Here is a 57,671-nt window from a genome sequence, read left to right as displayed (position 1 = left end):
AAGACTTTATGGGAGACATCGCGGTTTGGGATAGAGCAGAAGCTGCTTTAAAGAAGATTCTGACCGACAAGTACGGAGAGGGCGGTTTTGAAATCAACGAGGGAGACGGTGCCTTCTATGGTCCGAAGATTGACCTGCAGATTAAGGATGCTCTCGGAAGAGAATGGCAGTGTGGAACCATCCAGCTTGACTTCCAGCTTCCGCATAACTTCGGCTTAACTTACCAGACTGCTGAGGGCGGACAGGAGATGCCTGTGGTTATCCACCGTGCAATTTACGGCTCTTTAGAGCGCTTTATCGGAATCATCATCGAGAATTTCAAGGGCAGCTTCCCCTTCTGGCTCTCTCCCGAGCAGGTAGGAATTGTGCCGATTCGGGAAGAGCATAACGAATATGGAAAGAAGATTTATGACGCTCTTTCCGACATGGGAATCCGTGCGGAAATCGACTACTCCGATAAGAATATGAAGGAGAAGATTAAGACCTATAAGAACTACAAGGATCCGTACATTCTGGTGCTTGGAGACAAGGAAATGGAGGAAAATACCGTTTCCATTAACATGAGAGGCTCCAACAAGCAGATCAACAATGTGCCATTGGATGTATTCTTAAAGGTTTGCGCGAAGATGCAGAAGGAGCACAGCCTAGAGCTTACAGATCAGTTCGAATAAAAGTTACAGTTCGAAAGGATAGGGAATGGAGAATATAGCTCCCATTCCGAAAGTGCATAGCAAAGAAAGCCCTTTTCCTTGCGCGATAAGGGAAAAGGCTTTAAAATAGCTGTCTATAGAAAGGGTTTTTCTTTATTTTCATGAGGTAAATAAAGGAAAATCCTTTTTTGATTCATAACGAGTATCGCTTGCGTAGCGTGCAATATCTCATTCTGAATAAGTACTGACCGGAGAGGATGGAGAACTGTGTTCATCATGAGCGGCAAGCGAAGTATGAACAAGCCTCTTTCTACGAGATTGTATAGAGGAGAGAAGATGAATAGTGAAAATGTAAGAGAGGGTGTGCAGCAGGCGCCCCATAGAAGTTTATTTAATGCCTTGGGCTACACCAAGGAAGAGATGAAGAAGCCGATGATCGGGGTGGTGTGCTCCTATAATGAAATTGTTCCGGGGCATATCAATCTAGATAAAATCTGCGAGGCGGTGAAGATGGGCATTGCCGAAGCGGGCGGTCTTCCGGTGGAATTTCCGGCGATTGCGGTCTGTGACGGAATTGCCATGGGTCATGTCGGTATGAAGTATTCCCTTGTGACAAGAGACTTGATTGCCGATTCCACGGAGTGTATGGCAAAGGCGCATCAGTTTGACGCACTGGTTATGATTCCGAACTGCGACAAGAATGTACCGGGACTTCTTATGGCGGCAGCTCGTGTTAATGTACCGACCGTCTTTGTTTCCGGAGGCCCCATGCTTGCCGGAAAGGTGCACGGAAAGAAGCGCTCCTTATCCGCGATGTTCGAAGCGGTGGGAGAGTATGAGGCGGGGAAAATCGGCATGGAGGAGCTAAAGCTCTATGAGGAAAATGTCTGTCCGACCTGTGGTTCCTGTTCGGGAATGTATACGGCAAACTCCATGAACTGCTTAAGTGAGGTTATCGGTATGGGGCTTCCCGGAAACGGAACGATTCCGGCAGTCTATTCCGCTCGAATCCGTCTTGCGAAGCAGGCAGGTTATGCCATCATGCATTTACTGAAGGAAAATATCCGTCCGCGTGACATTATGACGAAGAAGAGCTTTGAAAATGCGCTTCGTGTGGATATGGCGCTCGGCTGTTCTACGAATACCATGCTCCATCTTCCGGCGATTGCCCATGAGTGCGGTTTTACACTGGATATGGAATATGCCAATCAGATCTCCGATACAACACCGAATCTTTGTCACCTTGCACCGGCAGGCCCGGCTTATATGGAAGACTTAAATGAAGCCGGCGGTATCTCTGCAGTCATGAAGGAGCTTTCCAAGAAAAATCTCCTGCACTTAGACGGCATCACGGTTACGGGAAGAACGACGGGAGAGAATATTGAAAGAGCTGTGAATCTCGATGAAGAGATCATTCGCCCGATTGAAAATCCCTTTATGCCAAACGGAGGCATTGCGGTACTGAAGGGAAATCTTGCACCGGATACCGGGGTCGTAAAGCGCTCCGCTGTAGCTCCTGAAATGATGGTGCATGAGGGACCGGCAAGAGTTTTTGACTGTGAGGACGATGCGATTAAGGCGATTAAAGGCGGAAAGATTCATGAAGGGGATGTTGTGGTGATCCGCTATGAAGGACCGAAGGGCGGCCCCGGTATGCGTGAGATGTTAAATCCCACCTCCGCCATTATGGGAATGGGACTCGGAAGCACGGTAGCGTTAATTACGGACGGAAGATTTTCGGGAGCATCCCGTGGAGCCTCCATCGGCCATGTTTCTCCGGAAGCGGCTGTAGGAGGCCCGATTGCCTTAGTGGAAGAAGGAGATATTATTTCTATTGACATTCCGAAGAATAAACTTGATATGAAGGTTTCGGAGGAAGAGCTGGAAAGAAGAAGAAAACTCTGGAAGCCGAGAAAGCCGAAGGTGACAGAGGGTTATCTTCTCCGCTACCAGGCGCTTGTGACAAGCGGAAACAGAGGAGCGATATTGGAACTCCCTGAGGACTGGAAATAAATCTTGCATAATTAACTAAATATTGTACAATGAAGGAGGTATAGTAAAACTCACTATTTTTATATACCTCTTTTTTATTTTTTATAGATGTTTTTACGAAAATACTTACCGGAAGTATAACAAAATCATGAAGCTTATTTAAGGATTACTTGAAATATATTGCTTGGAAAGAGCAGACGAGTTTGCATGAGAGAAGAAAGCGGTAAACAACAAGGACGGGGAATGAGTAAAAGAGAAGGAAATCGCTTTATAAGAAGAAGTTTACTTGCAGCAGGAATTTTATTTCTGCTTCTTTTTATTGTTCTTTCCGTAGCTTCCTGGAATCGCTATTTTTGTATTAAACCGGGACAATGGAGAGAATGGAAGGGGATGGAAGAGCCGTATGAGCTCCAGGAAAAAAAGAGCCTTCTTTTTTTAAGTTCCTATGACCCGTCAGACCTCATTTTTCCGCAACAGATGGAAGGGATTGAGGAAATCTTGAACCAAAGCAATGTACATCTTGATATCGTGAATATGGACTTTCGACACTTTAACCACGAAGAGGATGTAGAGGCTTTTTATGCCTTTGTGAAAAGCAGAATTGAAAACAGAGAAAGCTCGTATGACGGAATTCTTGTAGGAGATGACAGAGCTTTAAACTTCATAATGGAGTATAAAAAAGAATTGTTTCCGAACCTTCCGGTTGTGTTTTTTTCTATAGGAAGTAAAACTCTGGCGGAGAAAGCGGGAGAAGACTCCGGCATGACTGGATATTACTGTCCGTCTTTCTTGGAAGAGACATTGGAGACAGCGACTGCTTTACAGCCTAAAGCGGAAACCATCATGGCAATTTATGACAACAGCTATTCCGGAATTGCGGCAAGGGAGGACTTTTTCTCTCTTCAAAGACAATTTTCTTCCTACCGTTTTGCCGGCATTAACTTTTCTCAATTAAAGAGAGAAGAATTTGTACAGGCCTTGAAAGCAATACAGGATAAAACCATATTAGTATTTCTTTCCGCATATCAGGATGGAGATGGAAACAATTATCCTGAAAGCCAGATGGTAAAGCTTATTTTAAATACGGTAGATACACCGGTTTATGGAAATTCCATGGTAAGGAATATCCCCGGCTTTATCGGCGGAAGGGTACAGGACTATCGGCAGATGGCGAAGGATGCGACTCTTTTGATGCTGGATATTTTGTCCTCCAAAGTAAAAATTGAGGAACGTTCCTGTAAGATGGACAGTCCCGGACAAATGGTCATAAATAATAGAGTTCTTCTTGCCTACGGGTTATCGAAGAGCCATCTTTCCAAAGATGTATTTCTGGAGGACAGTATAGGGCATTTTTTAGCCAAATATGCCGGATATTTTCTCCTCTCTCTCTTACCTATTCTCGCCATCCTTTTGTTCCTTGTATATTCTCTTCTCGGAAAGCTCCACAGTACCAAGCTTTTAGAGGAACTGGAGAAAAAAAATGAAAATCTTATAATGGTGCGCGACGAACTGGAACATAAGCTGAGTTATGACCATTTGACGGAGCTTTTAAACCGTCAGACGATTCTGGCGAGCATAGAAGAGCTTTTAAAAAACAGCGAAGAGTTCACCTGCGTTCTTATGGATATTGACAACCTGAAGGAGTTAAACGAGTCAAGAGGCTATGAGACCGGAGACATGTATCTCTCCGCTGTGGCCAATCGTCTTCGGAAGATGGAGAAAGCGCACGGGGCAGTAGCCTCCCGTTACGGTGGAGACGAGTTTTTGATTGTTTTTCCGGGAGTAATTTTGCCGGAGGATTCTCAGGTTCTACAGGAGCTGCATTCCATTTTCAGAAGGTCGATTACGGTAGGGGGAGAGACTGTCAATATGAACTCGTCCGGCGGAGTGGCGACTTCCAATGGAAAGGACAGTCCTAAGCAGATTGTTGTTTCTGCAGGAATTGCCATGAGCTCTGCCAAGAAAAAAGGAAAGAATCGTTTGGTGTATTACACCGATGAGCTTCGCTATAAAAAAGAGAAGATCAATCTGATTTTAAAGAAGGTGGAGAAGGCCATTGAGGAAAATGCCTTCTATATGGTTTACCAGCCGCAGATAGATTGCAAAACAAAGAAAATTGTGGGCTTTGAATCCTTGATGCGTATACACAATGATGCCTGTTATCCGGATCAGTTTATTCCTGTTGCAGAGCAATATGGCTTCATTACGAAGCTGGGAAAGATTGCGGTTGAGCAGGTGATTCGACAGTTGGCAAGATGGAGAGAGGAAGGAAAGGGATTGCGTCCGATTTCCATTAATTTCAGTAGCTATCAAATCTATGATGATGATTTTGTAGAATTCCTTTTGTACCAGTTGAATCGTTTTGCCATTCCGCATGAGTATGTCGTTTTGGAGATTACAGAAAGTATTCTCTTTGAGGAAAGCAAGCAGACCAAGTCTGTATTTAAGAAGCTTGTGGAAGCCGGAATTCAACTGCATCTGGATGACTTCGGTACCGGTTACAGCAGTTTTAGCTATCTGCCCTATATTCCTCTGAATACAGTTAAGATGGATAAGTCCATCATTGACAATTTCCTTCTAAATAACGGAGATGTGGTGCGAAATCTGATCAGCATCATCCATGACTTGGGAAAGGTGGTTATTGTAGAGGGTGTTGAAGAGGAATGGCAGTACGAAAAGTTGCTTGACTATAACTGTGATATGATTCAGGGCTATCTTTTCGGAGGTCCTTTACAGGCGGGAGAAGTGCACTAGGATCGCGTTCCGTTACACAGAGTATTGTTAAATCAAAGAACAATAGCTAAAAATTTTGAAAAAAGAGCAATGTTAAAAAATATAAAATATTTTGAAATTTTAATCAAACTATATCCCCCGGAAAGAGCTATTTTCTGTACTTTCACGGGGTATTTCTTATTTTTCCATACTTTTATCTATAGTTATTTTTAGTTTTTTAAAGATACAAAAACAGAATATTTCAATTATTTACAAATTGTGCTAGACTAAAACAACAAAGCTTAATGAATCAGTCTTTGATGGAGAAGAAGAACGGCGCATTAGTCTGTTAAGCATGCTTTTTTTTGAAAAAGCAAAAAGGAGTAAAAATGATACAAAAAAGAAAGTTACTGGCTATCTTCATGGCTGCTGCTATGGCATGGCAGGGATTTTCTCTCGCACAGGCAGAAGAGATAGGGCCGGGCGTAGTGTCACAGAGTAATATTTCCAATTCTTCGGAAAATAGCGGCATTCCATCAGAAGAGGATATTCGGGCAGCACAAGCGAAGACGGAAGAAGAGAAGGCGGAGGAAGCAAGTGCCCGGCAGAATCTGGCGCTTACACCTCTTGAAGCAATGACTACGGAAAGCAGTAAAGTGATACTGCTTAACCCAATCAGTGCAAGTTATACGAATAAGGAGGGGACAGCCTCTTATGACGGTGCGGGACTTAGCAATAACGGGGAGTTCGGCATTAAGATGGAGTTTGCTATTCCTAGTGATGCACAGGTAAAGGTTGGAGATACCAGCAGCGTCAATATGCCGGCTTCCTTTACCGCTCCTTCGGCAAAGGATTTTGAAATCCGAGAGGGAGAGAATCTCATTGCCAAAGCGCATTATGCAGCAGAAAGCAACACGGTTCTTCTGACCTACGAGCCCTATGTAGAGCAGAAAAGTGACATCCGGTTTAACCTCTTCCTGACCATGCAGGTGAACCGGAGTACAGAGCCGACAGCAAGAAGCATCAGTACAGAAATTCGGATTAATAATTATGCAAGCTTTCCGATTGCGGGGAGCATCAATTATACGGGAATCGAGAAAGAGACTGATTTCAACTTTGTAAAGAATGTGAAGCAAAGCTTGGAAGAGGCAACGGATCCGCAGACCGGAAATAAGATTTACCTGGCGCGTTATCAAATACTCATAAATCTCGGAGAAGCTCGGAGTAATCTAATACTTCGAGACACACTGGGAGAAGGTACATTTTCCTACTATATTGACGATAATCATCCAGTCTCCGTACGAAAAGGAGTATGGGAAAGAGGTCATTTCGAAGGTGGGACTTGGATTTCAGACCCCATTAACGGCAGTAATTTTGATTTAAGAAACCAAAGCAGAACCGGTGCTGCAACGCATGAAATGGCTGCTGAATCGGCATTTCGAAACAATGCTCCCGGAAGAAAAAGCTTTAGTATAAATCTTGGAAATGTCAATCGTACTGAAGGCTATGAGATCGTTTATTATGCAAAATTTGACGGCGTGCCCTTACAGAATTTTAATTATACCAATACTGCAGAGCTTACTTCCGACGGAAACGGAGAGCCACTCAGAAAAAGCCAAACGCTAACGATTCAAAAGGCTCTGGGATCTGCATCAGGGGATAACTATAAGATTAAAATTAAGAAGGTAAATGAAGAGAATCAGCCACTATCCGGTGCAGTTTTTGCAGTGGCAAACAGTAGCGGACAGCAGGTTGGACAGCTGACTACGGATGCAAACGGAGATGCCGTTATAGAGAATCTTGTGCGGGATAACTATACCGTACAGGAGATTTCAGCGCCTAGCGGCTATATTCTTTCTACCGAGCAGTACCAGATCAATGCAGATAGTTTTGACCTTGCTAAAGTTGCTAACTTAAGGGTGGAAAATGTAAAATCCGGTCAGAACAGAAGTATTCCCGTTACGACGAAATGGGTTGATGCCGGAAATCAGGCACAGGGAAGACCCGGTAAAGTGATTGTAGAGCTTCTTCGAAACGGAAGTTTTACCGGAGATACGGTAGAATTAACGCAGGGAACCGGGTGGAAAGCCTTTTTCCGGGAACTTCCAAAGTATGATAATAGCGGAAAACTGTATCAGTACGGTGTCCGCGAACAGTCTGTAGCCGGCTATTATCCGACGCTTTCCGGCACGCAGGACTCAGGATTTAACATGGTCAATACGGTAAGCTCAAAGGTTTCTATTCCGGTAACCGCAGTGTGGAAGGGAAAGGGTGAGAATCCTGCTTCCGTTACCGTGCGTCTCATGGCAAATGATAAGGAAATTGCGACACAACAGCTTTCTGCAGACAATAACTGGCAATATACCTTTACCAATCTGGAGAGAAATAAAGACGGGCAGGAGATAAGATATAATTTAACGGAGGATGTGGTTCCCGGATATAGTACGGAGCTTTCCGGAGACAATACTACAGGCTATCAAAATATCTTTGTAAATACGAAGCTAAAGACCAATCCGCTTCCTTCCGGAAATGCTGTAACAGTAGGAAATCCTGCAGAAACGAGTCATTTCGATCAGAAAATTGCAAAGAAAAAGGAGGAAAAAGCAGAGACTTCCTCCGTACTCGGTGTTTCTCGAGATAAGGAAACTAAAAAAGAAGAGGCTAAGGGAAACGAAGACGATAAGGAAAATAAGGATGCTAAGGGAGAGGTGCTCGGAGCGGAAAGAAATACGAAAACCGGAGACTATAGCAGGAACTTGCAATATCTCTTCTTCTTTGCTGCGTCAGGATTCGGACTCTTCGCATTTTTCTACAAGGAAAAGAAGAGAAAGGTAAACTGAGAGAGTCTATGGATATTCATTTGGAGAAAAGAAACGAAATTTTGGCAGAGACGGTCATAAAAGGGCTGAAGTCCCGCAATATGACGGGCTACTATGCGAAGGATAAAGAGGAAGCTTTGGAGCTTGCTTTGGGCCTCATCGAAAAAGGCAGCAGTATAGCTATGGGCGGATGTATGAGCGCGAAGGAAATCGGGCTGGTTTCCGCCCTGGAAGAAGGGGACTATCATTTTATTGACAGAACGAAGTTAGAGCCAAGAGAAGCGCTACTTGCAGCTTATGATGCGGATATTTTCCTTTCCAGTGCAAACGCCATGACGGATGACGGAATCCTTGTCAATATAGACGGTAATGCGAACCGCGTTTCCTGCATTGCGCAAGGACCGAAGAAGGTTCTCTTTATTGTGAGCATGAACAAGATTTGTTCAGACTTGGATAGTGCTATGAAACGTGCCAGAAACATAGCTGCACCGGCAAACGCCCAGAGATTTGATATCAAAACCCCCTGTAAGCTGACAGGAAAATGTACCGACTGTAAGTCGCAGGATACGATTTGCTGCCAGTTCTTAATTACCCGATACTCTCGTCATACGGAGCGCATTCATGTGATTTTGGTGAATGAGGATTTGGGATTTTAGAACAGTAAATTATAAATCCTTAAGAATGAAAAATAGTATTCCGGAATAGGATGGGTATTTCGGAATAGGAACACTCAGTCTTTTACTGCTCTGTTATCAATTTTATAAATAGCCAGCAGATTGAAGAGCAGACTGCTGTCTTTCGGATAGGACAGGTATCTTGCCTCCCAAAGGGGCGAGAACTTGTCCTTATATTTTCGTAGTCCCGAAAAGGAGTAGAAACGGTTGGTAAAGGCATAAACCAGAAAGGCCAGTTTTTCTTGGAAAAAGCTATGTTCTTCCTGTCCCACATTGGACAAGGGTGCCATACCCAAATCAAAGTATTCTACGCCTTTTTCTTTAAAATACAGGAAAATCTCCACGAAAAGATAGTCCATGATGCCGTTACTTTCCGTGCCCGGATTATAGCGCATTAAATCAATGCTGGCTTCTTTTTCTCCATTGCAAATGAGGAAGTTGGAGAAGGCCTGCACCTTTCCCTCGGAATCCAATACGCAGGCAATGGGAGCAAGAGAGAGATAGCCTTTGTCAAAGAAGCCCAGAGAAAATCCCTTTTCCTGTCTTCCGGAAAGCCAGGCATCCGATATTTTTTCCAAATCCTGTAAAAAGGCATCGGAAAAAGGAGGGTACTGTACTTGAAATGTATAGCCTTTGTTTTCTATTTTATTGACCGCGGCGCGGAATTTCTTGCCGGATTTCCCCACAAGATCAAAGTCGGAAAGAGGAACCTTCGCGCTTTCCCCGAACTTCATAAATTCATAGCCGTGGTTATGGAGGAGAAGAGTCAAATCCTGGCCCACCTCATAGAAGAGAGGGGTAAGATTTTTTTCTTCCGCTTCTGCAGTAAAGGAAGAGATGGCAGCAGGAAAATATCTTTCTTCCCCGATGGGCTCTCCCATGACCACCGCCTTTCCGTCTTCTATGGCAAATTGAAAAACCACCTTATCCTTTCCCTCTTCCTGATAATAGTAAAGCAACTTATCGCCGAGAAAGGCCAGAGAAGCATTTAAGTTGGTATTGGGAAAGCTTTGCAAAAAGTTCTGAAAGCGTTCCTGATTGAATTTTTCTCCAAAGGAAAAATGCTTATCTCTCGCCAGTGCGCCCACGGTAATATAGCAAAGCGTAGGAATCAGAAAATAGGCGAAAAGATGAAGAAAGTAGTCTAAAAAGACCGTGAAAAAATGGGGCTTTGAGAAAGTATGTAACTTATGCAGAACTCCCTTATGGAAAATCAGGAAGCCGAGACTATCCTTTCCGGTATTGCCGCTGGAAAGGTATAAAAGGAAAAGAGTAATGAAAATACTTCCCAAGATATAGGAAAAGTCCTTCAAACGGTCTTCCAACGGGTAAAAAAAGGCTTTTCTGGAGAGTTCCTTTCTTCGAAAAAAGAGAAGCAGCAGAAACAACAGAAGGTAGAGACTACTGAAAAGAGAAGGGCTTCCCAGATTGATATAGAAAAGTGTCACAAGGCAAAGCAGAAGGGAAAAGGGCTTGGCAAAGGCGGCTTTTCTTTTTAAGAGTCTTCCCAACAGGAAGAAAAGAGAACCCAGAAGAAAGCTTGGAAACTGCCAAAGCAGCTGCCCTCTTATGGGATCCATTTGACCGATAAGAGGAATATTATGAATTTCATCGGGAAGAATAGCGGTGGCCATCAGAAAAAAGCCGAAGAAATTTGCCATAAAGTGGCTGATGCCCTGTCCCAGTAGGGAGCTAAGCTTTTTGGGCAGACCGTAAAATTTTTGATTGATTTGTCCGCCCATACTTTTGATAAAAAAGAGGAGGCCGATGGCAAAGGGAATGATGTAATAAAAGATACGGAAAAGCAGTAACCAGCTTGCCGCCTCATTTCGATTTACGGAAAAATGTAAAAGACCGCTCATCATCATTAAGTCAAAGCTTCCCAGGCTTCCGGGAATCATGGAAACGATGCCGATACAAATGGAAATAAAGAACAAAGGCAGGATACTCAAAAGGGAAACGCTGTAGCCCAGTGTTCTTCCGCAATAAAAGAAAAAGCAAGAAACAAAGCCCCAATCGAGAAGAGAAGTTACGATTAAAGCCAGAATCTTTTTCTTAGACAGATTCCCAAAGTAGGACCAGTTTTTTCTGGTAGAAAGAAAAAGCAAGACCGGGAGAATCAGAGAAGCCAGAAGGAGGACAAAGCTGTAGGGCTTTAAAACGGCATTTTCTTGAACTGCAAATAAAAGTCCGAAGGAAAGCAGAGAATACAGAGAGAGCCCGGACATAAAATAAGGCATAACCTTGGAAATGCCCTGCATGGTTTCCTCCCCTTTATCCTCTTCCGTAAAATAACTGTAGCGAAGTCCCACATCCACAAGACCGGCAAAGCCGATCAGGTTGTTTAGGCTGTTGATGGTCCAGCTGCTTTCTATCAGCTTCCCTAAAGAAATCTTCTTTTTCAGTTCCTTACAGAGGATAAAGTCATAAAGCATCATCGGAGAAACCGAAAGGATTCCGAGAACCAAGAGACTTACAATTTGAAAAGGAGATAAGCCGCTCAATATGCCTTTTACCGCTTCCGGGGAAATGGTCTTTCCCATTTTAATCAGCTCCAAAAGCACCAAAATAGAAATGCTTAGGAAAAGAATGCTCTTTAAAACATTCTGCCATTTTTTGAAAAAATAAATCAGTTTATTCAAATTTTCCTCCTTACTATGGAAACCGGAGTTTCTTTACTCTATACGAACTTTGTTTTGCTTGTATATCCGCATTGCTTGCTTGTTGCGGTAGATTATGGCTGTATGCCTTGCACCATTTTTTCTATTAGCCGGTTAAAATAGGCACTGTCTTTTTTGGGGATGTTATGCCCCTGTCCCCTTCTTTCCAGAAATTTGCCTTTCGGGAAAAGCTTCGCAATAGCCATGCTGTGTTTCCGTTTAATCATATCCTTGTCGCCTACCAAAACCACTACAGGGTAAGCTGCCTTTTGAAAAACTTCCTTCGGCACATCCACATTTTCCCGTAAAAGGGGAGAAACCCTGGATTTTCGTTTAAAGGCGGGAAGAAAGAGCCCCAAAAAGCGGTAGAGCCATTCCTCCAGATAACAGGCATAGCGGGGAAGAAACTTTAGACCGGAAAAGGAAATATTTCCGCTGTTTGCCAGAATCCCGGCCACTCTTTCGCCGTGGCGACCGGCGTATTCCAGGGCGAGGTTCGCGCCGTCACTGTGTCCCACCAAAAGGCATTTCTCTATGGAAAGGGAGGAAAGGAGCTCATCCAGACTGTCGGAAAGATACGCAAAGCTTGCCTCTCCCTGCAGCTCTCCGGATTTTCCATGCCCCAAACTATCTACAAAGAGGAGCTTAAAACTTTTCTCGAGAACCCTTTGCTTTGCAAAATATCCGCTTTGCAGATTGTTTCCGTGAAGGAAGACAATAGGGAAGCCTTTCCCAAGAATATCCACATGGATTCGTTCTCCGCTTTTACAATAAAATTCCATTTTGAACTCCCTTGGCATAAATTACATACTTGGTTTTATAAGAATGGCACTTGGCTTAACTCGATTTATTTCTATTCTCAGTTTTATTCGATTTACTCTTGGCTTTACTTGAGTTTCTCTCGGTTTTACTTCGTACTTAAGGCGATAAGATTTTTATCCTTCCGTTTTCTCACCACGTCCATAATGCTGCCGTCTCTGGCTTCGATAATAGCAACCACCTTATCCTCGAATTCCAGCGTGGCCGGTTCACCACAGATCTTGTAGGCAATATCTCGTAATTCCTCAATACTCTTTATGGGAAGCTTAACGGCTTTTGCAGCCTCCAAAAGCTCCGGACGCTGGGGATTAATGGCAATGCCATAGTCAGTAACAATCACATCTACAGTTTCTCCGGGGGTGGTAACGGTGGTTACCTCATTTCGAATAGTAGGAATTCTTCCCTGTACCAAGGGCGTGATGACAATGGTGCATTTTGCTCCGGCCGCCGTATCCGGATGTCCTCCCTGTGCTCCCATTAATTCTCCCTCGGAGCTCATCACCACATTGCAGTGAAAATGTACATCTGCCTCCAGAGTGCCTAAAATCACAAAGTCCAATTTATTAACCACAGCACCTTTACAGAATGGATCCGCATATTCCTTGGTGCTGATGGAAAAATGCTTCGGATGGGAAATCAGATTCTCGATAGAAGGCAAATCAAAGTCCTGGGTATCCAAAAGACAGGAAACCAAACCCTCATCCAATAAATCGCACATGGGCTTGGACATTCCTCCGGCACCAAAGCCCATATGAATGTTTTTCTCCCGCATTTTCTCCGAAAGACACAGTGCTGTAGCACTGGCTGCTCCGCCGATACCGGTTTGAAAGGTGAAGCCCTCCTTGAAATAGGGGGTAGCGGCAATAAATTCCGCACAGCTTTCCGCCATCATCAGTTTTCTTCTATCCGTCACGGGACGGGCGGCACCGGTAGCAATTTTTTCCGGATCTCCTATAGCATCCACCTTTAGCACATAGTCCACGTCAGTCATACTGATATCTGCCGGAAAATTCGGAAAGGGAACAAGACAATCTGTTAAAACCACCACATACTCGGCATACTCCGCATCAATGGCAGAGTAGGAGAGCACACCGCAGTTGCTGTTTCCCCCTACTGCGCGGCAATTTCCGTATTCATCACAGCTTGGGGCTCCGATAAAGGCAATGTCGATTTTCGTTTCTCCCGTTTCGATGGCCCGAACTCTTCCGCCGTGGGAACGAAGAATAGCGATTCCCTGTAATTTACCCTCACTAATGGCTTCTCCGATTTTTCCCCGAACTCCGGAGCTTTCGATATGGGTTACGGTACCGTCTTCCAGCATGGGAACGAGCTCGTCCTGTGCTTTGCTTAGGGAGCTGGCACAGATGGTAATGTTCTTAAAGCCCATCTCATGAATAGCCTGCATAACCTGCATAGCCACCAGGTCTCCTTCCCTAAAATGATGGTGAAAGCTGATGGTCATGCCGTCATGGGCGTTGCATTTTCGCAAAACCTCCTGCAAATCCTTCTCCAGTTTACTGCCCTCGCCACCGATTCGTGCTCTCGCTTTTACTGCTGTCTTTTCATAAGTATAGTCGTCAAAATGTCTGCTTCCCTGAAATACCGTTTTCCCGGTTTCCGCTAAAACCACATCCGGGATATCTCTCCCCACTGCATTAATCATTTTGTACCTCCTCCAAAGCGCCTGCAGCCTTTGCAAGAGCAAGGGTTCTTTTTGCCCCGTCATAAAAGGCGATGTCTATCATTTTCCCGTCCACGGTAAATACGCCGATGCCCTGACTTCGTTTCTCATCAATTTCCTGTACTACTTTTTCGGCAAAGGTAATTTCCTCTGCACTTGGCGTATAGACAGCATGCACTACGGGAATCTGTCTTGGATTTATAATGGATTTTCCGTCAAAGCCCATGGTGTGAATCAGTTCCACTTCCTTTCGGAAGCCTTCCATATCCTCCAGATTGGTATAAACGGTATCAAAGCACTGTATTCCTGCGGCTCTGGCATGAATAATCATCAGTTGCCTTGCGCCGATTAGCTCTACGCCGCTTCCGCTGATTCCTGTATGTAAATCCTTGGTATAATCTCCTGCAGATAAAGCTACCCCGAAGAGTCTCTCCGAGGCATGGCATATTTCTTCCAAATGTACCACGCCCTTGGCAGACTCAATGGCCGCCATAAGAAGGGTGCTTCCGGGAGTCACACCGGCTTCTTGCTCCGCCTTTGCTACTTCCGCTTCTACCAAAAGAATATCCTCCTTGGATTCCGTTTTAGGAATACGAATGCTGTCACAGCCGGCAAAGACGACGCAGCGAATATCCTCCTTCCAAAAGGGGGTATCGATGCCGTTAATCCGCACCACTTTTTCTGCGTTTTGATAATCTACTTTTTTTAAGGCATGAAAGAGGGTAAACCTTGCAGCATCCTTTTCTCCAAGGGCAACAGCATCTTCCAGATCGAAAATCAAGGAGTCCGCCCCGTAGATATAAGGATCCTTTAAAAGATTCGGTTTCTGTGCGTTCAGAAACATCATGCTTCTTCGCAGACGATTTTTATGATTCATAGAGCAGCTCCCCCCAAGGAATATTTTCCGTTTTATCCTGACTGCGTTGCACAGCGGCCTGTAACCTTGCCACAAGAATGTGGTCAAAGGCGCCCATGTCCTCTACCTCCACGAGGGCATCCTGAATGCCCATTTTCGTAAGGCACTGGTGTACCAAGGCGACCATTCTGTCTCCGTACTCGTAGAGCACCTTGGACTTAAGCTGCACCGTTCTGCCGCCGCTTCCTTTGGAAACGGTTACCAGGCAATCACATTTCTCCGTGGTGCCGGCACTGGCTGTTTTTTGGATTTCCATAACGACTCCTTTCAACCTTCCATCCCTTCGGGGAATCTGCATTGTTCAAGTACTATACATCTTTTCGTGAAATCATGCTATTCTTCGCCGCATAGTATAGACCTATTTCATAGTAGAGGGTGTGATTTTCTTGTGAAAAATATTAGGTGGAGGAGGCCTTGGAAATAAAGGGATATTTTTCTGTGAGTTCGTTATCCAATTCCATCATGTGAAGAAGTCTGTTGGCTGAACCGGAAGGATGGTTGGTACCTGCTTCCCAAGCTTCTACAGTTTTAATGGAAACGCCCATATAACTTGCAAAGCATTTTTGAGATAGGCCGGTTGAATTTCTGATTTTTTTTATATCATTTGCTTCATATTCTTTGAGAGGAATGACGGTGACTCGATGTCTTTTTAACGAAGGAGTCTCTTTTTTTGCATCTTCCAGTGCTTCATTCAGTCCGTATAAAATGCTGTCGAATACGGTTTTTTTACTCATTATGTACCTCCTCTAAGGTCTTTTTTAGCTCCAATAAGCGTAGGTCTTCATCATCAAAACCTAAGATGTCCCAATTTTTGGAAAATTTGTTGGTCTGAATAAATGTTCTTGTCATAGTGTTATCTCCTAGTATGATACACCCTATTTGATAGGGCATCAAAGAGTAATAGAAGATAAATAAGTGTATGGAATACAGAGGAATAATAAGATAAAATACTTGAGTAGGACTATTTTTTAGAACTTTATAGGATTATTTTTTATGTTTTTTGAGATTAGAGAGAATGCTGTTGGTTCAAGATTTTTTTCAAGGGATATAATAATTTGCCTACAGTATAGCACAAAAGGAATCGGGCGAAGAGAATTTCGCAGATGATTTAGTTTGAAATTACATAGTTTCGGGAGGATAGAATGTTAGAAGGGTTAAAGAAGTTTTTTACCGGGAAAGACGAGTCTAAATCTGAAAATCAAAGGAATGGTGAGAATGGGGGCGAGCGCACCCGTTTTACTCTGATGGCGGAAAGCTATGCAGCTGTAGAGGAAGATTGTTTTTCTGTAGAAGGCCAACTCTTTGGAAAGGCCAAAGAAGGGGAAAAGGCTTATGCCCTGCATCGTGATGGAACTATTTCTCATCTCACGATTATAAAGATAGAGGAAACCCAAGGGCAGAGAAGGGTAAAGCTCTTTTTCTCTCGAAAAGGGGCTCTTTCTCCGGATTGGAAATATGCCGTAATTACAGACATTCCCTATCAGATTGAAGCGAATGTGCATCAAGCGGTGGAGAATCCCTATCTTTTGGGTTTAAGTTGCGTGTTTTTTGAAAAACAGGGAGAGGGAGAGTTTCTGAATCTCTTTTTTAGAGAGCTGGTGCGGAGTCATTACTTGGTGGTGATAGAGACAGAGAGAGGCCTGCCAAAGGGAGAGAAGGATGGAACTGTGACACTAAAGGCGGGGATGAAGATTACCATCCCTCATGTTACCATGGACCGGGGAGAATCAGCACTTCCGGTGTTTACAGATTGGTTTGCACTAGGCGCCATGGATCAGCAAATGGGGGCTATGAATCAGCAGATGGAGGCAGGATGGAAAAGAGAAACCATGATTGCCGGTTTCCCTCAAATTGTGTCCATGCTTACTAAGGGAGAAGGCTTTGTGATCAATCCCTATGGACCGCAACTCTTCTATGTGAGTCCGGAGCTTATCCATAACCTGATGAGTTCCCCGGGATACCAAAGTGAATTTGGGGAAGCGAAAGTACAGTCCGTGGAAGTGAAGAAAGATACGGAGGTTCTGCTGGGCTATCCGGAGGAAAATGAAGAAGTGGAAGCCTTGCATAGGAGACTTATATCCTTTGCAAAGACACATTCCGAGATTGCAATGCTGGATATGCTTTTAAAGTCCGACCCGGATGGCACAAAGTCTTATCTGATTATTGTGGACATGCCGGAGGAACATTGCCATGAATGCTTTAAGGAAATCTATGAAAGCTGTCGAGATCTTTTGCATAGAATACCCTATATGGATTTTGTGACGCTGCAAAGAGGAGATTTTGCAAAGGGTGTAATGACAGAGGCGCCGCTATATGAAAGAATAAGAGAATGAGCATGAATAAGGAGCTTTTGTCCATAAAGAAGATTGTAGAGAAGAGGTGCCCTATATCCTGGGCATTCCCGGTGCTTTTATGCATAGCGATTGGCCTCTCGTTTATTACGGGAACGGGATGTAGAAGGAATACCGCTGTAGATGTAAAAGTAAAGAAAATAGTGGTCATCTTATCCGGATCCACCGACGATATGAGCTGGAATAAAGCAAATGTTGAGGGGATAGAGGCTTGCAATCGGGAGAAGAATGTAAAAATTGAATATCTTGAGAACGTAAAAGAAAAGGATTATGAAAGGATATTTGTAGAATACGCTGCGAAGGGATATGACTTAATTATTGGGGCAGGCTCTCAATTTAATGATTCCATAGAAGCGGTTGCTCCAAGGTACAAAAAAACCTTCTTTTGTGTTATTAACGGCTCTATTTTCGATATGGAAAATGTGCTTTCCCTTCAAATCAATGAAAAAGAGGCGGCATATATAGCATCCGTAATAGCGGGAAGAGAGACGGATACGGGTGTGTTTGCGGTGATAGGAGGGTATCCCAACCATTCTATGAAGAACATGCTGGATGTATATGAAAAGAATGCCGTGAAAATTGCAAAAGAAAGAGGCTTTAGCGAGGCTCGGAGTCTTAGGGCTTATACAAACAGTTGGGATAATGTAAGTCTGGGAAAGAAGATAAGTGAGCAGATGTTGGAGGAGGATGCGGATATCCTTTTTGTTTATGCAAATAAAGTTTGCCTCGGAGCATTAGAGGCAATTCGGGATAAAAAAGCCCGAATGATAGGCTTTGTTACGGATCAAAATGAGTTAAATCGGGATAAAGTGATTGCTTCTGTTGTATTTGATTTTCAAAAATTATATGCATGGATTTTGAAAGAGTATGCTAAGACTTCTCGGGAAAAGAGAAGAATGTACCGTATCGGGATGAATCAGGATTTGTTTTATGTGACGAAGACGGATAGGATTTCTTACGATACAAATCTTGATTTAAAAAGAGTCTTAGAAGACTTAAAGCAGGGGAAAATACAATTGGATGAGGAATAAAAATGGCACTTTGGAAAAGAATCTCAATTGCACTGGTTTCGCTTTTAATCTGTGTGAGCCTGTTTGTCGGGACTGCTTCTTATGGCACAGTAAAAAAATTGATTATACAAAACAAAGAGGATGATATAGAGAATGTGCTGAATCTGATTGATATGAGCGTAACGGAGCAGCTGCTTCAATTTAATGCCATAGTAGATTCTTTCAGTGAGTCCCATTCGGTGAAAGAAATCTTGTGTATCAAGGAAAATCAATCACAAGATAAAAATAAAGCCTACCTTCAGGATTTAAGTTCATCCTTTACTTCGGTGAGCGGTATTTATCTTTTAAATCAGGAAAATGGACTTGTTTTTTGCTCGGAAAAGAGCACTTTGCCTAGAGAGGATGATTTTGCCCTTTCTTTGGAGGAAGCAAAAAAGAGTCCGGAAAAAACAATGTATTTTGTAGGAAAAGAAGGGGAGTCTATTTTCTTATTTCGAAGTATAAGAGAGAAAGAACGAGTACTCGGAACGGTCATTCTGGAATTTTCACCGGATATTTTCACGAAGCTTTTAATCAATAACTTAAGTACATTTCGCCACCAATATACCTTTATTTTGGACAAAGAGGGAAAGGCCGTTTGCTCCAATAACAGCGTGAAGGCGGATTATTTGGAAACGGTTCAGAAGCGATATGCAGCGGGAGAGCGGAGATTCAGTTTTACTTGGGATAAAAAACAATATTTTGCTTGTGGGCAGCTAAATGGAGTTAGCGGTTGGAGGATTCTTTCCGTTATTGCCATGGATGATATTTTTCCGCAAATTCGAGTTTTACAGGAAAAAATATATCTCTTTGTCATTCTCGCTTTGATTATGGGTGTCATTGTCAGTCTTGTTCTTGCGTGGTCGGTAACCAAACCTTTACAACAGCTTTCCGAAGAGATGGGAAGAGTGCAATCGGGAAATCTGGACAGCAGGATAGAATCGAAAAGGAAGGATGAAGTCGGAATTCTCATTGATTCCTATAATTATATGATTGGAGAAATAAAGAGACTTGTTAATGAAGTCTACGAGGAGAAGATGGCGCAAAAGACTGCGGAAATAAAAGCTTTGCAGGCACAAATCAATCCCCATTTTCTCTATAATACGCTGGATACGATTAACTGGATGCTTTTAGATAGAGGAGAAGATGATATCAGCGATATTATTGTAAACCTTGGCGATTTACTGAAATATTCCATTTCGGGAAGCAGCACAGAGGTTCCTTTGAAAGAAGAAATAAAGTATATTCAAAGTTACTTGGAAATACAAAAATGCCGAATGGAGGACAGATTGGAATATAGCATTTCCATTGCGGAGAATTGTATGGAATGTAGGTGTCCTAAACTGCTTTTGCAACCTATTGTGGAAAATGCCATTAAGCATGGCATAGAACCCCTTGCAAGAGGCGGAAAGATTGAAATAGAAGCTTTTTTGGGAAGAGAAGGCTTAAACATCCTCTTGAAAGATAACGGGAAGGGAATGGAAGAAGAGGAAATTGAGAAAATCCAATTCGGAAAAGCCAACATCGGATTGAACAACGTGATGAAGAGGATAAAGCTATTATACGGGCCGGAATATGGAATCCGTATTCTTTCTAAAGTCAGTGAAGGAACAGAGGTGGATCTAAGGATACCGGCTTTGTTTGAGGGATTAGATTTATGAAGATTATGATAGTGGATGACGAACCGAAAATCAGGAGAGGGATGAAAACACTTCTGGAAGAACAAGACGGATTTGAAGTGATTGGAATTTATGACAATGCAATGTCTTCTCTTTCAGACATGGCTGAAAAACAGCCAAATGTACTTATCACGGATATAAAAATGCCGGAATACAGCGGCTTGGACCTGATTGAGAAAATTCGAGAAAAAGATAAAAATCTCTATATCATCATTTTAAGCGGATACGGCAGCTTTAAGTATGCACAGAGGGCTATACGCTCTGGAGTATACCGATATTTGACAAAACCGACCAATCCCAGAGAGTTGATTTCCGTGCTCAGAGAAATAGAACTGAAAATAGAAGGGGTAAACAGAACTGTTTCTAAGAGTGAAGAAAACGAATCCGTGGAAGTGGGAAACCTTTTAATCAGAAAAGCACTGGATTACATAGAGCTTCATTATGCGGAAAAAATCGGTTTAAAAACGCTCTCCGATGCACTGTATATCTCACCGAATTATTTTTCCGATTTATTTCGCCGGCATATGAAGGTAAAGTTCTCGGATTTTTTGATAGAGTACAGATTAAAGAAAGCCTGCATCCTTCTGAAAAAACCGGAATATAAGGTATCGGAAATCTCCGAGATGGTGGGATTTCGGGATTCGACTTATTTCAGCACAGTTTTCAAAAAAACATATAATCTAACTCCTCTGGAATATAAAAACACTAAGAATTGAAAAAACTCATAAAAAATACTGTTTATTGTATACTATAAACTTCGAATCAGGATAAATATTCTGTAGATTTTTAATAAAATAGGTAAATAATCCTGTACGAAAAGAGATACATAAAAGATATACTCGAAGAAAGAAAAAAATTTAATAAAGGAGGCTAAATAATGAAAAGAAGTCTATTGGCTTTTTGTGCAGGAGTATGTCTTTTGGGAGCACTGCTCTCGGCTTGTGGCGGATCGGGACAGGCAAAAGAAAGTAAAGCAGAGGCACAAGAGAGCGTGAAGGAGGGAGATAACAGCGATTATGCAGGGATGAAGATCGTGCTTATTCTTCCGGGAAGCATTGACGACCAGAGCTGGAATGCGAGCAACAATGCCGGTGCAAAGCAGTGTGATAAGGAGCTGGGAACCAAGATTGAGGTAGTAGAATCCGTTCCGGTAGAAGAATTTGAACAGACCTTTACCGAATACGGAGAAAAGGGATATGACCTCGTGATGTCTGCAGGAAGCCAGTTTGACGAGGCTTGCGCAGCAGTTGCACCGCAGTATCCCAAAACGGTTTACACCGTAATTAACGGAACAAAAAGTGATTCCGAAAATATGGTTCCGGTATTCCCGAAGGAATATGAGGGCTCCTACATTGCGGGAATTATAGCAGGATACACTACGAAAAATGGAAATTTCGCCACTATGGGCGGTGAGTCCAATCTTGCTATGGTACACCTCTTAGACACTTATGAGGCGGCTGCGGTGGAAGTGGCAAAGAGTAGAGGTATTGCCGATGCAAAAGCGAATCGTTCTTTCTTAAACACTTGGACAGATGTATCTATCGGAAAGGCTATGACGTCGCAGATGATTGATAATGGTGCCGATACGGTTTTCTGCTACTCTAATGAAGCAACCTCCGGTGCAATCCAGGCTACAGCGGAAAAGAAAGCGAAATTTGTCGGTTTTGCCGCAAATAAAAATACGGAAAGTGACTGTGTAGTCGGTTCTGTAGATATGGCTTGGGCAAATGTATATCCTTGGATTATCAAAGGAATTAAGAGCGGAGAATTAAAAGGTGCACAGGAAGTCGGTGTGAAAGAAGGTGTATTTGAAACTATCCTTACCGACCAGTGCTCCGATGAGTGTAAAGCGGCAGTAGAAAAAGCAACAGAGGATATTACTGCAGGAAAGCTGGATTTAAAGCAGTATTTCTCTAATTAAGATAATATCGAGTTAAGATGAAACGAAACATGCTATAGGTTTCGGACAAGTGAAAAAATCATTTCTACAGTTCGGTGTAAAGGGCAATGTTTTCGGCATTGCCCTTTATCATATCAAGATTCGGGCGTCAAAATATTAAAAATACTATTGCAAAAAGTGCATATCGAATTTTACATTTTTTGACAGCTGTATCTATGAATAGATATTTCGGGGGAAGCTTTTTATGGAGAAAAAAATACTGGTCGAGTTAAAACACGTTTCCAAACGATTTGCCAAAGTGCTTGCCAACGATGATGTGTCTATGGAAATAAAAGAAGGAGAAGTTGTTGCTCTTTTGGGGGAAAACGGCGCAGGGAAAAGTACCATTATGAAAATTTTATATGGTCTTTATCATGCCACATCCGGAGAGATTTTTATTCATGGAGAAAAAAGAGATATCAGTTCCCCTAAAGAGGCCATCGCTTCCGGAATTTCCATGATTCAGCAACATTTTTCGCTAATTCCGGCACATACCGTTACAGAGAACATCATTTTAGGGCATTGTAAGGGGAAAATTGACTATAAAGCTAAGGAGAAGGAAATTCAGGATCTTGCGGATAAATACCATTTTGCGGTAAATGCAGGAGAGTATGTTAAGAATCTTACTGTTGGAGCTCAGCAAAAAGTGGAAATCTTAAAAGCCCTGTACTTGAATTCTAAAATTCTCATCATGGATGAGCCGACTGCGGTTTTGACTCCGCAAGAAGCGGAAATCCTTATGCAATTCGTGAGAGAGTACGTTGCCAAGGGAAATTCCGTAGTCTTTATTACCCATAAGATGAAAGAAGTTATGGAGGTATCCGATCGAATTATTGTTCTTAGAAATGGAAGAGTCAGCGGAACCATTAATGAAGAGGAAGTGAAGAGCGTTAAAGAGACGGAATTGGTCAACATGATGATTGGACATGCTTTAGAGGTCTTGAAATCGCCGGGAGGAGAAGAGGAAAATCCGAAAGTGAGATTTTCCGTTTCTCACTTGAGTATTATTCCCAAGGATGAAGTACCGATCCTATCCGATGTGAGTTTTGAAATTCGGGGAGGAGAGGTTCTGGGCTTTGCCGGCGTTTCGGGAAATGGACAACAGGAGCTATGCGAGGCGATTTACGGTGCACGGACAATCAATACGGGAGAGATTGTTTTGGATGGAGAAGATGTCACCCATTTATCCATAACGGAAAGAATTCGTAAGGGAATCGGTTATCTTGCTTCGGACAGATATAAGTACGGAATGGTCTCGGACATGAGTTTATCCGAAAATCTTATGTTGAAAGCTAGTTATCTGGAAAGATGGGTAAAGCATGGCATTATCCAATGGAAAAAAGTAAATCAAGATACGGAAAAGATTATTGCTGATTATAAGGTGAAGGCACCGGATTATAGTGTGAATATAGGAAGCCTTTCCGGAGGAAATCAGCAGAAATTGGTAGTAGCCAGAGAAGTAGATATGGGAAGAAATCTGGTTATCTTCGATCAGCCGACGAGAGGTCTGGATTTGGGGGCAATCAATTATGTCCATAAGACTATTTTAAAGGAAAAGGAGCTTGGAAAAAGTATTTTGTTGGTGTCTACCGAACTGTCGGAAATCTTCGCTCTTTCCGACCGAATTGCTGTTCTGTATAAAGGTCGTATTATGGGAATCTATAGGAATGGAGAAATAAGCACGGACCGAATTGGACTTTTGATGGCAGGAGTAGGGGAAAAGGAGGCGACAAATGGATAAGAGAGAGCAAAGAAAGAAGCTTTCTTTCACAAATACGCAAAGTATTTTTGATGTACTTTTTTGGACGGCTCTGGCAATTATATTGGGACTCGTGGCGAGTTTCATCTTTTTACCGCTTCTTGGGGTAAATCCTTTTTATGCCGTTTCCGTAATGTTCTCGGAAACCTTTTCCAGCACCTTCAATATGGGAAACATCCTGATTAAAACGGCACCGCTTATCCTGACCGGACTTGCTTTTGCCTTTACATACAAGGCGAATCTGTACAATATCGGTGCACAGGGTCAATTTTATGCAGGATGTATTTGTGCATCTACAGTCTCCCTCAGTCTTGGCGGAAAAATGCCCGGATTCGTAGTGATTTTATTCTCGCTCATTGCCGCAGTGCTGGGAGGCGCAATCATCGGATTAATCATCGGCTTTTTGAAAGCAAAGTTCAATGCGAACGAGTTTTTAATCAGTATGATGTCTACTTATGTGATTCAGTATGTGATGCAACTCCTTCTGAGAACTCTTTTACAGGAATCCAAGCATGAGTATTTAAAAACGGATTATTTGGATAAGAGTACTTGGCTACCCAAGATTTTACCGGGAACTTCAGTTTCTCTAGGAATTGTATTCTCTGTACTTACAGCCATTATCGCTTGGTATATTTTATATCGCACCTCTATGGGATATCGGATTCGTGTAACCGGCTTAAATCAGGATGCCGCAAGAATGTCCGGAATAGCACCCAGGAGGCAATATATGATTGCCTTTGCGATTAGCGGTGCTATGGCAGGCCTTGCAGGATTGGTAGAGGTAAATGGAATGCAACATATGCTTCTCACCGGTTTTGACACACAGATCGGATCTTACGGGATAGGGATTGCTATCCTGGCTAATGCCAATCCTCTTGCGGTGATTCCGGCTGCTCTTCTCTTCGGATTTTTGCAGGTTGGGGGTACGGCTTTGGGGCATGCTTCCGATGCGCCGGCCAGCGTAATTGATTTGTTGCAAGGTTTTGTTATGCTCTTTGTGCTGATGTCTTTCTTCTTTAGACGTAAGATAGAGCTCGATAGATTGAAAAAGAAAAAAGTTCAGGAAGGAGGGGAAGTAGCATGAATAACTTGACCAATTTGTTGACAAGAGCCTTTTTTATGAGTACCCCCTTAGTTCTCGGAGCTTTAGGTGAGGTTATTGCCGAAAGAACCGGAATGATGGTAACGGCAGTGGAAGGAATCTTTTTGATTGGAGCATGGGGCGGCTTCATCGGTGCCTATATTTCAGGGAATATTTGGCTGGGTTTTCTTATCGCGATGTTCTGCGGCTTGACGGTCGCTGCATTATATGCATTAACGACAGTGTATATGAATCAGCACCAGATCGTGATGGGAACTGCCATTGCCATTTTGGTAAGCGGATTTTGCACTTTTTTCTACCGCGTTATTTTCGGGATTCAGACGACTCCTCTTAAGGTTTTGGTACTCCCGAATATGGAAATCCCGATTCTAAGTAAAATCCCGTTTTTAGGCGCGATTATTTTTTCTCAGAATATGATTACCTACTGCACGTATATTTTGGTGCCGATTGTATTTTTTATTATCTTTAAAACCTCTCTGGGGCTTACCCTTCGTTCCTGCGGAGAGAATCCGGAAGCAGTAGACGCGGCAGGACTGAATGTGCGGCTCGTGCGATTCGGAGCTGTGCTTGTAGCAGGAAGTCTTGGCGGAATAGCGGGTGCTTATTATTCTTTATGTAATGTGGGGATGTATACTTCGGAAATTATCAGTGGAAGAGGGTGGATTGCTTTCGGAATCTGCTTTTTAGGAAACTGGAATCCCTTAGGCGCTTTAATTTTCGGTATTGTATTCGGAATTTCCGAGGCAATCGGCATATATGTTAAGGCGCTAGGGCTCAGCACTATACCCAGTGAATTATTTAGTGCTTTACCGTATATCCTTGTAATAATTTTAACGGTATGCAGAAAGGAACTCAGAGTTCCAAATCGATTAGGAGCTAAGTATCTTAAAGAAAATTAATGCACTTCCGTGTTTCCTTAAAGAAAAGAGCGGAAAATTCAACATCTAACATTAGGAAGTGTGTCAGTGTCTTAAAGAAGTGTGTAGCGACTTAAAGATATGTGTACGGCTGCTTAAAGATTTTAGAGAATAGAGTAGTTATTCATAAAGAAGGGGATGTAGCCTTTGCTATGTCTCCTTTTTCATTCTGAACGAGTACCGTTCACGTAGCGAGACTTTAACCGGTATCGGATGACGACAAGGGAAGTAAAAAACCAAAGGATATAGAATGAAATCCATAGCAAAATCAGAACAAAATCGTTAAAATAATATAGGCTTAAAGATCGCTTATAAAGGAAAGCTAGAATCGGAAAGCAGGAATTGAAAAGTTAGCATCGAAGAGCTAAATATAGAATAGCTCGAAGAGAAAGGAAGAGGAAAATGCAGGCTTTTTTAAAACGGAAAAATATTGAAATATCACTAAAACGTTACGGGATAGATGCCTTATCCGCAATGGCGCAGGGGCTTTTTTGCTCCCTCTTAATCGGCACCATTTTAAATACGATAGGGCAACGACTGGGAGTTACCGCCTTAACACGAGTGGTGGCTACTATCGGTGGTGTGGATTACACTGTGGGTGCTATGGCTTCCGCAATGAGCGGGCCGGCTATGGCTACGGCTATTGCCTATGCTTTGCAGGCACCACCCTTGGTTCTTTTTTCCTTAATTACCGTGGGCTTTGCTTCCAATGCTTTGGGAGGAGCCGGAGGACCGCTCGCCGTCCTGTTTGTGGCCATTCTTTCCACAGAAATTGGAAAGGCGGTTTCTAAAGAAACGAAGGTAGATATTCTCGTGACTCCTCTTGTGACGATAGGCTCCGGAATGCTTTTCTCCGCTCTTTTGGCACCGCTTATCGGTAAAGCGGCCATTCAGGTAGGAAGCCTCATTATGTGGGCGACGGAACTGCAGCCCTTCTTTATGGGAATCCTGGTTTCGGCTCTCGTGGGTATTGCCCTTACCCTTCCGATTTCCTCTGCGGCCATTTGTGCAGCTCTCGGGCTTACCGGCCTTGCAGGAGGTGCTGCGGTGGCAGGATGTTGTGCACAGATGGTTGGCTTTGCAGTGATTTCTTTTCAGGAAAATGGAGTATCCGGGCTTGTTTCTCAAGGCTTGGGAACTTCCATGTTGCAGATGGGAAACATCGTAAAAAATCCGAGGATTTGGATTCCTGCGACCTTTGCATCCATGATTACAGGACCCTTGGCGACCTGCATTTTCCGTTTTGAAAATAATGGACCTGCGGTGACTTCCGGTATGGGTACCTGTGGACTCGTAGGCCCGATTGGTGTATATACCGGCTGGCTAAAGGCGGTAGAGGAGGGAGGCAAGTCCGCTGTAAGCGCGATGGATTGGATTTCTTTACTGCTTCTCTGCTTTATTCTTCCGGCTGTTTTATCCTTACTTTGTTCCGCCTTTTGCCGGAAAATGGGATGGATTAAGCCCGGAGATATGAAATTGGCTTCTTAAAAAAGAACAGGTAGAAGGAGAAAGCAATGAAAACGAGAGAAGAAGCAATACAATTCGGATTGTCCTTTCCGGATAGCTATATAGACCGTCCTTTCCGTACAGCGGATTGGGAGTTGATTCGTTTTCGGGAAAATAAAAAGGCTTTTCTGCTTATCTACGAAAGAAATGGTTTAGTGAACCTGAATGTCAAGGTCCATCCGGAATGGCGGGATTTTTGGAGGAGAGTTTACCCTGCGGTGCAACCTGCATATCATCAGAATAAAGAGCATTGGAACACGATCCTTTTAGACGGCAGTATTCCTGAGGAGGAACTTCGGAGAATGATTTCGGAAAGCTACAGTCTCATTTCCGACTCTCCCACAAAACGGATTTACGAGGCGGTGAAGAAGATCCCTAAGGGTAAGGTAGCCACTTATGCCGAGGTAGCAGAGATGGCGGGAAATAAAAAGATGTCCCGTGCCGTGGGGAATGCCTTGCATAAGAATCCGGATCCGGAGCGTATCCCTTGTTTTCGAGTTGTGAATTCCAAGGGGGAGCTAGCTCCCGCCTTTGCCTTTGGGGGAGAAGATGAGCAGAGGAAACGTCTAGAGGAAGACGGAGTGGAAGTGAAGGACGGAAAAGTGGATCTAAAGAAGTATGGAATAATAATTAAAAAGTAAAAGCGGACTCAAAGAAGTATGGAATGGGAATCAGAAGCTACAAAAGGGAAAAGTGGACTTCCTAAATTGCTATATGAAAAAAGAAATAGGAAAGTAAACATTGGATTTTTCTAAATAAAGAATTGAAATTAAAGAACAGAACTTGTTTTTTGAATCAATATTCCTTGTTTAAGAGGAACGTTTTGAGAACTAGATAATTTTTAGTTTGTCGAATAGAAATAATTATTTTCAAACAATCCTTTTTTATTTTGTATGAAAAGATGAAAGAAAGATGTCGGATTTTTTAGTAGAACAAGAAAAGCAAATTATCCTTCATGTGGATATGGACGCCTTTTATGCTTCCGTGGAGATGCGAGATAATACTGATTTGAAAGATAAACCTTTGATTATCGGTGCAAAACCCACGGAGCGGGGAGTGGTGGCGACTTGCAATTATGAAGCAAGACGCTACGGTGTACGTTCCGCTATGAACAGTAAAGAAGCCTTTCGGCTTTGCCCGAAGGCTGTTTTTCTGTATCCGGATTTTGAGAAGTATAATGCGGTGTCAGAGGAACTCCATGACATTCTGGAAAGCTATACCAAGCAGGTAGAATATATTGCCTTGGATGAGGGCTATCTTGATTTAACGGAGGTGGCCAAGGATTTTTCCGAAGCGGAAAAAATCGGGCGGGAAATTCAAAGGCGGGTTGCGGAAGAGTTGAAGCTCACCTGCTCTGTAGGAATTGCCTACGGGAAAACAGCGGCAAAGACCGCCAGTGAAGAGAAGAAGCCCAACGGCTTTTTTATGATTCAAAGAAGAGAAGAGTATGTAGAGCTTTTGCGGGACAGAGATGTTCGGGCGCTTTTCACGGTAGGGGCAAAAACGGCGGAAAAGCTTTATTCCTTCGGGATTTATACCGTGAAGGATTTACAGGAAAAAGAGAAGGAAGTCCTTCGCCTTCTGGGGAATCAGGGAAAAATGCTTTTGGAGCTCTCCTACGGTATCGACCATCGACGGGTTGTTCCTTATCGCCCGGAGGACACCCAAAGCATCAGTAAAGAAATGACCTTTCAGGAGGATGTGACGGACTATTCCTTTTTGGATGATGTGCTGTTTCTCCTATCCTTTCGCGTAGAAAATCGGGCGAAGCGATACGGGCTTTATGCAAGAGGCGTTTCTCTAAAAATCACATTTGCGGATATGAAAACCATTACTCGTTCTGCCCTCATTTCCGAAAGCACCCAAAGTGCATTTTCCTTATATAAAAATGCCTCTGCCCTCTTGCAGCAGATTCCTAAGCGAAGAGTCCGGCTAATCGGAGAAGGATTTTATCATTTGGAGGAAAACGAAGGAAGACAGCTTAGCTTTTCCGACATTTTCACGGAAGAAAAAGAGCGGGAAGAAAGAGAGATGGAAGAGCGATGGCAGCAACTGGAGGCTCGCTACGGCAATATGTTTCAGGACAGAAAGACCACGATTCTTTCCGGAGAGAGGGTGTATGATTTGATTGAGGAGATGCGAAAGTTCGGAGGAAAAGATTGACATTTGTAACGTGGTAGGTTACGATATAAGTATGATTAAATCATTTGTCCATAAAGGCTTGCAGGAATTTTTTGAGACAGGAACAAAAAAGGGAATTCAAGCAGAACACAGTGCAAAGTTGGCAAGAATCTTAGATAGGTTGGATGCCAGTATATGTGCACGAGATATGGATTTACCCGGTTATAGATTGCATCAGCTTAAGGGTAATATGCAGGATTTATGGTCTGTGACGGTAAATGGAAATTGGAGAATAACTTTTTATTTTGAAGGGCAGGATGCCTATTTAGTGGATTATCAAGATTATCATTGATTGAAGTAAGGAGACCAACTATGAAAAGAAAACCGACACATCCGGGAACTGTATTTTTTGAGGATGTTTTGAAACCATTAAATTTATCGATTACAGAAGCTGCCGGAATGTTAGGGATTAGTAGAAAAGCTCTTTCGGAATTTGTTCATGAAAAGGTTTCTCTGAGCCCGGAAATGGCGATTCGTATTAGCAGAGCCACCGGAACTTCCGTTGAAAGCTGGATGAATATGCAGCAAAAGCTTACCATCTGGGAGGCAGAGCAGAATATTGTCAATAATGTTATTATGTTTCCCGGCTTGTCCATGGATAGTACAATGGCGTTATAGAGGAATATATCGTTTATGGAAAAAACTAGAATAGAAAGAGCAATAGAGTACATCACAAAGTTATTTCAGGGAAATGGGGATGGGCATGACCTTTCCCACAGCCTGCGGGTATATAAAAATGCGATGTCGATTGCCAAAGCGGAAGGGCAGGGAGAAGAGGAAATGATTGCCCTTTCTGCCATTCTGCATGACTGCGATGATCATAAGCTTTTCCATACGGAAAATAATGCCAATGCCAGAAGATTTTTGGAGCAGGAGAAACTTCACCGCATAGAAACAAGTGTTTAGTCTTGCTACTTTGTAATTGTGTTCATTTTGTTAATTGTGTAGATTCTGTTAATTCTATTTATGCTGTATTGAAATTTAATTTTACCGATGTTAGATTGTGCGTACATAGGATGGTTGGACCATCTTCACAGGGCAGTTTGCCCTTTTCCTTAATGAACAGGAGGAATCTTATGAAAGCACATGAAATTCTGAACAATCCCTTTTTAAACAAGGGGACGGCATTTACCATGGAGGAACGTGAGAAATTAGGACTGATCGGACTTTTGCCTCCCCACGTGCAGACCATTGAAGAGCAGGCGGCACAGACCTATGCTCAGATGGAAAAGAAGGAAAATGACCTGGAAAAGCGTCTCTTCCTCATGCAGATTTTCAACACCAATCGTACTCTTTTCTACTATCTTTTTTCCAAGCATTTGGCAGAATTTAACCCTATTGTTTATGATCCCACGGTTTCGTTAACCATCGAGGGCTATAGTGATCTTTTTGTGGATCCTCAGTATGCGGCTTATTTGGACATTAACCATCCGGAAAATATTGAAAAGACCTTGAAGAATGCCGCAGGAGACAGGGAAATCCGTCTCATTGTGGTAACCGATGCGGAAGCTATTCTCGGAATAGGGGACTGGGGCACCAATGGTGTGGATATTTCCGTAGGAAAGCTGATGGTATACAGCGGTGCCGCAGGAATTGATCCGGCCTGTGTTCTCCCCTTGGTTATCGATGCCGGTACCAACAGGGAAGAACTGCGAAACAATCCCAACTACTTGGGGAATCGGCATGAGCGAGTGAATGGAGACCGCTACTATGCTTTTATTGACCAATTTGTAGAGACTGTTGAGCGTCTTTTCCCCAAACTCTATCTTCATTGGGAGGACTTCGGTCGTGAAAATGCTGCGAATATTTTGGAAAAATATCGTACCAAGATCCCAACTTTTAATGATGATATTCAAGGAACAGGAATCGTAACCTTAGGCGGAGTATTTGGGGCAATGGCCATCAGCGGACAGAAGCTTAGGGATCAGGTTTATCTTTGTTTTGGCGGGGGTACGGCAGGAGCCGGTATTGCCTCCCGTGTACACAGAGAAATGGTGAGAGAGGGCTTATCCGAGGAAGAGGCTTACCAGCGTTTCTTCATGGTGGATAAGCAGGGCTTACTCTTTGATGATATGGGGGATTTAACACCCCAGCAGAAACCTTTTGCGAAAAAACGTTCCGACTTTCCAAATGCAGACAAATTAACGGACTTGGCAGAGGTAGTAAGAACGGTAAAGGCGACGATTCTTGTAGGTACCTCTACACAGCCAAATACCTTTACCAAGGAAGTTGTGGAAGCGATGTGTCAGAACACTGCGCGCCCCTGCATTTTCCCCTTGTCCAATCCGACAGAACTGGCAGAGGCAACGGCGGAAGACCTGATTACCTGGTCAGACGGAAAGGCCTTCGTAGCAACCGGTATTCCGGCAGACCCTGTTTCTTTTAAGGGCATAGAGTATATCATTGGGCAGGCAAATAACGCCCTGATTTATCCCGGACTGGGCCTTGGGATGCTGGCTTCGGAAGCAAGTCTCTTAACCGATGAAATGATTGCGGCAGCAGCAGATTCCTTGTCCGGTATTACCGATATCACAAAGCCCGGTGCACCGGTGCTTCCTCCCTTTAAGTATGTGGGCGAGGTTTCCATTAAAGTAGCGGAAGCAGTGGCAAAGAAGGCGAAGGAGCAGGGACTTGCCCGTGCAAAAGAGCAGGATATGGAAAAGGCGGTAAGGGACTTAAAGTGGTATCCGGAATATAAATAGAGGAGGAGATAATGACGGTATTTCTCACCTCGATACAAAGTATTATTCCGATTATCGTGATTATCGCTCTCGGCTACATTTTGCAGCTAAAAGGCTGGTTTTCGGAGAGCTTCGGACCCAATCTGTCCCGGCTTATTATGAATGTAGCTTTGCCGGTTTCCATTTTTGTCTCGGTATTAAAGTATCTTACCGTAGATAAGCTTATCAGCCTTTCGGGAGGTTTGCTTTACACCTTTGGAGCCTTTGCTTTAACCTATATTTTCGGCTTTTTGGCGGTGAAGCTATGTGGAGTTCGTGCCGGAAGACGGGGAACCATGATTAATACCTTTGTAAATGCCAACACCATTTTCATTGGGCTTCCCTTAAACATTGCTCTTTTTGGGGAAGAGGCTCTACCCTATTTCCTGATTTATTATATTACCAATACGATTTCCACCTGGACCTTGGGCGTTTATATCATGACCTCGGACAGTGTGGGAGGGAAAAAGAAAGAGGGGACAAAGTTTGACTGGAAGAAGCTTTTACCGGCTCCTCTTGTGGGCTTTCTGATCGCTTTGGTATTTTTACTTTTAGGAATTTCAGTGCCCGCATTTGCTGAAAATACCTTGACCTATATCGGGAATATCGTAACACCCTTGTCTTTGATTTACATTGGAATTATTCTTGCAAAGGCGGGGCTTAAGAGTATTCACTTAGATAAAGACACTGCAGTTGCGGTGGTGGGACGTTTTATTCTTGCCCCCGCCATCATGTATGCTTTACTTTTCTTTACAGGAAGAGGACTGCCAACAAAGGAATTCAATACCTTTGTGATTCAGTCGGCTACACCGGCTCTTGCGGTTCTCCCCATTTTGGCCAGCCAAGGAGACGGAGATGTAGAGTTTTCCACCAATGTGGTGACCATCAGTACCGTGCTTTTTATTCTCGTTGTGCCGATTCTTATGACTTTGTTGGGCTAAGCGTTTCAATCATACATTGAGAAGCTGAGGATTTTTAGTTTGGAAAAGCCTATATAGGAGGCAGTAAAAAGAGCGGTTTCCGCTCTTTTTTTGTGTTTGTGTTCTTGAGCAAGAACTTGAAAATATTGAAGTATAAACATAGAATTTTTTCGTATGAGAAATCCTGTTAAAGGGATGAACATAAATATATACATAGGTATACACATAACTATATACACATATGAGAGGAGCTTTCTTTGCATGGAGGAAAATGAAGGAAGACAGCTTAGCTTTTCCGACATTTTCACGGAAGAAAAAGAACGGGAAGAAAGAGAGTTGAAAGAGCGCTGGAGGCAAATGGAGGCTCGTTACGGCACCATATTTCAGGACAGAAAAACCACGATTCTTTCCGGAGAGCGAGTGTATGATTTGATAGAGGAGATGCGAATTTATGGGAGAAAGTAGAATCGAAAGGGCGGTAGACTATATCACAAAGCTTTTTCAGGGAAACGGAGATGGGCATGACCTTTCCCACAGTTTGCGAGTATATAAAAATGCGATGTCGATTGCTAAAGCGGAAGGCCGGGGAGAAGAGGAAATGATTGCCCTTTCTGCTCTCCTACATGACTGCGATGATCATAAGCTTTTCCATACGGAAAATAATGCCAATGCCAGAAGCTTCTTGCAAGAGGAAGGGCTTTCCGAAGGGGGAATTGAGGAAATGAATTAAACATTGAAACTGTAAAATAGTTTAATTTTCCAGCTCATTTCTTAAATAATTCCGAGTGAGTTCCAAGACGGTAGAGTATGAGGACAAGAACGTCATTTTGAATTTCGTATACTAACAACCAATCCGGTTCAATATGACATTCTCTTGTACCCTTATACTTACCGGATAGGTCATGGTCTCGATATTTTGCCTCTAATATGCCGCCTTCTGCTAGAATATTTACTACATCGAAGAGTTTATTTAAATCTTTATTCTGTTTTTTAGCGAGTTTAAAATCTTTCTTAAACTGGTTAGTGAACTTGACTTCGTATTTCATACTTCCAAAGCCGCCTTGAGATCATCCATGGTTTTATAGGATTTTATGCTACTATCTAAGGCAATACGGCGTCCTTCCTCGATAGCAGTAGCCGTCTCTTCATTTGGAGTATCCAGTTTTAAAGAAAAGGGAATCCCGTTTTCGCGGATAGTTGTTCTAAGAAATATATTGATGGCGGTAGTCATATTCAGTCCCAGCTTGGAAAATATTTGATCCGCCTGCTCTTTAATATCCTTATCGGTTCTGATGTTTAAATTTGTTGTTGCCATGCAAAGTACCTCCAATCAGATATTTCTAAATTGCTTTTTCGCTTATTGACTTTATGATAGGATACATCAAAATTCGTTTGTTATCAATACATTGTCATTATAAAACGAAGTAACCAGTTCATCTAAGTTTCTTCAACCATAAAGAATAGGAAGTATATAGATTATTTTTCGTTTACTTCAGTAAGAATTTCTCCTTTAATTTGCACATGGTCTCGGCTCCCTCTTCGGTATTTCCCTCTTTTAGATCCTTTAGCCCCTCTATAACCGCTATTGCTTCATACATCTTTTGTATGGTTTTCTCATAATATTCAATATTCATAAGCACAAGTCCCCGTAAATGTTTTGCAATTCGCCCCTATTTCTTTCTTACTTTCCGGATTGTGTTAATTCCGTCTTCATGAAATCTGCACTTTTTTGCAGACTCTTTATAGGATCTTTGTCCACCCAGTTTCTCCTTTAGGGCGGGAACATCCACTCCGGCATCAGCCATCCAGTAACTATCTAATTCAAAGTTTACATAGCGGGGATCGGTTTCTTCTACAAAATGTCATTCTATAGCGGAACTATTATAAGTTGCCTTTCATTAAATTACAATTGCGCGGCAGAACTTGAAAATAAGAAACGATAAGCATACAATTTACTGAGACAAACTTTTGGCAATATATTTTGTCCTATAACTCAGAGTAGTCCTATAGCCCGGTTTTACCCTCTAGGACTAAAAAGAATGGATTTACACGGGAGAGGAGTTTTTATTTGCGCAATTTCTTGAAAAAATATGCTTTGGTGCTTCTAATTGGCGGCATTTTTGAAGTGGTGGCGGTGAGTCTTTGGCTTACGAAGCATAATCTTTTTTATCTTTTCAACTTTAGTTATATCGGAATCTCACTATCTTTGGGGATTTTTCTGCTCGGAAGAAAATATCCCCATGCCCGTCGTGTGGTACAGCTTCTGGTCGGGCTCTATATGCTCGTTTATTTAGGGCTTATCAACCGGGAAAATATGCAAATTGAGGGCTTTTGGTACTATTTATTTACCGGCGTTTTCGAGGCGGCTACCATTCATTATGCGGTGGCGAAAATTTTCGGACCTCTGATTTTCGGAAGAGGATTCTGTGGTTATGCCTGTTGGACTGCTATGGTTCTGGATTTTCTGCCCTATAAAACGAGAGCCCTTCCTCGGAAAAATATTGGCTGGATTCGCTATCTGACGTTTGCTTTATCGTTCCTCTTTGTTTCCACTTTGTTTCTTTTGAAGGTAGGAAACTTGGAAAGGATTATGTTCTGGGCCTTTCTCTTTGGAAATCTTGCTTATTATCTTGTGGGAATAGCGCTTGCTTTTCTTTTCAAGGATAATCGGGCTTTCTGCAAATATATCTGTCCGGTTACCGTATTCCTAAAGCCTATGAGCTATTTTTCACTGGTACGGATTCGTTGTGATGAGACGAAATGCATTTCCTGCGGAAAATGCAAGAAGGTCTGTCCCATGGATGTGGAAATGACCGACAATTCCAGGAAGAGAAAAAACGGGACGGATTGCATCCTATGTATGGAATGTGTAAAGGTCTGCCCGAAGGGGGCGCTGTAAGGGAAAAAATATGAAGATTTTTATTGTAGAAGATGAAGAGAATATCGTAAGGCTTTTAAAGGATGAGCTTATGCAGTGGGGCTACACGGTAGAATCTGTAAAGGATTTTCAAAGAGTGAGCGATGAAGTGGAAGAAGGAAATCCGGAACTGATTCTTATGGACATCAGTTTACCCTGTTATAACGGATTTTATTGGACGGAAAAAATCCGTAAATTTTCTCATGTTCCCATCCTCTTTCTTTCGTCTCACAGCGAGTCCATGGACATGGTGCAGGCCATGCAATTCGGGGCGGATGACTATATCGTGAAGCCCATTGATTTATATGTGACAAGGGCGAAGATTCAGGCATTGCTTCGGAGAACCTACGAATACACCGCGGTACAGGACAATCTTTCCTTTCAAGGCTTGCAGCTGGACTTAGCAAAGGCGGCTCTCTTGGGAGAAGGTTTTCGTATCGACTTAACAAAGACCGAACTGCTCATCTTGGAGTGCTTATTCTTAGCAAAGGGCGGAATTTCAAAAAGAGAGGAAATCATGAACCACTGCTGGCAGGGAGAGGATTTTCTGGATGACAACACCCTTTCCGTCAATATCACGAGGCTCCGAAAAAAGCTTTCTGCCGTGGGTTTAGAGGATTTGATTCAAACCAAGAAAGGGATCGGATATTTTTTAGCGTTAGAAAAGTAATGATATAGAAAAAGTGTTGTAGTACAAGAAAATGCTATTTACGAAAGTACTATAAAATATGCTGTTATATAGAAAAATCGCTATTCAGAAATACCACTACTTTGAAAAGTTGCCATTGGAAAAGAAACTATAAAAAGGAGACAGCAAAAACATGATGCAAATCAAAAAGCAGATCCAAGCTTATCTTCAAACAAAATATGAGCTCCTCGGTTTTTTCCTGCTTTTGCTGTCCCTTTTCGGAGGGATTTTTTTCTTTGGGCATCTGCCCCGGAGTTATTTTGTTTTAGGGGCGGAGCTGAGCGACTTTTTGCTCTTTGTCTATCTTGTCCTTGGCTACTTTTCCTTTGTCCGGAAGGAAAGCCTGGAAAAAGCCTTGGAACGGCTGGAAATAGAGAAAAAGGAAGAAGAACACAGGCGGATAGAGGAAAAAAGGGAGCTTTCCGAGTATTTTCTTCTTTGGGTACATCAGATTAAAACGCCGATTACCGTGTCAAAGCTTTTTCTTCGAAAAACGGAAAGTGAGTATAAAAAGAAGCTCGAAGAGCAAATGTTCTATATCGAAGAGTACAGCAACATGGCGATGAACTATTTGAAAATGCAGAACCGTTCCGCCGATATGGATATTCATCCGGTGGATTTGGAAGCCTGTTTAAAACGTTTATTTAAAAAGTATGCTCCCATTTTTATTGAAAAACAACTGTCTCTCCATTATGAGGGACTAAGTGCTGCGAGTAGCGGAGAAAAGGCGGAAGTAATAAGCGATGAAAAATGGCTTTCGATTCTCTTAGAGCAGCTTCTTTCCAATGCTCTAAAGTATACGAAAGAAGGCAGTATTACCTTCTCTTTTGACCGGGAAAGTTCCTGCCTTCGGATACAGGATACGGGTATCGGAATTCCCTCTTCCGACTTAAAGAAAATCTTTGACCTGGGCTATTCCGGTTTTAACGGCAGGGCTACGGAGAAATCCAGTGGACTGGGACTCTATATGGTGCAGAAGATTGCCGGATTTTTGCAGATTTCCGTATCGGTGGAATCTACCGTGGCGGTGGGAAGCTGCTTTACTTTGCGTTTTCCAAGCTGATGATGGGAATGTACTTTTTTTATCTCTAAGGAAGAGGCTTGAACACATCATTCTTTGCCAATTAAAAGCCGCTTCCTCTTTCAATCTTACAATTCTGTAAGTTTCTCACCTTTTTTGTCATCTTAAATAAAGGCACAAATCGGATATTCGTTTTATACTTCTTCTTGTTCCAAGCCTTCCTGAAAAGAAAATGAGGCAAGGCAATGTGTAGAAGGGAGTTTAAAACGAATGTCCATTTTAGAATGTAAAAATATCAAGAAAGTCTATCAGACCAAGAATCTTACCACGGAAGCCCTTCGGGATGTGAATTTCTCCGTAGAAAAGGGGGAATTTATCTCGATTATGGGGGAGTCCGGTGCAGGAAAGACCACCCTCTTAAATATCCTTGCCACCCTGGACAGTCCCAGCTCCGGTGTTCTTTTATTAAACGGAAGGAACATGGGGAGTCTCAAGAAAGAAGAAGTTTCCGCCTTTCGAAGAAGAGAGCTGGGATTTGTCTTTCAGGACTTTAATCTTTTGGATCAGTTTAATAACCGGGATAATATTTTCCTTCCCCTCGTTTTATCGGAAGAGAAAGAAAGCCTGATGCAGGAGCGTCTAGCGAAAATGCAGGGGATTCTGGGAATAGAGGAGCTCCTAGAGAAGTATCCCTATGAGGTGTCCGGCGGACAAAAACAGCGTATCGCCATTGCCAGAGCCATGATAACGACCCCCTCTCTCCTTCTTGCGGATGAGCCTACAGGCGCGTTGGATTCCGCGTCTTCAGAGATGATTTTACAGCTCTTCCACAAGATTCATGCAGAGGGACAGACTATTTTGATGGTAACCCATTCTCTTCGAGCCGCCTCCTACGCCGATAGAGTCTTATTTATCAAAGACGGCGTGGTTTTCCATGAGATTTATCGTGGAAATGAGGAGGGACAGCGTGATTTTATGGAACGCATCTCCGAGGCACAGCTTGTACTGGGAAGACGGAAGGAGGTTTAGGCATGCGCTTTTTTATGGCAAGACGCTTCGCACTGAAAAACCTCCGGGCGAATCGGCTTTTAGAAATACCCTTTGTACTTTCTTCCGGGATAATGGGAATGCTTTTCTTTATCATGGCTTCTTTACTGGAAAATCATTACGTAGAAACCCGTCATAGGGACTTGCCCCTTTTTATCCAAGTCGGTACGATTCTTCTTTGCATTTTTACCTTTATTTTTGTTCAATATGCAGTTAATTTCATGCTGAAGAAACGAAATAAGGAATTTGCTCTTTATGGCATTTTGGGCTTGGAGAAGAAGCATATAAGGAAGATTATTGCCATTGAATTTTTCTGCCTCTTTGCTTTTATTCTGGTACTGAGCATTGTGGGAGGATATCTCTTTGGACAAATGGTCTTTCTCATGCTGAATTTCATCATGAAAGATGTGGCGGGGAGTTTGATGGACTTTCCCTTCAGTTTTTCCGCCCTGTTCTATACTACGGTTTTGCTCTTTGTCCTCTATCTTTTCACCTTGCTCCGCAGCAGTTTTCGGATTTCCTTTTCTACTCCGATGGCGCTTTTGCAAAAAGGGCATGAGGGGGAGGGCGAACCGAAGTCCAGAGTGATCCTGTCTTTTATCGGCTTCCTGTTCCTCGGCATCGGTTACGGGATTGCGCTTTTGATCCAAGGCTTACTGTCTTCCTTTACTTACTTTTTCCTTGCGGTACTGGCGGTAATTCTTGCGACCTATCTTTTGTATATTTCCTTTTCCGTGCTGCTTTTGAAAATGGAGAAAAGGCGCCCTTCTTACTACAAGCCGGAGAAGTTCTTAAGCATCAGCGGACTTCTTTATCGTATCAAGGGAAATGCAGTTTCTCTTGCGAGCATTTCCATCTTAAGTACTGGAGTGATTTTGAGCCTTGCCACCACCATTTGTATGTACGCAAATATTCAGAATAAGGGAAACAGCTTATTTTCCAGAGAGTACAGTATGGAACTTTCCCCATTTTCCTATCCGAAAAAGGAAGGGGAAGACTTGAAGCGGTCTTTAAATCAAATGGTGCTGGAAAGCGTGAACGAGCCTTCCGAGGTAGAGGGCTTATATACCATGGTAACGCTTGCTACCGCGGGCTATGTAGAGGAAGGTCAAATTATCCCTGTGCAAGGGCAAGAGAACATGGCGAATGCTAAAGATCCCAATATGATTATTCTTTATGATTTAGCCGGCTACAATGCCCGTTTTCAGAAGCATATTTCTTTAGGGGAAAATGAAATTCTGCTTTGCAACAATAGAAATACGCCGAAGGAGCCGAGCAGTTTGAAAATCGGAGACTGGGTGTTTCAGGTGAGCGAAATTCAGAATATCTTGCCGGTGGATATGGTGGCTTTAGGAAGCTACGGCATTGTGGTGAGGGATCTTGCTACGATGCAGTATATAGAAAAATATTTACAGCCTAAGGAGCATCGCAGTGAATCCACTGCCATCGAATTTAGCACCCATTGGAATCTGAAAGGAATTTCCGGGGAGGCATATCAGCCAAACTACAGTGCCTTAAAGAAACAGCTAAAGGCATTTTCGGAAAAAAGTTTCAAGGGAAACGCCAGATATTCTGTAGAAAATAAGGACGAATACCTGCAATCGCAATATGAAGTAAACGGCGGTTTTTTATTCTTAGGGGTGCTGATTGGCATCATTTTCCTGACAGGCACCGTATTAATCAGCTACTACAAGCAAATCAGCGAAGGCTATGAAGACAGAGAAAAGATGCAAATCATGAAGAAGCTGGGGCTTTCCGATCGTTTGATTCAGAAGACTGGGTTCTCTCAGATTCTATGGCTGTTCTTCGGCCCCTTAGCAGTGGCAACCCTACACTGCCTCGTAGCATCCAAGATTGTTTTCAGGCTGCTGGGACTTTTCGGAGTGGGAAGCCTGACCCTTTATGCCGGCTGTTTGTCCGCGGTACTTCTTGTCTTCGCGCTGGTTTATCTTGTGATTTTCCGGCTGACCAAGAAAGCCTACACGCGGATAGTAGAATAAGAACTATTCTTTACGGAGAGGGTGAATTGTGGAAAGAACATACTATTTATGGAGAGAACGTTCGGATTGTGAAATGAGAAAATCCTCTTAACGTACGTTTGGTTTTGGAACAGGGAAAGTGAGGAAGAAAGAGATGAAAATGATAGGGAAACTTTTGAAACTTGTAGGAAAAGTTGTTCTTACGCTGCTAGCCTTTCTGTTTGTCTGTGTTTTGCTTTATTTTGGAAAATTAAAGTTCGAGGAAGTGCAGGCTCACCGAGAAATCAAAGACGTACAGGCGGAAATGAAGCCCCTCTCCGCAGAGTATATACCGGAGAATATTTTTATCCTTTCTATCGGGGAGGCTGCCCATGGCTGTAAAGAAATGCAGGAGCTGAAGCTGTCTGTTTTTAAGGAAATGGTGGAGAAACGGGGCTTTACAGCATTTGCTCTGGAGGCGGATTATGGGGAGTGTGCGGAAATAAACCGCTTTATTCAAGGGGGAGAAGGAAGCGCGGAGGAAATGGTACAGAAGTTTGCCTTTCCCATTTACCATACCAAAGAAATGGCAGAGCTCATTTCCTGGATGCGGGAGTGGAATGCAAGTGCTCCGGAGGAGAAGAAGGTCCGCTTCTACGGTTTTGATATGCAGGATCCTGAGGGAAGTTATGCCTTTTTAAAGGAATACAGCCTGTCTCACAAGCTGACGAGTGAAGAGGAGTTTTCAAAAAATCTGGACTGCATAAAGGGTGAGAATTTCAGCTTAAACGAAAAGAATGCCGGAGAAGTAATTGCCTTTTTGGACAGCTTAAAGGAAAAGGCGGAGAAGAATCCGGAAGAGGCGCAGCAGGAGACGGGAAACACAGCGGATGAGCAGGAGGCTAAAGAAAAGCAAGCCTTAGAGGACAATCAGGACGGTATAGATAAACAGGCATTTAAGGAGCATCTAGACTTTCTGATGGAGTTAAATACCGTCCGACAAGCCGCGGAAACTTGGCTTTCCAAAGAGAATTCCTCTGTTCTTCGGGACCGGGATATGGAAGAAAATGTAAAGAAAATCCTGGAAATAGAGCAAAAAATCGGTTCCGGAAAGCTCGTAGTTTCTGCTCATGACGGACACATTCAGAAGGAAAATCCGATTTATAACAGCATGGGTGTGCTTTTGACTAAGGACTTCGGGGAAGCCTATTATGCTATCGGAACAGATGTCTGGAAGGTAACAGACAATATCAAGGTGCTTGGGGAAGCGAAGAGAACAGTGCAGAGCTTTGTTTCCGTAGACCCCTTAGCCGCACAGGCAAGATTTGCGAAGGGAAAGCAATATGCCTTGTTTTTTTCAGGCATTACAGATGAGAAAAGTAAAGTCTATCAGCTGATTCATACGCCGATGGAAATGTTACAGCTGGGAGAGGGCTACTCTTTCCTTATGCGCTTCTTCCCGAATCGTTCCTATCGGGTGAAGAGTGCTCCAGTTCAGCGCTACGATAGCGTGATCTATCTTTACGAGGGAAATCCGATAGAGCTTTTGGAGAAGAAATAATTGCCGGCGAGGCGGAGTATTTCTTGTAAAATAAAAACAAGGTGAAGGTATCCTACTAAGTAAAAATGCAATATCGTAATATGCAAAAGTATGTTATTGCATAATACGATATTGCATTTTATAATGTTCCTGACAAGTATCATGAGTATGCGCGATATCCCGTTTTCAGGAGGTGATTTTATGCGCTTTATAGGAAGAGCATTCGAATTAAGGGAATTAGAAGAAGAATACGAGAAAGGCACTTTTGCTTTATCGGTTATTTACGGTAGAAGACGAGTAGGGAAAACCTACCTGATTAAAGAATTTTTAAAAAGAAAAAAAGGCTATTATTTTGTAGCATTGGAATCCAATGCACTGATTAACCTGAGTCTTTTATCACAAGCCATCTATGAAGCTTGCGGGAATCTGAAGGGACTTCCGGATTTTCAGGATTTTGAGGCAGCCCTTCGCTATTTGTTCGCTTACGCGGAAGAACATAGAATCGTTTTTGTCATCGATGAGTATCCCTATTTAGCCCAAAGTGCGGAGCATATTTCCTCCCTATTACAAAAACTGATTGATGAGTATAGGGAGAAGAGCAAGCTCTTCCTGATTTTGTGCGGCTCTTCCATGAGCTTCATGGAAAATCAGGTACTGGGCTACAAAAGTCCGCTTTACGGGCGACGGACAAGCCAATTAAAGCTTCAGCCCTTTGGCTATTTGGAAGCGGCAGAGTTTGTCCCTTCCTATAGCTATAGAGATAAGGCAATTGTCTATGGCATTACCGGGGGAATTGCGGAATACCTAAGCTTTTTTGATGAAAATGTAGATTTAAAAAGCAATATTATTCGTAATTTCCTGAAACCCAGCGGAAGATTATTCGAAGAGCCCGATAATCTCTTAAAGCAAGAGCTGAGACAACCCAAGCTTTACAATGATATTCTTTTTGTGATTTCGGCAGGGGCAAGCAAGCTAAATGAAATTGCAACAAAATTAAATATGCAAAGTGGGGGACTCAGTCATTATCTGAATTCCTTATTGGAGCTTGGAATCATTGAGAAGAAAACACCGGTTTTAGACCGTAAAAGTAAGCGCCCTATTTATAGGATCAAGGATACGATGTTTCGTTTTTGGTACATTTTCGTACAGAAAAATTTGAACTTGCTCAATATGGATTTGGGAGAACTTGTATACGAAAAGCAGATTGAGCCAAAACTGAATGAATATATGGGGACTGTATTTGAGCAGATTGTCATAGAATATTTTGAACAAAGACTGCGAAAAGGAGAGTTGGACTTCCTACCGGAAGATTATGGAAACTGGTGGGGAACGGACAAAATCAGAAAGAAGGAATCCGAAATTGATTTACTTGCCTTTGATGGAAAGGACCGCTATTTATTTGCCGAGGTAAAGTGGAGAAATCAAAAAATAGATGCGGCAATTTATGAAGAATTATTGGAAAAAGCAAAGCCATTTCCTGCGAAGAATAAAAACTATTGGCTGGTCAGTCTTTCCGGATTTGAAGACTTTCCTGTTGAGAAAAATACGGAGCGAATTACGTTAGAGGAAATTTATGAGATAGGACAACAAAGTGTTGACCCCTTCTATTCAGAAAGCAATATGCGTTCGCTGAAAAAATCCATAAAAGAATTACGTGAGGGTAAAGGAAAAGCGCATGAGCTTATAGAGATGGATGATGAGAAGTAATTGATTGAACTATCATAAAACATACTTTGACGTACGTAATAAAGTACGGTATAATGAGGCATAGAAAAGCTTATGAAAATGCAATACAGAAGGAAGATAAGAAGATAAGGAGATAAGGAGATAAGGAGATACGCAATGACTTCAATCAGTATTACTAAGGTAAGAGCAAACCTGTATCAGACGGTTTCAGAGGTAAATGAATCTTCTCAGCCAATCACGATTACCAACAATAGAGGGAAAAATGCGGTATTAGTCGGTGAAGAGGATTGGAAAGCCATTCAGGAAACATTGTATTTGAATAGTATTCCGGGTTTGAGCCAAAGTATTTTAGCGTCAAAGGAAGAAGATTTATCGGAATGTACAAGTTATGACCCGAATGAGGAGTGGTAATGTATTTGATAAAGTTCAGTAAAAATGCAGATAAGGACAAAAAACTCCTTAAGAGCGCAGGCTTGGAGAAAAAGGCAAAGCTTTTACTTGATATCATTGCAGAAGATCCATTTAAAAATCCCCCAGCTTACGAAAGTTTGGTGGGGAATTTAAGCGGATTTTATTCCAGAAGAATTAATATTCAGCATAGATTAGTCTATACAGTATACGCGGAACAAATCACGGAAAATAATGTGTCTTATGAAGGCATTGTACAGGTTGCTCGGATGTGGACGCATTATGAAGGGATTAAGTAATTGAATATTGCTTTGCATAAAAAATCAATCAGCTTTAAAGGAAGAAGAAATTTCCTATCGCTCATCTATTAAATGAATAAGAGAAATCATGAAACAATCTTTAGAAGAAAAACAGACATTAGCGATGGAAGGCTTAGCGACAGGGAAGAACTGCGGACAGCTGGTGCTGCTTGCATACCAAGAGGAATTAAATCTGCCCGAGGAGCTCCTGCTTTCTCTCTCTGCGGGACTTATTGAAGGATTGGGGACCTTAGAGGGGACCTGCGGAGCACTCATTGGAGCAAATTTGGTTTTGGCTATGAAAAATAAGGGAAATCCAATGGTTCAGGTGGAGGCCGCCCATCTTTTTCAGGACTTTGTTGAGCGTTGCGGAGCCAGCATTTGCAAAGATTTAAGAGGGATAGGCAAAGAAAAGCCTCTTTGCAGCTGTGAAGATTGCATCAAAGAGGCGATTGCTTTGCTGTATTAGAAACTTGCAGAAGTCAATGAATCTTTTCCTCCACCTCTTGATAAGGATAAGCCTTACGGAGTGCCTGATAGCAGGGACAGTCCTCTTCGTGGTCATTAATAACACCTGAGGCTTGTAAAAAAGAATAGACAATGACGGGGCCGGTATACTGAAAACCCCGTTTTTTTAAGTCCTTACTGATTGTCTCGGAAAGAGCGTTTTTGGCCGGCATTTCCCCTTTTTCATGCCCTTGATAACAAAGACTTTTCCCACCGGAAAAGCTCCAAAGGTAAGCATCAAAGCTTCCCTTTTCTTTTTGCAGGGCTAAAAATGCCTTGGCGTTTTGCACCATGGCTCTGATTTTTCGCTCCGACTTAATCATATTTTCCGTATGTATGATTCTTGCGATATCTTCTTCCGTGAATGCTGCGACCTTTTCCGGGGAAAAATTTGCAAAACAGCTTCGAAGAGTTTCTCTTTTTCGAAGAATCAATGCCCAGCTAAGACCGGCCTGCATGGATTCCAAAAGTAAGTATTCAAAGAGCTTTTGATCCTCATGGGTGGGCACGCCCCATTCTTTGTCGTGGTAGGATATCATTTCAGCACTGCTGTTTTTCCATTGACAAGCCATAACGCCTCCTTTTTCGAAGTATTATAGCAGAATCTCGCTAGAGTTGATAAGAAACAATTCGTGTAGTATAATGTACTACACATTAAGTTTGTATATTCTTTTCTGAAATAGCACAGCAAAGAATTTTTGAAATAGAGGTAAAATCATGGCATTTTCAATTCGAATGAATGAGGAGGAAAAAGCACTTGCAGAAAGCTATGCTAAGCTTCATGCAATGTCTTTGGGAGAGGCTTTTAAGAAGGCTTTATTTGAACGCATTGAAGAGGAGTATGATATCAGTCTTGCCAATGAAGCCTTTCAGGAGTATAAGAATGATGGCTGTAAGTCCAGACCCATTGAGGAGCTTTGGAAGGAATTGAATCTATGAGCTACCATGTAGAAACAACCGCTCGATTTGATAAGGAATTCAAAAAGCTGGATAAATACACGCAGCAGATGATCAAATCCTGGATTGGAAAAAATTTGCAAAATTGTGAAAATCCGAGAACACATGGCAAGGGACTAATTGCCTACAAGATGTCGCAGGCTTCGCCTACGCCACTTGTTAAGAATGAAAATGGGCAATGGAGGTATAGAATCGGAGAGTGTCGTTTACTTTGCCTTATACAAGATCAGGAGCTGATTATCCTTGCATTGACTGTCGGGCGCAGGAGAGATATTTATAGTTCCTAGATAATTGTACCGGTTTCTATGGCAGCTTTAAGTTGGAGTAGGGGAAAATGCGGGTAAGCAGAAAACTAAGTAACAATGCTACATGGATAAATATTGATGCAGACGAAATCACAGAGAAGTCGAAAATCTATGAGGACTACGATATTGATCCCAAAATCATAGAGTATGCTTTGGATGAAAATGAGCATGCACACATGGACTATGACAGAGAGGACGGAACCGTAACCTTTATCTACAGTGTTCTCGAGTCAAAAAAAGACAAGGAATATTACGAAACGGTTCCGCTAACTTTTATTGTGCAGAAAAATCGTTTACTGACGATCAGTAATGAGGATAATGACTATATCATTCAGAAAATGTGTGCTTATGTAGACGGGAAGGAGGAACTCTCTATTTATACCCTGCTTTTTGCCGGTCTGGAAATGATTTCCAATGCCTATTACCCTGTAATTGAGCGACTGGATAAGCAAAAGGACGAGATCAATCATTTGCTTCGAAAGAAAACCACAAAGAGGAATCTTTACGCTCTTTCTGATTTGGAGGTAGGGATGATTTATTTAAAGTCTGCGGCGACACAAAATCGGCTTCTTCTCGAGCATATACAGGCCCATGCAATTTACCGAAGCTTTACGGAGGTGGAAACAGCACAGTTTGATGATGCCATGGTGGAGGCCAGACAGTTGGTTTCCATGACAGACTTACTCTCTACCGTTGTTCGTCAGCTTTTGGATTCCTATAACAATATTTTAAATAATGACTTAAATAACAACCTGAGTACTCTGACTATTTTTGAAATTTTGCTGAGTGTGTTGGCGGTCATTACAGGCTTCTTCGGGATGAATGTACCGCTCCCTCTTATGAATGACAGAAAGGCTTGGATGCTGATTTGTGCGGTTAGTGCACTCATTTGGATTGCTTTAACCTGGATTATGCGGTGGATTATTAAACGAAGATGAAGGAAAGGATTTAAAGATAAGGAAGATTAAAAGAGTATCTCCCTGTCTTTTCTAGGGGAGGAGACCGAAATTATAAAAAGAGTAAATAACCAAAAGGGATTCATGAAAGAAATCATGAATCCCTTTTTGCAGTCTGTTGTTGCTTGTTTACACAGAATTATTTACAGTCTCGATAGGTTCTTTCCCTTATTTTTCTATAGAATCAATACGGACTCTCCGGGTTATCCACCTCAATCGGTTCCTTTACTTCTTCCGGTTTATTGACTTCATTCATGTCATCCATTTCGGACACTCTTTCGGACACTCCTGCATCTTCATCCTCTTTGGAGGTGTATGAACTTCTGCCGTCCATATCCCGAAGGTGGAACTGTCGGATTTGTTCCTGTAATTTTTCTGCTTGACTGTTCAGCTCGGTACTTGCGTCAGCACTTTCGGATGCAGTAGCACTGTTCTTTTGTACAACACTGGAGATTTGTTCAATACCGCTTGTAACCTGTGCAACAGCCTGCGCCTGGTCTTCGGAAGCGCTTGCAATCTCATTGATCAAAGTGCTTAATTCCGTCTGTCCCTCTACAACCTGATGTAGGGATTGTGCAGTGTTGTCTGCAAGACTGCTTCCCTGTTCTACCGCTCTTACGGTTTCGTCAATCAGGACCGTGGTGTTTTTAGCAGCTTCTGCCGACTTTTGTGCCAGATTTCGAACTTCATCCGCTACAACGGCAAAGCCTCTTCCGGCCGCACCTGCACGGGCAGCTTCGATGGCTGCGTTCAGAGCCAGTATATTGGTCTGGAAGGCAATGTCATCAATGGTTTTGATAATCTTACTGATTTCAGCGGATTTCTCATTGATATGGCTCATCGCCTCCTTCATTTCCTGCATCTGACCGTCGCTCTTTAACATTTCTTCTTTTCCGACCTTGGCTTTTTCATTGGCCTTTATGGCGTTGTCGGCATTCTGCTTTACACGTACGGAAATGTCGTTGATGGTAGAAGAGAGCTCCTCAATGCTGCTGGCTTGCTCGGTAGAGCCCTGCGTCAGGTTCTGTGCACCGCTGTCTACATTTCTTGCAGACTGGGAAACACGCTCGGAGGAGAGACGAATATTTCCGATAAGATCGGTTAATTTCGTTGTTAAGTCAAGGAGAGCATCTTTCACCTTGGCAAATTCCCCTGCATAATTGTTTTTCAGCTCTATATCGAGATTTCCGTTTTTGATTTCGTTCAGACTGTCGGTAATTTCTTGGATATAAAGCTTATAGTCCTTCAACTGGGCAACCAATTGCGTAAGACCCTTTGCCAGTGCCCCGGTTTCATTTCTGCTCTTTACGGTAATCTCTTCGTCTAAAGAACCTTCTGCCAGTCTTCTTACGGATTTGGTAAGTGAAAGGATGGGTTTTGCCTGTTTGGTTCCGACTATGAAGGAGAGAACAAACATGATGATGAGATATATGGCTATGAAGAATCCGAGAGTACTCTTTAACATCTCCATGGCTCCGTAAATATCCTCATGGCTTGGGGTGACTACAATTTTCCAACCATTACTCAGTGTTTCAAAGCCAAGTAATACCGCTTTTTTACTTCTTCCTCCATTCACATAACCATTTTTATTGGAGATAATCTGCGCAAGGTCGTTTTTGTATTTTCCATCCAGAATATCCCCGAAATTTTCGCCGTTTGTAAAATCCGGATGATAGAGAATTTTTCCTTCTTCATTTAATAAAAAGGTATCTCCGACATGGAATTTATGGTGTGTTGTAAACAATTGATTCAGATAATCAAAGTCAAAATCCACACCGATGACCGCAAAGCCCTCCCCGCTCTTTAAATAAACCGGACAAACATAGGAAATCATGGTTACATTGATATTGGCATTGTAGTAAGGTTCCATCCACGTGGACTTTTTATTTTTCAGAGGGGTGTAGAACCAACCGACATGCTCCGTATCAGAGGGATCATAGGCGGAAAGATCCGTCGGAGTTACCGCTTCCATTTTTCCATCTTTGTTCGCATCGGTATAAAAGGTACCGGAAGTACCATAAGTAAGACTCGGGTCATAACGGATATAAGAGGCTACCAGCCCCGGAATATCCTTTGTGGAAGAGATGACCACTTCATTCATCTGCTTTTCATATTCGGCAAAGTAAGACTTGTCTCTTGCCAGGATTTTTTCTTCATCCGTCATCATACTACAGGTATTGGCAAGCAGGTCAACCTGAGATTGAACCAGCTCCAGAATACCATCTACGGATTCCGCAGTTTGGGAAGCACCTTCAGGCATCAATTTATTTCCGTCACTGACACTGAGAGTGTCCATATAGAAAACTAGTGTTCCACCCATCAAGGAAAACGCAATGATGATAGGCATCAGCATGCAAATAATTAAGGTCGTCCGAATCGATTTCATAATCACCCTCCTATGCAATATCTACTAGAGATTATCGGAGAAATGTATTAGTTCATAATCTATATCGGACATTTTTTGCAAAAAAAAAGCGGATGATGGGAATCGAACCCACGTTTTCAGCTTGGGAAGCTGACATTCTACCATTGAATCACACCCGCAAAATAACTATTTAATTGATATTATTTTACAATAAGAAATTTACTTTTTACAATATCTTTTCTTAAATCTTTTATCCTATTTTTTGTATCTTTTTCGAAACTTTTTTTAAATCACTTTCCATGATTTTTTATTTTTCTTTCTAAAAAAAAGCAAAATAAAATATAGAAATCTTCTTATTTTTGGGAGAATGATACCGATATAACAAAGAGTCTAATTTTCAAGAATAGTATTAAGGAGAAGGAGATATGGGAAAAGTACAGGGAAGTACGGTTATTTCAAATGATTCTGATCTGAATCTAAATCATCTTCAAAAAAAGAAAAATAAAATAACCGGAAAAGCCATGAATCTGTCGTTGAAGCTACCTCTCATTCTTGGCTTTGTTTCTGCGATTGTCATTTTATGTATGAATGTAGGGCTTATCCGCTCCATGAGAATTGCTTTTGAAAAGTCCCTGAATAAAAATATGGAAGATAAGGCACAGGCCTCCGGCGATGAGCTTTCAGCGCTGATTTCAGAGATGGATGCGATTGCTTCCATTATTTATAACGGCATAAGTACTGTGGAAGATACATCGGAAACACAGTGGTCGATAGAGAATATTAAACAGGAAAAGCAGCATGTTACCCCGATGGAGAAGATGGATTTCCGCTCCCGTATTGTGGATAAAGAGCTGAATATGGCGCAGTACAACAGTGAGTCGGTGTTGATTGATTCCTTAAATGCTTTAATTGCATCTAATGAAAATATCGCAGGCGTCGGTGCATTTTTTGAACCGGGAGCTTTTGTGGATGTAAATTGGGACTATGCACCGTATCTCAATAGAGAAGGATATAAGGCCAAGAAACTGATTAACTTTTCCTATGACTACTATAGGGAAAAAGAGTATTATGAAAAGGCTAAAGAAACACAGAAAACGGTGATTACCGATGTTTATGAAGATTTGTTGAATGGAGAAAAAATCATCAGCATTTCCAGACCGATGGTTTTTAATGGTAAATTTATCGGTGTTGTTTTCTTGGATGTGGACGTCAATATCTTTTCTTCCATTCAGCAGGCGGACAGTCGATTTCCAAGTCTTTTTACCAACATTTTGGATGAACATGGAGATGTGATTTACAGTCAGGACAAGGATATCATCGGTAAGCCGATTATAGAAGAAAAAACAGAGAATGAAGCGAAGAAGATAAGTGCAAAATTACAGGAAGGAAAGCTCTTCAGTTTGATGGAAAAGAATCAGGATTCTGTGAAAAAGAGAGTCTATTATTTTCCGACGGAAATTATGGGGAATACTTGGTGGATTATGCTTTCTGTAAAGAATCGGGAGTTTATGGCACCTATTTATGCTGTGATTATCCTCAGCTTTTTCCTTGCTTCCGCAGCAGTATTTACCATGGTTCTTGTATTGTTTACGCTCATAAAGAAGTCCTTGAGACCTTTGCAAAAGATTGCAAAGGTAGGTGGCAAGGTCGCAAGAGGGGACTTTAGTGAAGAAATAACCTATTTAAAGGATGATGAAATCGGACAGATTGGAAATGGATTCCAAGAGGTTATGAACCGGATCAAAGAAATTACCGCAGACTTACAGGAGAAGCTGGAAGAGCTGGCCAAAGGAAATTTCCGTGTGAATCTCGAGGAGGAAGAGAAGTATCAGGGGGAATATCATCCTCTGATTGATTCCTTACGTTCCATCCGTGCTGATTTAAATGCAACCATTTTAGAAATTCAAAAGTCCGCATCGGAGGTCAGCAGTTCTTCGGATCAGGTTTCGAGCGGAGCACAATCCTTGTCTCAGGGCGCAACCGAGCAGGCATCCTCTGTTCAGGAGCTTTCTGCAAGTATGAGTGACATTGACCATTCCATTAAGATTACGACGAAAAAGGCGGAAGAGGCAAAGGGCTTAAGCGAACAGACAGGCTCTGCCGTTACACTTAGTAATCAAAAAATGGAAGAAATGTCCAAGGCTATGGAAGAAATTACGGAGAAGTCCAGTGAAATCGGAAAGATTATCAAGACCATAGATGATATTGCCTTCCAGACCAATATCTTGTCTTTGAATGCAGCGATTGAGGCGGCACGTGCGGGAGAAGCGGGAAAGGGCTTTGCGGTTGTTGCGGACGAGGTAGGAAATCTGGCACAAAAATCCGCAAAGGCGGCTCAAAATACCGGAGTTCTTATAGAGGAGACGAAGGAAGCTGTAGAGCGTGGAGCAAGAATTACCAGAGAAACAGGAGAATCCCTTTCGGATGTGGTGAAGAGAGTCGGAAAGATTAAAGCTATGATTTCCGATATTACAAAGGAGACTCTTCGCGAGTCCGAGGGTATGAGCCAGCTGACAATCGGAATGGATCAGATTTCCGCTGTAGTACAGAATAACTCCGCAACTGCAGAAGAAAGTGCGGCAGCAGCAGAAGAATTATCGGGACAGGCCGGCATTCTGGATGATTTGGTGTCCAAGTTTAAACTGCAAGAAGAAAAATAAAATACAAAGAAGGATGAATATAGAATAGAAATAAATCAGCTTGTAGGATTGACTTCTCTTTCTGTAAAATTATAATGGATTTCGGAATTTATTAAGAACTTAAATCAGAAAGAGGTGTTATGATGAATACTACAACAATTATGATTATTGTAGCTGTTGTAATAGTATGGGCTGTGGCCTTTACTGTGATGCTTTCTCTTACAAAGAAGAGGGATGCAGGAGAGCAGAAGTTTATAGAGGAAAACAGAGATAAGGCGCTTCTGCACTTATATTGTAAGCAGATTAAGGTAGATGGAAACAGCCTTGCGAATCTGTCCTTTACTACAGGAAAGAACCTGCAAACCATAGTGGCCTTAAGTGGAGGACAGCATACCATTGAAGGTGTATTTGAGACCACTGAAAGCATTGGGGCTAAAACAAGAAATATTAAGACGGAGAACATGAGCTTTGATGTTTCTTTAGATGCCGGACACAGTTATTCCGCAGCGATGTATTTCTATTCAGCGGAAGAAAGAAGCAGTTACTATAAGGGAGAAGTCGGAAAAGCAATCGTGGAAGTTCCCCTCTCTTTCTCCGTAGGAAGCGATTTTGTAAAGGCTTATATCATCGTTTATCAGGAGAACTGATTTTGTAGACGGAAAGGGCAGTGATTTATTGAAAATACTTAAAATATTTGTACTTCTTTGCTTTATAAGTCTTTGTACTGCGTGTAGTAGTGGGACGAAGTTAAAGTATTCCAATCTTGTGGATCGGGAAACAAGAGATAGGGTAGAGGGTGCATTAAAGAGAGCAGGACTTAAAGAAGAAAAGATTCAATCGTTCTTTTCGGCAGTGGACGAATACAACAATGCTGTCGGAAAAGAAAATCTTGTTCAGAAGATGACCACAATCGATTCAGGATTTCCGAGTTTTGATTCGGATAAGCTCGTGGATCATTGGTTGGATAAGGGAGGCTATGTCGGACGGAATTGCAGAATCACCTCTTTTTCTTTGATGGGAGATTTCATCAAGGTAGGGAATCCCGTTCCGGGAGACACCACTATGCTTTTCTCGGATTTTGACGCTATCTCGGCAAAACAAATCTTTAGCGGAGAGGAAAAGAAGAACTACGATACTCTATTTTCCTATATAGATGTGGAAGATACACATGACACAAGTGTTCTGGCAGAAGAAATCATTAAGTCTTGGAAGGAGAAAGAGATTTCCTTCGATAATGAAAAGATGCATATGGTTTCCGTGTTTATGACCATGGATGACGGCTTAAACAAGGTGCAGGAGTTTATCGGTCATGTGGGAGTTTTGGTAGAGGACGGAGATAAGTTTCTCTTTATTGAAAAGCTGGCCTTCGAACTGCCCTATCAGGTAGAGGAATTCTCCGATTTACAGGAAGTAAATGATTATTTGATGGGGTATTATGATAAGGATGCGGACGGTTTAACGGCAAAACCGCTTATTTTTCTGGATGGACAAGTGATAAAGCAATACAGAGTTCTGGATTAATCCGGAACTCTGTTTTTTTTAAGCTTGTTTTATCATTTAAGATATTCTTCGCTATACGTATTTCTTTAATTCTCCATAGCCTTCCTTTTCCATATCCTCATAAGGGATAAAGCGAACTGAAGAAGAGTTGATACAGTAGCGCAGTCCCGTGAGCTCTTTCGGACCATCCGTAAAGACATGTCCAAGATGATAATTTCCACCCTGTGAGCGAACTTCTACTCTGTGCCTTCCTAAACTGTCATCATCCAGATAGCGAATGACTTCTTGCGCAATGGGCTTGGAAAAGCTGGGCCAACCGCAGCCGGACTGGAACTTGTCTTTGGAAGAAAATAGAGGCTCCCCGGTGGCTCTGTCTACATAGAGCCCTCTCGCCACCGTGTCCCAGTAGATATTTTCAAAGGGTCGATCTGTGGCGGAGTGCACCAGTACCTCATACTCTTCGTTGGTGAGCTTCTTCTGCAATTCTTCCTCCGATAATGCCCTGTACTTCTCTTCATCAAGCAACGGTTCATTTGCAAGATCCAGTGGAATATGGCAGTAGCCGCCGGGATTTTTGTTTAAGTAATCCTGGTGATATTCTTCCGCACTGTCAAAACGCTTAAGGGGGAGAACCTCGACCACGATCGCACTTTGGTATTTCTCCTGTTCTTTCTTTAAAACTGCCTCAATGATTTCTTTATCCTTTTCCTCGACATAATAAATGCCGGTTCGATACTGTGTACCTTGATCGTTTCCCTGCTTGTTTAAGCTTGTGGGATCGATGATTCTAAGATAGTAACGCAGAAGATTTTTTAAAGGTAATTTTTCTTCATCATAATAGATTTCTACCGTTTCGGCGTGGCCGGTATCCTTTTGGCAGACCTCCTTATAGCTGGGATTTTCCGTCTTTCCGTTTGCATAGCCGCATTTTGTAGAAAGAACACCGGAAATTCTTTGAAAATAGGCTTCTACACCCCAGAAACAACCGCCGGCAAGATAAATTTTTTTAGACATAAGTGCTCCTTTCCGTCGTTACAATATAGGAAAAAGGGATGAAAAAAACAAAGCTGAAGTTTTTATGTTGCAACGGATTGGTACAAGATAAAGAAGTTTTGCATTTTAACAACCCCGACATTTTCTTCTAATCATTATAGGTGGATTTTTCAATATGTATATAGAGTATTTCTTAAGAGAAGTTTTATAGTCGGTGCAACAAAGTTTCTTCTTAAAAAGCAGTAAAGTCAGGGATACAGATATAAAAGCTTGATTTTATTTCATTGATTCTAAAAATAAATTAAGAAATACATTAAAAGTAACAGTATATGAATCCTTGAATTTTTAAAAGCTTCATGCTAGCGTAAAAGCAGGAAAATTTAAGTCTTTTGAGAAAAAGAGAGGATATATCGATGAAAAGGAGTATTAAAAAGATTGTTTTAGGACTTGTATTTGGCGCAATGCTGGTGCCTTCATCTTACGTATGGGCAAAAACCGGAAGAACCAATACGGAAGGACAATGGAAGATGGAGGAGAAGCATTGGACTTTTCTGAATGAGCAGGGAAACAAACTGACGGGCTGGATTGTATCAAATGAAGAATGGTATTATCTTGGCGAAAACGGAAATATGAAGACAGGATGGCTTCTTGATAATGGAAAATGGTATTTCTTAAGTACGGAAATGTCGGCAAAGACCGGAAGAGCATTAACGGGCTGGCAGTGGATTGACGGATATTGCTATTTCTTCAGTACGGTAGATGACAATTCATTGGGAATCCTTTATGTTAACCGGATGACTCCGGATGGCTATCATGTAAACCAAAGCGGTCAGTGGATAGATGAAAAGGGAGAAGCCTATTATATTGCGGGGAAGGGCTTCGCCTCCAAACAGGTTGCAGGAGCAAGTCGCCCGATTCCGGAGACAGCAGTATTTAGTGGGTCAAGCACCGGAGTAAATCCCGGTAGAGGCAGTTCCGGATCAGTAGGAGCTTCTTTAGGAACTCCCGAAACAAAACAGCTAAAACCGGCAGTTCCGGAGAAGGAAGAAGAGAAAAAACCGGAAGTGTCTGAGAAGGTAGAGGAAAAGAAACCGGAGGAGAAACAGCCCGAAGAGAAGCAACCACAGAAGCAGCCCGAGGCGGTAGAGGAAAAGAAACCGGAGGAGAAAAAGCCTGAGGCGGTAGAAGAAAAAAAGCCGGAAGTGCCTGAAGAAGTAGAAGATAAGAAACTGGAGGAGATTCCGCAGAATCTTGTTCTGGCACATAAGAAAAATGAGTTCTATGAATTATATTATTTGTACTTTGGTAAAAGAAAGTATAATGAGAAAATTCATTCTTATATTGAAAAAGTATACAAAGTGGAAATAAACGGGACGGTTTATAATGGAGTTATATATGGAGAGGATGAAGGAGATGTAGACTTAGCAGGTAGAAAGAATTCATATTCAAAAATAGCTGAAGGAGCCGAAACAGAATCGAAAGTTAATGCTCTTGCGTTAACAAAAGATGCTTTCAAAGAAGGGGAATCGAATAAAGTAGTTATTCGTGCAGAAGGCTATAAAGATTATGAGGGTACTCTGGTTGTAAAATAAGTTGAAGTAAACGCTTTGGATTAATTTTTATGACTTGAGGGCTTATCCTAACAGAATAAAAAATTAAAGGAGGGAGATTGCCAATAAGCACTTCCTCCTTTAATTCTTAACGAGTATAGCTCACAGAGCGTGCGATATCTCGTTTTTAGATTGATAGGACAAAACGTGTTGATGGTAATTCCTAATTATCGCATCCCGAGTCTTATTGCTGTTCACAAAAGAGCTAAATTAATACTGTAAGTTGGAATCTGACTCATCCAGGATTGGATAAGAGGGCTTCGCCTTCTTTTCTGCAAAAAAGGTGGAAATCGTAAAGATGATGCCTGTTGCCAGTGTGAAAATCATAAGCTGCCACAAGTTACGGGTGTAGCTCATCCCTACCTCTTCTACTTCCTCCGCTAAGATTTCCTTCATGTACTGGAAGCACTCTATAACATGTTCAAAGCTTCCAAAATAAGCTTCGGAAAGCAAGAAAGCAAAATCAAGACGATTTACAAGATAAACCATAGCTGCCAGGCAGAGAATTGTAACGGGAATACCGATGATTCCAAACTTTCCTGCAAAGAGCTTATATCCCAGAACAGTGGTTGCAGCCATTATTATACCGCCATAAAGAGTGACAAAACCCATTCGGGAAAAGAGGAAGACGGCAATGGCCCCTAAAAAGGCACCCACTATAGCACCGAAGATACCAAGGAGTATCCCAACCGGACCGCGACTTTCATCTCGTAGGTTTTTTTCTTCCTGCTCTGTTCTTTTTTGGTCATATTCTGCCTTAGTAAAGAAATGACTCTGGCCGTTTAAGCAGTAAAGAGAAACCCCGTCCATACTTCCGCTTACTTCACTACAGCTTGCTAAGCCGTTTGCGGAAAAGTGGGAAATTAATTGCACAACGGAATCCAAGATATTTTGCTTACAACCCTTTGCGGTAAAACCGCCCTTAATATTTGCCTTTACAAGATAACCGGAAATTTCCATTCCCTGTACCGGCTTGATTTCTTTTCTTAAGGCCTTAATGTACTGCATATCCGGATAGTTGCCCATCTGAGATAAAGAAAAGCAGCACTGGTAAAAATTATTCACAAAGCGGATAGATAGAAAATAGTTTTCATATATACCCGCAGCTTCGTTGATATCTTCCAAGAACTTTAGTCCGAAAGTATCAGCTACTTCCATTAATATTTTGTTTTTCATTTCCCCTCCCTGCAAATGATATTTAAAAAAATGCATCCATGGGCATTTTATAC

Annotated in this window: 54 protein-coding genes and 1 tRNA gene (1 of these 55 only partly in view); 40 read left to right on the top strand and 15 right to left on the bottom strand. The window is 42.3% G+C overall.

Features of this window, described 5'->3' with window-relative positions:
• The 5 genes from HMPREF9625_RS10680 to HMPREF9625_RS10660 all read left to right on the top strand — a co-directional run.
• On the top strand, positions 1-671 hold the 3' end of the coding sequence (locus HMPREF9625_RS10680; protein ID WP_009534708.1) for a threonine--tRNA ligase. 1,210 nt of this gene lie to the left of the window's left edge; the window shows 671 of its 1,881 coding nt (coding positions 1,211-1,881); its start codon lies beyond the left edge, outside the window; it ends in the stop codon at positions 669-671.
• A 315-nt stretch (positions 672-986) separates the two neighbouring features.
• Positions 987-2,663 carry a dihydroxy-acid dehydratase gene (ilvD, locus tag HMPREF9625_RS10675; RefSeq protein WP_009534707.1) on the top strand — a complete coding sequence of 559 codons (1,677 nt, stop codon included), beginning with the start codon at positions 987-989 and terminating at the stop codon, positions 2,661-2,663.
• Positions 2,664-2,885: 222 nt separating this feature from the next.
• Positions 2,886-5,396 (top strand): bifunctional diguanylate cyclase/phosphodiesterase, encoded by a 2,511-nt coding sequence (locus HMPREF9625_RS10670; RefSeq protein ID WP_009534706.1) that lies wholly within the window; start codon positions 2,886-2,888, stop codon positions 5,394-5,396.
• Between the two features lie 347 nt (positions 5,397-5,743).
• Positions 5,744-8,194 (top strand): Cna B-type domain-containing protein, encoded by a 2,451-nt coding sequence (locus tag HMPREF9625_RS10665; protein WP_009534705.1) that lies wholly within the window; start codon positions 5,744-5,746, stop codon positions 8,192-8,194.
• A gap of 8 nt (positions 8,195-8,202) precedes the next feature.
• Positions 8,203-8,829: a lactate utilization protein gene (locus HMPREF9625_RS10660; protein WP_009534704.1), complete on the top strand. Its 627-nt coding sequence runs from the start codon at positions 8,203-8,205 to the stop codon at positions 8,827-8,829.
• 74 nt (positions 8,830-8,903) lie between these two features.
• Here the strand turns inward: HMPREF9625_RS10660 and mprF are convergent, their stop codons facing one another.
• The 7 genes from mprF to HMPREF9625_RS11535 all read right to left on the bottom strand — a co-directional run bounded on the left by mprF (position 8,904) and on the right by HMPREF9625_RS11535 (position 15,772).
• Entirely contained in the window at positions 8,904-11,489 is a 2,586-nt protein-coding gene (gene mprF / locus HMPREF9625_RS10655) for a bifunctional lysylphosphatidylglycerol flippase/synthetase MprF (RefSeq protein ID WP_009534703.1), read from the bottom strand.
• 92 nt (positions 11,490-11,581) lie between these two features.
• The gene (locus HMPREF9625_RS10650; RefSeq protein ID WP_009534702.1) at positions 11,582-12,289 is read right to left on the bottom strand and encodes an alpha/beta fold hydrolase; all 708 of its coding nucleotides are present in this window, start codon (positions 12,287-12,289) and stop codon (positions 11,582-11,584) included.
• A 125-nt stretch (positions 12,290-12,414) separates the two neighbouring features.
• Positions 12,415-13,989, bottom strand: coding sequence for a citrate lyase subunit alpha (gene citF / locus HMPREF9625_RS10645; RefSeq protein ID WP_009534701.1), 1,575 nt, complete (start codon positions 13,987-13,989; stop codon positions 12,415-12,417).
• On the bottom strand, positions 13,982-14,884 hold the full coding sequence (locus HMPREF9625_RS10640; RefSeq protein WP_009534700.1) for an aldolase/citrate lyase family protein: 903 nt from the start codon (positions 14,882-14,884) through the stop codon (positions 13,982-13,984). The genes citF and HMPREF9625_RS10640 overlap by 8 nt, the downstream gene beginning before the upstream one ends.
• The gene (gene citD, locus HMPREF9625_RS10635; protein WP_009534699.1) at positions 14,874-15,179 is read right to left on the bottom strand and encodes a citrate lyase acyl carrier protein; all 306 of its coding nucleotides are present in this window, start codon (positions 15,177-15,179) and stop codon (positions 14,874-14,876) included. Before citD ends, HMPREF9625_RS10640 begins: the two co-directional genes overlap by 11 nt.
• Before the next feature lie 142 nt (positions 15,180-15,321).
• Positions 15,322-15,657, bottom strand: a complete 336-nt coding sequence (locus tag HMPREF9625_RS10630; protein WP_009534698.1) for a helix-turn-helix domain-containing protein — start codon at positions 15,655-15,657, stop codon at positions 15,322-15,324.
• Positions 15,650-15,772: a hypothetical protein gene (locus HMPREF9625_RS11535; protein ID WP_009534697.1), complete on the bottom strand. Its 123-nt coding sequence runs from the start codon at positions 15,770-15,772 to the stop codon at positions 15,650-15,652. The genes HMPREF9625_RS10630 and HMPREF9625_RS11535 overlap by 8 nt, the downstream gene beginning before the upstream one ends.
• Before the next feature lie 293 nt (positions 15,773-16,065).
• Between HMPREF9625_RS11535 and HMPREF9625_RS10625 the strand changes: the two genes are divergently transcribed.
• The 18 genes from HMPREF9625_RS10625 to HMPREF9625_RS10535 all read left to right on the top strand — a co-directional run bounded on the left by HMPREF9625_RS10625 (position 16,066) and on the right by HMPREF9625_RS10535 (position 33,776).
• The gene (locus HMPREF9625_RS10625; RefSeq protein ID WP_009534696.1) at positions 16,066-17,256 is read left to right on the top strand and encodes an enhanced serine sensitivity protein SseB C-terminal domain-containing protein; all 1,191 of its coding nucleotides are present in this window, start codon (positions 16,066-16,068) and stop codon (positions 17,254-17,256) included.
• A 2-nt stretch (positions 17,257-17,258) separates the two neighbouring features.
• A complete protein-coding gene (locus HMPREF9625_RS10620) occupies positions 17,259-18,305 on the top strand; it encodes a BMP family protein (protein WP_009537993.1) in 1,047 nt (348 codons plus the stop codon).
• A 2-nt stretch (positions 18,306-18,307) separates the two neighbouring features.
• Complete coding sequence (locus tag HMPREF9625_RS10615; protein ID WP_009534694.1) at positions 18,308-19,984, top strand: cache domain-containing sensor histidine kinase; 1,677 nt, start codon at positions 18,308-18,310, stop codon at positions 19,982-19,984.
• Positions 19,981-20,718 (top strand): response regulator transcription factor, encoded by a 738-nt coding sequence (locus HMPREF9625_RS10610; RefSeq protein ID WP_009534693.1) that lies wholly within the window; start codon positions 19,981-19,983, stop codon positions 20,716-20,718. Before HMPREF9625_RS10615 ends, HMPREF9625_RS10610 begins: the two co-directional genes overlap by 4 nt.
• Before the next feature lie 161 nt (positions 20,719-20,879).
• Positions 20,880-21,923: a BMP family protein gene (locus HMPREF9625_RS10605; RefSeq protein WP_009534692.1), complete on the top strand. Its 1,044-nt coding sequence runs from the start codon at positions 20,880-20,882 to the stop codon at positions 21,921-21,923.
• A gap of 223 nt (positions 21,924-22,146) precedes the next feature.
• On the top strand, positions 22,147-23,682 hold the full coding sequence (locus HMPREF9625_RS10600) for an ABC transporter ATP-binding protein (RefSeq protein ID WP_009534691.1): 1,536 nt from the start codon (positions 22,147-22,149) through the stop codon (positions 23,680-23,682).
• Positions 23,675-24,784, top strand: coding sequence for an ABC transporter permease (locus HMPREF9625_RS10595; RefSeq protein ID WP_009534690.1), 1,110 nt, complete (start codon positions 23,675-23,677; stop codon positions 24,782-24,784). Before HMPREF9625_RS10600 ends, HMPREF9625_RS10595 begins: the two co-directional genes overlap by 8 nt.
• Positions 24,781-25,701, top strand: coding sequence for an ABC transporter permease (locus HMPREF9625_RS10590; protein WP_009534689.1), 921 nt, complete (start codon positions 24,781-24,783; stop codon positions 25,699-25,701). Before HMPREF9625_RS10595 ends, HMPREF9625_RS10590 begins: the two co-directional genes overlap by 4 nt.
• Positions 25,702-26,121: 420 nt before the next feature.
• Positions 26,122-27,207 carry a PTS sugar transporter subunit IIC gene (locus HMPREF9625_RS10585; protein WP_009534688.1) on the top strand — a complete coding sequence of 362 codons (1,086 nt, stop codon included), beginning with the start codon at positions 26,122-26,124 and terminating at the stop codon, positions 27,205-27,207.
• Between the two features lie 26 nt (positions 27,208-27,233).
• On the top strand, positions 27,234-27,866 hold the full coding sequence (locus HMPREF9625_RS10580) for a methylated-DNA--[protein]-cysteine S-methyltransferase (protein WP_009534687.1): 633 nt from the start codon (positions 27,234-27,236) through the stop codon (positions 27,864-27,866).
• Positions 27,867-28,137: 271 nt separating this feature from the next.
• Positions 28,138-29,388: a DNA polymerase IV gene (dinB, locus tag HMPREF9625_RS10575; protein ID WP_009534686.1), complete on the top strand. Its 1,251-nt coding sequence runs from the start codon at positions 28,138-28,140 to the stop codon at positions 29,386-29,388.
• Positions 29,389-29,419: 31 nt separating this feature from the next.
• Positions 29,420-29,698 carry a type II toxin-antitoxin system RelE/ParE family toxin gene (locus tag HMPREF9625_RS10570; RefSeq protein WP_009538029.1) on the top strand — a complete coding sequence of 93 codons (279 nt, stop codon included), beginning with the start codon at positions 29,420-29,422 and terminating at the stop codon, positions 29,696-29,698.
• 20 nt (positions 29,699-29,718) lie between these two features.
• Positions 29,719-30,024, top strand: coding sequence for a HigA family addiction module antitoxin (locus HMPREF9625_RS10565; RefSeq protein ID WP_009534684.1), 306 nt, complete (start codon positions 29,719-29,721; stop codon positions 30,022-30,024).
• A 15-nt stretch (positions 30,025-30,039) separates the two neighbouring features.
• A complete protein-coding gene (locus HMPREF9625_RS10560) occupies positions 30,040-30,312 on the top strand; it encodes an HD domain-containing protein (protein WP_009534683.1) in 273 nt (90 codons plus the stop codon).
• A gap of 170 nt (positions 30,313-30,482) precedes the next feature.
• Positions 30,483-32,108, top strand: coding sequence for a malolactic enzyme (locus HMPREF9625_RS10555; protein WP_009534682.1), 1,626 nt, complete (start codon positions 30,483-30,485; stop codon positions 32,106-32,108).
• Between the two features lie 11 nt (positions 32,109-32,119).
• Positions 32,120-33,067, top strand: coding sequence for an AEC family transporter (locus HMPREF9625_RS10550; protein WP_009534681.1), 948 nt, complete (start codon positions 32,120-32,122; stop codon positions 33,065-33,067).
• 240 nt (positions 33,068-33,307) lie between these two features.
• Positions 33,308-33,511: a hypothetical protein gene (locus HMPREF9625_RS10540; protein ID WP_009534680.1), complete on the top strand. Its 204-nt coding sequence runs from the start codon at positions 33,308-33,310 to the stop codon at positions 33,509-33,511.
• Positions 33,498-33,776, top strand: coding sequence for an HD domain-containing protein (locus HMPREF9625_RS10535; RefSeq protein ID WP_009534679.1), 279 nt, complete (start codon positions 33,498-33,500; stop codon positions 33,774-33,776). The genes HMPREF9625_RS10540 and HMPREF9625_RS10535 overlap by 14 nt, the downstream gene beginning before the upstream one ends.
• 34 nt (positions 33,777-33,810) lie before the next feature.
• On the opposite strand, the gene HMPREF9625_RS10530 is transcribed toward HMPREF9625_RS10535, so the two are convergent.
• The 3 genes from HMPREF9625_RS10530 to HMPREF9625_RS10520 all read right to left on the bottom strand — a co-directional run bounded on the left by HMPREF9625_RS10530 (position 33,811) and on the right by HMPREF9625_RS10520 (position 34,680).
• The gene (locus HMPREF9625_RS10530; RefSeq protein ID WP_009534678.1) at positions 33,811-34,092 is read right to left on the bottom strand and encodes a type II toxin-antitoxin system YafQ family toxin; all 282 of its coding nucleotides are present in this window, start codon (positions 34,090-34,092) and stop codon (positions 33,811-33,813) included.
• Positions 34,089-34,361, bottom strand: coding sequence for a type II toxin-antitoxin system RelB/DinJ family antitoxin (locus tag HMPREF9625_RS10525; protein WP_009534677.1), 273 nt, complete (start codon positions 34,359-34,361; stop codon positions 34,089-34,091). Before HMPREF9625_RS10525 ends, HMPREF9625_RS10530 begins: the two co-directional genes overlap by 4 nt.
• A gap of 172 nt (positions 34,362-34,533) precedes the next feature.
• On the bottom strand, positions 34,534-34,680 hold the full coding sequence (locus tag HMPREF9625_RS10520; RefSeq protein ID WP_009428337.1) for a hypothetical protein: 147 nt from the start codon (positions 34,678-34,680) through the stop codon (positions 34,534-34,536).
• Between the two features lie 434 nt (positions 34,681-35,114).
• On the opposite strand from HMPREF9625_RS10520, the gene HMPREF9625_RS10515 reads away from it, so the two are divergent.
• From HMPREF9625_RS10515 to HMPREF9625_RS10470, 10 genes are all read left to right on the top strand, one after another.
• A complete protein-coding gene (locus HMPREF9625_RS10515; RefSeq protein ID WP_007157189.1) occupies positions 35,115-35,945 on the top strand; it encodes a 4Fe-4S binding protein in 831 nt (276 codons plus the stop codon).
• Between the two features lie 10 nt (positions 35,946-35,955).
• On the top strand, positions 35,956-36,633 hold the full coding sequence (locus tag HMPREF9625_RS10510; RefSeq protein WP_009534676.1) for a response regulator transcription factor: 678 nt from the start codon (positions 35,956-35,958) through the stop codon (positions 36,631-36,633).
• A 154-nt stretch (positions 36,634-36,787) separates the two neighbouring features.
• Positions 36,788-37,714 (top strand): sensor histidine kinase, encoded by a 927-nt coding sequence (locus tag HMPREF9625_RS10505; protein ID WP_195891292.1) that lies wholly within the window; start codon positions 36,788-36,790, stop codon positions 37,712-37,714.
• A 228-nt stretch (positions 37,715-37,942) separates the two neighbouring features.
• A complete protein-coding gene (locus tag HMPREF9625_RS10500; protein WP_009534674.1) occupies positions 37,943-38,701 on the top strand; it encodes an ABC transporter ATP-binding protein in 759 nt (252 codons plus the stop codon).
• Between the two features lie 2 nt (positions 38,702-38,703).
• Positions 38,704-40,719, top strand: a complete 2,016-nt coding sequence (locus HMPREF9625_RS10495) for an FtsX-like permease family protein (RefSeq protein WP_009534673.1) — start codon at positions 38,704-38,706, stop codon at positions 40,717-40,719.
• A 133-nt stretch (positions 40,720-40,852) separates the two neighbouring features.
• Positions 40,853-42,238: an erythromycin esterase family protein gene (locus HMPREF9625_RS10490; RefSeq protein WP_009534672.1), complete on the top strand. Its 1,386-nt coding sequence runs from the start codon at positions 40,853-40,855 to the stop codon at positions 42,236-42,238.
• A gap of 180 nt (positions 42,239-42,418) precedes the next feature.
• Entirely contained in the window at positions 42,419-43,924 is a 1,506-nt protein-coding gene (locus tag HMPREF9625_RS10485) for an ATP-binding protein (RefSeq protein ID WP_009534671.1), read from the top strand.
• Between the two features lie 135 nt (positions 43,925-44,059).
• On the top strand, positions 44,060-44,314 hold the full coding sequence (locus HMPREF9625_RS10480) for a type II toxin-antitoxin system Phd/YefM family antitoxin (protein ID WP_009534670.1): 255 nt from the start codon (positions 44,060-44,062) through the stop codon (positions 44,312-44,314).
• On the top strand, positions 44,314-44,610 hold the full coding sequence (locus HMPREF9625_RS10475; RefSeq protein WP_009534669.1) for a Txe/YoeB family addiction module toxin: 297 nt from the start codon (positions 44,314-44,316) through the stop codon (positions 44,608-44,610). The genes HMPREF9625_RS10480 and HMPREF9625_RS10475 overlap by 1 nt, the downstream gene beginning before the upstream one ends.
• 88 nt (positions 44,611-44,698) lie before the next feature.
• The gene (locus tag HMPREF9625_RS10470) at positions 44,699-45,079 is read left to right on the top strand and encodes a C-GCAxxG-C-C family protein (protein WP_009534668.1); all 381 of its coding nucleotides are present in this window, start codon (positions 44,699-44,701) and stop codon (positions 45,077-45,079) included.
• A 13-nt stretch (positions 45,080-45,092) separates the two neighbouring features.
• Here HMPREF9625_RS10470 and HMPREF9625_RS10465 read toward each other — a convergent pair whose 3' ends face one another.
• Complete coding sequence (locus HMPREF9625_RS10465) at positions 45,093-45,689, bottom strand: DNA-3-methyladenine glycosylase I (RefSeq protein ID WP_009534667.1); 597 nt, start codon at positions 45,687-45,689, stop codon at positions 45,093-45,095.
• A gap of 145 nt (positions 45,690-45,834) precedes the next feature.
• Between HMPREF9625_RS10465 and relB the strand changes: the two genes are divergently transcribed.
• From relB to HMPREF9625_RS10450, 3 genes are read left to right on the top strand one after another with little or no spacing between them, the layout of a single operon-like run.
• Positions 45,835-46,056, top strand: coding sequence for a type II toxin-antitoxin system RelB family antitoxin (gene relB, locus HMPREF9625_RS10460; RefSeq protein WP_009534666.1), 222 nt, complete (start codon positions 45,835-45,837; stop codon positions 46,054-46,056).
• Complete coding sequence (locus HMPREF9625_RS10455) at positions 46,053-46,361, top strand: type II toxin-antitoxin system RelE family toxin (RefSeq protein ID WP_009534665.1); 309 nt, start codon at positions 46,053-46,055, stop codon at positions 46,359-46,361. Before relB ends, HMPREF9625_RS10455 begins: the two co-directional genes overlap by 4 nt.
• Before the next feature lie 47 nt (positions 46,362-46,408).
• Positions 46,409-47,317, top strand: a complete 909-nt coding sequence (locus HMPREF9625_RS10450) for a magnesium transporter CorA family protein (protein ID WP_009534664.1) — start codon at positions 46,409-46,411, stop codon at positions 47,315-47,317.
• Between the two features lie 202 nt (positions 47,318-47,519).
• Here HMPREF9625_RS10450 and HMPREF9625_RS10445 read toward each other — a convergent pair whose 3' ends face one another.
• Positions 47,520-49,721 carry a methyl-accepting chemotaxis protein gene (locus HMPREF9625_RS10445; RefSeq protein WP_009534663.1) on the bottom strand — a complete coding sequence of 734 codons (2,202 nt, stop codon included), beginning with the start codon at positions 49,719-49,721 and terminating at the stop codon, positions 47,520-47,522.
• Between the two features lie 87 nt (positions 49,722-49,808).
• Positions 49,809-49,879: transfer RNA gene (locus HMPREF9625_RS10440), tRNA-Gly, on the bottom strand.
• A 246-nt stretch (positions 49,880-50,125) separates the two neighbouring features.
• On the opposite strand from HMPREF9625_RS10440, the gene HMPREF9625_RS10435 reads away from it, so the two are divergent.
• The 3 genes from HMPREF9625_RS10435 to HMPREF9625_RS10425 all read left to right on the top strand — a co-directional run bounded on the left by HMPREF9625_RS10435 (position 50,126) and on the right by HMPREF9625_RS10425 (position 53,860).
• The gene (locus HMPREF9625_RS10435; RefSeq protein WP_009534662.1) at positions 50,126-52,360 is read left to right on the top strand and encodes a methyl-accepting chemotaxis protein; all 2,235 of its coding nucleotides are present in this window, start codon (positions 50,126-50,128) and stop codon (positions 52,358-52,360) included.
• Between the two features lie 122 nt (positions 52,361-52,482).
• Positions 52,483-52,986 carry a hypothetical protein gene (locus HMPREF9625_RS10430; RefSeq protein WP_009534661.1) on the top strand — a complete coding sequence of 168 codons (504 nt, stop codon included), beginning with the start codon at positions 52,483-52,485 and terminating at the stop codon, positions 52,984-52,986.
• 28 nt (positions 52,987-53,014) lie between these two features.
• Positions 53,015-53,860, top strand: coding sequence for a DUF4300 family protein (locus HMPREF9625_RS10425; protein ID WP_009534660.1), 846 nt, complete (start codon positions 53,015-53,017; stop codon positions 53,858-53,860).
• 51 nt (positions 53,861-53,911) lie between these two features.
• Here HMPREF9625_RS10425 and msrA read toward each other — a convergent pair whose 3' ends face one another.
• Complete coding sequence (gene msrA, locus HMPREF9625_RS10420; RefSeq protein ID WP_009534659.1) at positions 53,912-54,853, bottom strand: peptide-methionine (S)-S-oxide reductase MsrA; 942 nt, start codon at positions 54,851-54,853, stop codon at positions 53,912-53,914.
• 392 nt (positions 54,854-55,245) lie between these two features.
• Between msrA and HMPREF9625_RS10415 the strand changes: the two genes are divergently transcribed.
• Entirely contained in the window at positions 55,246-56,424 is a 1,179-nt protein-coding gene (locus HMPREF9625_RS10415; protein WP_009534658.1) for a hemoblobin-interacting domain-containing protein, read from the top strand.
• Between the two features lie 228 nt (positions 56,425-56,652).
• Here the strand turns inward: HMPREF9625_RS10415 and HMPREF9625_RS10410 are convergent, their stop codons facing one another.
• Complete coding sequence (locus tag HMPREF9625_RS10410) at positions 56,653-57,618, bottom strand: hypothetical protein (protein WP_009534657.1); 966 nt, start codon at positions 57,616-57,618, stop codon at positions 56,653-56,655.
• Between the last annotated feature and the right edge of the window lie 53 nt (positions 57,619-57,671).

It is taken from the genome of Oribacterium parvum ACB1 (genome assembly GCF_000238055.2).
GTDB classification, from domain to species: Bacteria; Bacillota; Clostridia; order Lachnospirales; family Lachnospiraceae; genus Oribacterium; species Oribacterium parvum.
This window is presented reverse-complemented; position numbering and strand designations above follow the sequence as displayed.

Coding starts and splice junctions, on each gene's coding strand:
- HMPREF9625_RS10480 (WP_009534670.1), top strand. CDS start 44,060: ATGACTTCAATCAGTATTACTAAGGTAAGAGCAAACCTGTATCAGACG.
- HMPREF9625_RS10470 (WP_009534668.1), top strand. CDS start 44,699: ATGAAACAATCTTTAGAAGAAAAACAGACATTAGCGATGGAAGGCTTA.
- HMPREF9625_RS10630 (WP_009534698.1), bottom strand. CDS start 15,657: ATGAGTAAAAAAACCGTATTCGACAGCATTTTATACGGACTGAATGAA.
- HMPREF9625_RS10585 (WP_009534688.1), top strand. CDS start 26,122: ATGCAGGCTTTTTTAAAACGGAAAAATATTGAAATATCACTAAAACGT.
- HMPREF9625_RS10410 (WP_009534657.1), bottom strand. CDS start 57,618: ATGAAAAACAAAATATTAATGGAAGTAGCTGATACTTTCGGACTAAAG.
- HMPREF9625_RS10640 (WP_009534700.1), bottom strand. CDS start 14,884: ATGAATCATAAAAATCGTCTGCGAAGAAGCATGATGTTTCTGAACGCA.
- HMPREF9625_RS10550 (WP_009534681.1), top strand. CDS start 32,120: ATGACGGTATTTCTCACCTCGATACAAAGTATTATTCCGATTATCGTG.
- HMPREF9625_RS10670 (WP_009534706.1), top strand. CDS start 2,886: ATGAGTAAAAGAGAAGGAAATCGCTTTATAAGAAGAAGTTTACTTGCA.
- HMPREF9625_RS10665 (WP_009534705.1), top strand. CDS start 5,744: ATGATACAAAAAAGAAAGTTACTGGCTATCTTCATGGCTGCTGCTATG.
- HMPREF9625_RS10590 (WP_009534689.1), top strand. CDS start 24,781: ATGAATAACTTGACCAATTTGTTGACAAGAGCCTTTTTTATGAGTACC.
- HMPREF9625_RS10415 (WP_009534658.1), top strand. CDS start 55,246: ATGAAAAGGAGTATTAAAAAGATTGTTTTAGGACTTGTATTTGGCGCA.
- HMPREF9625_RS10445 (WP_009534663.1), bottom strand. CDS start 49,721: ATGAAATCGATTCGGACGACCTTAATTATTTGCATGCTGATGCCTATC.
- HMPREF9625_RS10520 (WP_009428337.1), bottom strand. CDS start 34,680: ATGAATATTGAATATTATGAGAAAACCATACAAAAGATGTATGAAGCA.
- HMPREF9625_RS10605 (WP_009534692.1), top strand. CDS start 20,880: ATGAAAAGAAGTCTATTGGCTTTTTGTGCAGGAGTATGTCTTTTGGGA.
- HMPREF9625_RS10525 (WP_009534677.1), bottom strand. CDS start 34,361: ATGGCAACAACAAATTTAAACATCAGAACCGATAAGGATATTAAAGAG.
- citF (WP_009534701.1), bottom strand. CDS start 13,989: ATGATTAATGCAGTGGGGAGAGATATCCCGGATGTGGTTTTAGCGGAA.
- HMPREF9625_RS10475 (WP_009534669.1), top strand. CDS start 44,314: ATGTATTTGATAAAGTTCAGTAAAAATGCAGATAAGGACAAAAAACTC.
- HMPREF9625_RS10625 (WP_009534696.1), top strand. CDS start 16,066: ATGTTAGAAGGGTTAAAGAAGTTTTTTACCGGGAAAGACGAGTCTAAA.
- HMPREF9625_RS10540 (WP_009534680.1), top strand. CDS start 33,308: ATGGAGGAAAATGAAGGAAGACAGCTTAGCTTTTCCGACATTTTCACG.
- HMPREF9625_RS10510 (WP_009534676.1), top strand. CDS start 35,956: ATGAAGATTTTTATTGTAGAAGATGAAGAGAATATCGTAAGGCTTTTA.
- HMPREF9625_RS10595 (WP_009534690.1), top strand. CDS start 23,675: ATGGATAAGAGAGAGCAAAGAAAGAAGCTTTCTTTCACAAATACGCAA.
- HMPREF9625_RS10600 (WP_009534691.1), top strand. CDS start 22,147: ATGGAGAAAAAAATACTGGTCGAGTTAAAACACGTTTCCAAACGATTT.
- HMPREF9625_RS10580 (WP_009534687.1), top strand. CDS start 27,234: ATGAAAACGAGAGAAGAAGCAATACAATTCGGATTGTCCTTTCCGGAT.
- HMPREF9625_RS10455 (WP_009534665.1), top strand. CDS start 46,053: ATGAGCTACCATGTAGAAACAACCGCTCGATTTGATAAGGAATTCAAA.
- HMPREF9625_RS10485 (WP_009534671.1), top strand. CDS start 42,419: ATGCGCTTTATAGGAAGAGCATTCGAATTAAGGGAATTAGAAGAAGAA.
- HMPREF9625_RS10450 (WP_009534664.1), top strand. CDS start 46,409: ATGCGGGTAAGCAGAAAACTAAGTAACAATGCTACATGGATAAATATT.
- HMPREF9625_RS10535 (WP_009534679.1), top strand. CDS start 33,498: ATGGGAGAAAGTAGAATCGAAAGGGCGGTAGACTATATCACAAAGCTT.
- HMPREF9625_RS10435 (WP_009534662.1), top strand. CDS start 50,126: ATGGGAAAAGTACAGGGAAGTACGGTTATTTCAAATGATTCTGATCTG.
- msrA (WP_009534659.1), bottom strand. CDS start 54,853: ATGTCTAAAAAAATTTATCTTGCCGGCGGTTGTTTCTGGGGTGTAGAA.
- HMPREF9625_RS10530 (WP_009534678.1), bottom strand. CDS start 34,092: ATGAAATACGAAGTCAAGTTCACTAACCAGTTTAAGAAAGATTTTAAA.
- HMPREF9625_RS10560 (WP_009534683.1), top strand. CDS start 30,040: ATGGAAAAAACTAGAATAGAAAGAGCAATAGAGTACATCACAAAGTTA.
- HMPREF9625_RS11535 (WP_009534697.1), bottom strand. CDS start 15,772: ATGACAAGAACATTTATTCAGACCAACAAATTTTCCAAAAATTGGGAC.
- HMPREF9625_RS10615 (WP_009534694.1), top strand. CDS start 18,308: ATGGCACTTTGGAAAAGAATCTCAATTGCACTGGTTTCGCTTTTAATC.
- HMPREF9625_RS10490 (WP_009534672.1), top strand. CDS start 40,853: ATGAAAATGATAGGGAAACTTTTGAAACTTGTAGGAAAAGTTGTTCTT.
- HMPREF9625_RS10610 (WP_009534693.1), top strand. CDS start 19,981: ATGAAGATTATGATAGTGGATGACGAACCGAAAATCAGGAGAGGGATG.
- dinB (WP_009534686.1), top strand. CDS start 28,138: ATGTCGGATTTTTTAGTAGAACAAGAAAAGCAAATTATCCTTCATGTG.
- HMPREF9625_RS10650 (WP_009534702.1), bottom strand. CDS start 12,289: ATGGAATTTTATTGTAAAAGCGGAGAACGAATCCATGTGGATATTCTT.
- HMPREF9625_RS10555 (WP_009534682.1), top strand. CDS start 30,483: ATGAAAGCACATGAAATTCTGAACAATCCCTTTTTAAACAAGGGGACG.
- HMPREF9625_RS10505 (WP_195891292.1), top strand. CDS start 36,788: ATGCAAATCAAAAAGCAGATCCAAGCTTATCTTCAAACAAAATATGAG.
- HMPREF9625_RS10660 (WP_009534704.1), top strand. CDS start 8,203: ATGGATATTCATTTGGAGAAAAGAAACGAAATTTTGGCAGAGACGGTC.
- ilvD (WP_009534707.1), top strand. CDS start 987: ATGAATAGTGAAAATGTAAGAGAGGGTGTGCAGCAGGCGCCCCATAGA.
- relB (WP_009534666.1), top strand. CDS start 45,835: ATGGCATTTTCAATTCGAATGAATGAGGAGGAAAAAGCACTTGCAGAA.
- HMPREF9625_RS10565 (WP_009534684.1), top strand. CDS start 29,719: ATGAAAAGAAAACCGACACATCCGGGAACTGTATTTTTTGAGGATGTT.
- HMPREF9625_RS10495 (WP_009534673.1), top strand. CDS start 38,704: ATGCGCTTTTTTATGGCAAGACGCTTCGCACTGAAAAACCTCCGGGCG.
- HMPREF9625_RS10430 (WP_009534661.1), top strand. CDS start 52,483: ATGAATACTACAACAATTATGATTATTGTAGCTGTTGTAATAGTATGG.
- citD (WP_009534699.1), bottom strand. CDS start 15,179: ATGGAAATCCAAAAAACAGCCAGTGCCGGCACCACGGAGAAATGTGAT.
- HMPREF9625_RS10570 (WP_009538029.1), top strand. CDS start 29,420: ATGATTAAATCATTTGTCCATAAAGGCTTGCAGGAATTTTTTGAGACA.
- HMPREF9625_RS10500 (WP_009534674.1), top strand. CDS start 37,943: ATGTCCATTTTAGAATGTAAAAATATCAAGAAAGTCTATCAGACCAAG.
- HMPREF9625_RS10465 (WP_009534667.1), bottom strand. CDS start 45,689: ATGGCTTGTCAATGGAAAAACAGCAGTGCTGAAATGATATCCTACCAC.
- HMPREF9625_RS10620 (WP_009537993.1), top strand. CDS start 17,259: ATGAATAAGGAGCTTTTGTCCATAAAGAAGATTGTAGAGAAGAGGTGC.